Source organism: Streptomyces albidus (ex Kaewkla and Franco 2022) (assembly GCF_013870515.1).
Lineage (GTDB): Bacteria > Actinomycetota > Actinomycetes > Streptomycetales > Streptomycetaceae > Streptomyces > Streptomyces albidus.
On sequence record NZ_JACBXA010000026.1, the window covers coordinates 1 to 42999 of the forward strand.

Genomic DNA, 42999 nt, shown 5'->3' on the forward strand with positions numbered 1-42999 from the left:
GAGGCGCCGGCCGCCGGTTCGGCCGAGGGGCCGGAGCCGCTGGACGGTCCGAACAGTCCCGTCGAGGTGAGCGACGGGCGAGGTGTGCCCGTACCTCCACGGGCCGTGGACGCCGAACTCCCGCCCGAGCCGCTGGACAACCCGCGCCGGCTGCTCGTGTGGCCCGAACCGGACCCCGCGACGCGGCAGGCGCTCTCGGGGCGTGGATACCGGCCCGTCATCGTGCATTCGCGCGAGGAGGTCGACGCTCAGATCGGGGCCTACCCCGCCGCGCTCTTCGTGGACCCGCTCACCGGGCCGATCACCAGGACCGCGCTGCAGTCGCTGCGTACGGCGGCGGTCGCGGCCGAGGTTCCGGTGCTGGTGACCTCCGGGCTCGGGCAGGCGACCCGCGAGGCGGCCTACGGCGCCGATCCCGCCGTGCTCCTCAAGGCCCTCGCGCCGCGCGACAGCGAGCAGCACCCGCCGCGGGTGCTGCTGATCGAAGAGCGCCCCCCGATCGCGGGTGCTCTCGCGGCGTCGCTGGAACGGCGCGGCATCCAGGTCGCGCACGCCCCGAACGATGCGGAAGCGGTGAACGTCGCTGCGCAGGTGCGGCCCAACCTGGTCGTGATGGACCTGATGCAGGTACGCAGCCGGCGGGCCGGAATCATCGACTGGCTGCGGGTGAACCGGCTGCTCAGCCGCACCCCGTTCGTCGTCTACACCTCCTCCGACATGAATCCGGCCGAGCTGCCCCGCCTGACGACCGGCGAGACGGTCCTCTTCCTGGCGGAGCGCTCGACGAACGACGAGGTGCAGCAGCGCATCGTCGACACGCTGACCAAGATCGGCGCCAACTGACCGCGCCCCGCCTGGACTTCGGTCTCCGCGCGTTGATCACGACGTGGGGCGGCATACGGGGGCGTGCGGCTCGGGGCGATCGACGCTCTGACGCTGCGCTCCCTGAGCCCCCTCGGCCGAGCGTGACGAGGCCGGGGGCGCAGCGGATCGTCTCCGCGGCACCCCGGCCGTCCTGCCCTCGGACCGTCAGAGCTGTGTGACGTCCAGCTTTCCTTCCGCGTACTGCCCGCGGAGCACCTTCTTGTCGAACTTCCCCACGCTCGTCTTGGGCACCGCGGGCACGACCGCCCAGCGCTCCGGAAGCTGCCAGCGGGGGATGCGCTCGGCGAGGAAGGCGCGCAGCTCCTCGTAGCCGACGTCCCCGGCATCCTCCTTGAGGACGACGGTGGCCAGCGGCCGTTCGCCCCACTTCTCGTCGGGGACGGCCACCACCGCCGCCTCGGCGACGGCCTCGTGCGCCATGAGCGCGTTCTCCAGCTCGACGGAGGAGATCCACTCACCGCCGGACTTGATGACGTCCTTGGCACGGTCGGTCAGCGTCAGATAGCCGTTCGGGGTGATCACGCCGACGTCGCCCGTACGGAGCCAGCCGTCGGGGCTGAACTTGTCCTCGGGACGCAGGGGTTCACCCGTGGCGCCGCCGTAGTAGGCGGAGGCGATCCACGGTCCGCGCACCTCCAGCTCACCGGGCGAAACGCCGTCCCACGGTGCGAAGGTGCCGTCTGGCGCCGCCAGCCGCGCCTCCACCGATGCGGGGAAGCGGCCCTGGCTGACGCGGTACGGCCACTCGTCCTCCGCGCTGAGCCCGGCCGGCGGGTGGGCGAAGCTGCCCAGTGGCGAGGTCTCGGTCATGCCCCACGCGTGGCAGACGCGCACGCCGTGGTCCTCCTCGAAGGAGCGCATCATCGCGGGCGGGCAGGCGGAGCCGCCGATGGTGACGAGGGCCAGGGAGGATATGTCGCGTCGCTTGTCCTCCAGCTCGGCCAGCAGGCCCTGCCAGATGGTGGGGACGGCCGCCGCGTGCGTGGGCCGTTCGGAGTCGATCATGTCGGCCAGCGGGCCCGGCTGCAGGAAGCGGTCGGGCATCAGCATGTTCACGCCGGTCATGAAGGTCGCGTGGGGGAGGCCCCAGGCGTTGACGTGGAACATGGGCACGACGGGCAGCGTGGTGTCGCGGTCCGTGAGGCCCATCGACTGCGTCATGTTGACCTGCATGCTGTGCAGGTACATCGAGCGGTGCGAGTAGACGACGCCCTTGGGGTCGCCCGTGGTGCCGGAGGTGTAGCACATGGCCGCGGCCTGGCGTTCGTCCAGCTCGGGCCAGTCGAACTCGTCGGACCGCCCCTCCAGCAGCGACTCGTATTCGTGCACGGCCGGGCGGCAGCCCTCCAGCACGGAGGCGTCGCCGGAGCCGACGACGACCACGTGCTCGACGGACTCCAGGCGCGGCAGCAGAGGAGCCAGCAGCGGCAGCAGCGACCCGTTGACCAGGATGACCTTGTCCGCGGCGTGGTTGATGATCCACACCAGCTGGTCGGTCGGCAGCCGGAGGTTGAGCGTGTGCAGGATCGCGCCCATGGAGGGGACGGCGAAGTAGGCCTCGACGTGCTCCGCGTTGTTCCACATCAGGGTGGCGACACGGTCGTCCCGTACGACGCCGAGGTCCTCGGTCAGCGCGTGCGCGAGCCGGGCCGCGCGGGCACCGGTCTCCCCGAAGCTCTGACGCCGCGGCTCACCCTCACCTGTCCAGGTGGAGATCTGTGACTCGGCGTGGACGGTGGAACCGTGACGCAGGATGCGCGAAACGAGCAGAGGTACGTCCTGCATGGTGCTCAGCATCGGGGGAGCCTCCCGGGGGGCCGGTTACGCATGGGTAATCGTGGCGCTGATTGTGCGTGCGTACCGACCGGTATGTCACTACCCCGTCCATGATTCGGGCTCAGGCGACCGCCAGCTCTTCTCCGGGCTCGGGTGCCTCGGGCTCCCCCTGGACGTCCGTCGCCAGCTGCGGATCCTCGCGGAGCTTCACCAGCGCACGTGAGACGGCGCTCTTGACGGTGCCGACGGAGACCCCGAGCACGGCGGCGGTCTGCACCTCGCTCAGGTCCTCGTAGTAGCGCAGGACCACCATGGCGCGCTGCCGCGCGGGCAGCTTGAGGACGGCCTGCCACATCGCGTCGCGGACCGCCTGGGCCTCGGCGGCGTCGGGACCCGGGAGAGGTTCCGGCTCGGGAAGCTCGTCGCAGGCGAACTCGTCGACCCTGCGCTTGCGCCACTGCGAGGTGCGCGTGTTCAGCAGGGCCTTGCGCACGTACCCGTCCAGAGCACGGTGGTCCTCGATGCGCTCCCAGGCCAGATAGGTCTTGGTGAGCGCGGTCTGGAGCAGGTCCTCCGCGTCGCACGGGTTGGCGGTGAGCGAGCGGGCGGTGCGCAGGAGCACCGGGCCGCGCGCCTGCACGTACGACGTGAACGTCAGTCGCGTCCCGGTCGAAGAGGCGGTCCGGGAAGGCCGGACGATCCCAGGCGTGGTCATGGCTCAACGCTAGAAGCGGAGGCCGCCGTGCGGATCGCCCGAAGGTCGCGAAGGCACCTCCGCCTCTGGGCGGAGAGGTGGTGGTGGCTGCACCTCCGTAGGGTGGAGGAGGTACGCCGCAGGGATCAGGGTGACTCAGGGACGCGCACCGGGGTCCGCGCCCTGAGCCCCTTCGAGACCACCGACCGTACCCGCTCGGTCACTTGACGACGGCGACGGGCGCGTCCATCACGTTGCGGTCGATGTGCAGACTGTGGCCGCCGTACGTCCGCACCACATCTCCGTCGTACTGGTGGATGCGCCGGTGCGGCTGCCAGGCCCGCTCGTCCAGGAACTTCTCCCCCTTCACCGAGCCGGGGACCCTCCATCTGGCGAACCACAGCATCTGCGGAAGGTAGGTCCTGCCTGCCTTCCGCGCGCCTTCCATGTGCCGGATGCCGGAGTCGGCGCTGCTGTAGAAGCCGGGCACGTACTTCTGCTCCAGCACGGCGCGGTTCCAGCCCTGGATGAAGCGCAGGGTGGTGACCGCGCACGTGGTCGAGTTGTTGTCGTACGCCTCCATGTCCAGGTAGATCGCGCTGTGGGTCGACATACCCAGCTTCTTCGCCTGGCGTACGGCGTCACGGCCCTCTTGTGCGCCCCTCAGTGCGGGCTGGTGATGGCTCATGACGTGCCCGCGCTTGTTGCTCGCCTTGACGCAGGGCGACTGGGATCCGACGTAGACCGGCAGCAGCTTCCAGCCCATGGCGTCGGCCGCCCGCACCCACGCGCTGTCGAGGTGGGCCTGATTCGGGCAGGCGCGGGCGCGCCCGCCGATGTAGACGCCTGCCGCTCCGAACGGGGAGCTCTTTCGCCAGGCGCGCATCACGGACGTCGACGGTGCGCGGCACGTGTCGAAGGCCTGGCCCTTGAAGGTCTTCGCACCGAGCTTGCGGGGATCACCGCTGACGAGTCCCGGGTCGGACCACGAACGTGGCTTCCACCACTTGTACTTCTTCGTGTGCTTCTTCGGCTCCTGCAGGGACTTCCGTGCGGACTCCTGAGCCGGGGCGCTCTCTGCGCCGGCGGCCGAGGCCGGGAGGGCGGCGGCTCCGGTGAGGGAGGCGAACACCAGGAAGGGAATGACCGTTTTTCGAATGATGTGATTTTTATTCCACATGGGGTGAGTGAACGGCCCGTCGGCTGCGCCACCGGTCAGGCTCGCCCGCTCCCGGCCCGGTTTCGCTCATCTGGTCCGCCCGTGTGGCGGGCGGGGCATGTGCGTGCTCGGCGGGTCCAGACGTACGGGCGCGCAGCCGCCCAACCCCCGCTCAGCTGGCGGGCGATGAGGAACGGGGCGGCCGGCGGGGAGTGTTGCCGCCCTCGGTCCGCACATCGTTCCGACCGGCCTGCTTCACGCACCTGCGGCCGACCGGCTTGAGCTTGGCCTGGTCGACGTAGCCCCTGACCCCGGCGTCCACGACATGGCCGTAGTCGCGGAAGCGGTAGGGACTCGCAGCGGGTGCCTTGTCCAGGCTGAAGAGGTCGTCCTTGCGGACGTCCCCGATGTCGTTCCGGTCGCCGTCGAGGATGTCGCCGTCGGCGATGACCCGGTAGACGCGGGTCGTGGTGCAGCTGGGGCCGGTGGCGGGTGAAGAGCTCGCGGCCAGGGGTGAACGGCCGTCCCCGTCAGGGCCGTCGAGCGCCGTGGCGATCCCGACTCCGGCCGCGGCCAGCAACGCGACCGCAGCCGCCGAGAGCGCGAGCAGCCTCCGGGGGTTCGCCGTGCCTGTCAGCGACGCCGTCCACCGTCTCGGGCCTGCCGGTGCGGGGCTCTCGACCCGCTGCGCCCCGCCTTCCCCGCCGACGTCCCTGCCCCGGTCGCCGTCGCCGCCCGCGATGTCGCCGCGCTCCGCCGCTTCGGCGGCCTTCTCCCGCAGCCTGCCGAGGCGTTGCCGCTCCCTGGGCGCGAGGCCGACGATCCCGCAGAAGTCGTCGAAGGCAGGGGCGGGGATGACCTCCTGGCCGTTCAGATAGCGGGAGACGGGCGACTTCGTCAGGTGGAGTGCCGCCGCGAGTTCTCGCTGGTTCAGCTCCGTCCTGTCCCAGTAGATCCCGCGCAGCTGCTCGGTGAAGATCCTCACCGGCTCGGGCAGTTGCGGTGACAGCGGCCTGAGCGGGCGCCTGCCTGACTCGGACACGTCCCTGCCTCCCTCATCCCAGTCCCTTTGCGCCGGTCAGCGACTTGCGCGGGTTCCCGGTCTCCCTCACCGCGCGGATCCTGTGGCGATGCGGCGGGCCCGGCCGAAGAATCAACTCAGCCCGCAGCACCGGCACTTCAGCGGATCAGCGCACGGCCTGAGCGGCCGGAACGCCCGCATGTTCTCACGCGGCGCCCCGCCCAGGAGCCCGAACCGTGCGCGTACGCCGTGCCGGCCTGCGAACCCCCCACCACGGGCGCGCCCTCCGGCGGCCCGCCCCTTCCGGAAAGAGGTCATGACCGTGCAGAGGAAACTCCCGCTCGCCTTCGCGGGCGCCGTGCTCACGACGATCGTCGCGGCGCTGACGATGCTGCCCGGCTCCGCCGAGGCCGCCGTGAACCGCTTCGAGATCAAGGCCAACTCCCCCAAGCCCGAGGTGTGCAACAACCACGGCACCGTCCCGGCCGGCACGTGGCTGCAGAACAAGCCGTGCGGCTACTTCATCGGCACGGCCATGAGCGGTTCCGCGTTCGACGTGCACGAGACCACGGCGAACGACTACCACTACGGACACAACTACGGCGGCAACAACGTCTGCGCGTGGATCCCGCCCGCCGCGCTCAGCTCCTCCCCCTCCGGTACGGCGGAGGAGTCGTGCAGCGCCGCCACGAAGGAGCGGATCAGCCACCGCCGTTCCTTCGGCGGCGACTTCAACGCCGGAGCGCACGACGAGACCGACGGCAGCCCCATCTCGGTGGACCCCGCCTGCGGCGGCGGGGCCTTCCTCAACTACTTCAACTCCAGCGACTACAACGACGGATCCCTGCGCGACCCGGCCGGAGCGCCCTCGGCGGAGGTGCAGTACAGGTTCACGACCAAGGGCTCCAACCCGGCCATGGTGGTGCGGGACGCCAATCTGGGCTGGGTGTTCATGGACCGCGACTGCGTCACCGACTGGCGTGGCGTCTCCTTCAGCAACGAGGACGACTGATGCCGCGGGCGCGCTGACCAGGACACGGCAGGGGCGCCGGTCGGAACCGGCGCCCCTGCTGTCTGCTGCTTCAACCCACCCTGGCAGGGCTCTACTTGACCGCCCCCGCCGTGAGGCCGGCCACGATGCGGCGCTGGAAGAAGAGCACCAGGATCACCAGCGGAATGGTCACCAGCACACCCGCCGCCATCTGGCTGCCGTGCGGCTGGACGAACTCCGTGGCACCGGTGAACTTCGAGACGGCGACCGGAGCAGTCATCATGGACTGCTTGTTGGTCATCGACACGGCGATCAGGAACTCGTTCCAGGCCATCACGAAGGTGAGGATCGCGGTGGTGAAGACGCCGGGTGCCGCGAGCGGAAGAATCACCTTGCGGAACGCCTGGCCGCGCGAACAGCCGTCGACCCTGGCCGACTCCTCCAACTCCAGGGGCATCTGACGGAAGAACGCCGTCAGGTTCCATACGGCGAGCGGAAGCGCGAAGGACATGCTCGGCACGACCAGCGCCTGGTAGGTGTTGATCCAGCCGAAGCCGACGAACAGCTTCAGCAGCGGAATCGCGATCGCGACCACAGGGAACATCGAGGTGGCGATGATGCCGGTGAGCACCAGCCGCTTGAAGCGGAAGTCGAGGCGGGCCAGCGCGTAGGCGGTGGCGATACCGACGATCAGCGCCAGCACCGTGGTCGAACCCGCGACGACGAGGCTGTTGACCAGCGAGCGTACGAAACCCTGCGAAGGGTCCAGCACGCCGCGGTAGTTGGACAGCGACATCGGGGACGGCCACAGAGAGGTGGCGAAGACGTCGTCGGAACGCCGCAGGCTGCCGACGAGCATCCAGTAGAAGGGTGCGAGGCACCAGGCGGCCACGGCGATGACGCCCGCGTACTTGAACCCGGTGGCCCAGGGGTTGCCCGCCGGGCGTGGCCGTGCGCCCGTGCCGGGGGCCGGTGCCGGAGAGGCCGGGGCCGACGGTGAGGCGGGTGCCTCGCTGGTCGCTGTGGGGGTGGTGCCGGTCATGCCGTTGCCTCCTTCTGCTGGCCGCGGCCGTTGCCGGGCATCAGACTCAGGCGCTTGCGAGCGCCCGGCTTCCCGTTGCCGCTCTGCCGGTCGCCGAGCAGATCGGCGCCGAGCAGCTTGATGAAAGCGAACGCGATGAGGAAGACGTAGAGGAAGAGCACCACCGCGTACGCCGAGGCGGGCCCGAACCGCACGTTGGCCGCCTCGTCCTGGGCGAGCATGGAGAGGGTCTCCACCGACTCCTTGCCCGGGCCGATGAGGATGTAGGGCAGGTCGAACATCCGCAACGCGTCCAGCAGGCGGAAGAGGACCGCGACCAGCAGTGCGGGCTTGACCAGCGGGAGCGTGATGCTCCAGAGCCTGCGCACCGGGCCGGCGCCGTCGACCCGCGCCGCCTCGTACACCTCCTCGGAGATGATCTGGAGCCCGGCGAGCGTCAGCAGCCCCACGAACGGCGCCGTCTTCCACACCTCGGCGATGATGACCGCCACCTGGGCCTGGAAGCCCTCGGTCGTCCACAACACCTCGGTGTTGATGATGGTGTTGGCGATGCCTTCGGTGTCGAAGATCCAGCGCCACAGCAGTGCGGAGATCGCCGTGGGGATCGCCCAGGGCACCAGGATGCTGGCCCGTACCCAGGCACGGCCACGCAGCGCCTGGTGCATGATCAGCGCCATGCCCAGCCCGATGATGGTCTCCAGGGCGACCGAGGTGAGGGTCAGGAACGAGGTGTTCCAGAAGGCGTTCCAGAAGCGGTCACCGGCCGCGGAGAAGATCGACGTGAAGTTGTCCAGACCGGCGAAGGAGTCGCCGTCCTCGACGAAGCCCGTCTTGGGGTCGATCCCCGGGGCGGTGAAGAGCGAGGTGTAGAGGGCCGACAGCACCGGGTACGCGATGACGAGGCCGAGCACCAGCAGTGTCGGTGAGACCAACAGAGCGGCCATGCGCCCCTCGCCGTACGAGGCTGTTCGCCCGGTGCGCCCGGGACTGCGGCGCTTTGGAGATATCAGCGACATGGGTTGTCTGTTCCTTTCTCGGCCGGCGGCTCTCCCGCGCGGGCGACCAGCGGAAGTCCGCTGAGGGGCAGGTCTCGTGTCCCGGTGCAGGTCGGGTGCGAGTGGATCAGGGCTTGAGGGCGTTCAGTTCCTTCTGCATGCTCTTGAGTGCCGCCTCGGAGCTCTTCTTTCCGGTCAACGCGGCGTACGCCTCGTCCTGGATGACCTTGGTGGAGTCTCCGTAACGCACCACGCGCGGCCTCGGCTCGGCGCCGACGATGGACTTCTTCAGCACCGGAAGCCACGGGAACTGGCCCGCCAGCTTCGGGTCGTCGTACAGCTTCGTGAACACGGGCGCCTGCGATGCCTTGGTGAGCCTCATCCGCGCGCCCTCATCGCTGGTCATGTAGCGCATGAAGTCCAGCGCGGTGGCCTTGTTGCGGGCCGTGTTGGCCAGGGCGAGGTTGTGGCCGCCGAGGGAGGAGGCGCCGGTGCCCTTCTCACCCGGTATCGGGGCGACGCCGAACTTGTTGACGACCTTGTTGGTCTTGGCCTTCGTGTTCGACACGGCGTACTGGTAGGGCCAGTTGCGGTAGAAGAGCAGCCTGCCCTTCTCGAAGGCCCGCCGCCCGGTCTCCTCCATCATCGTGATGCCGTTCTTGGGCATCGTGCCGTCGCGGAAGCCCTTGATCAGGTTGTCCAGACCGCGCTTGGCCTCGGGCGTGTCCAGGTGCGGATTCCCCTTGGCGTCGGTGACCTGGCCGCCCGCGGAGTTCACAGCTTCGGAGAAGTTGACGGTCAGCCCCTCGTACTTCTCGAACTGGCCGCCGTAGCAGGACATCCCGGGCTGCTTCTTCAGGACCTTGCCGCAGACCTCGCGCATCTCGTCCTGGGTCTTGGGCGGCTCCACATTCGCCTTCTCCAGCAGGTCCTTGCGGTAGTAGAGCAGGGCGCCGTCGGAGGTGTACGGCATGGCGAACCACTTGCCCCGGTAGGCGACCGTGCCGTTGATGGGCCCCAGCGTCTTGTCGAACGGGAAGGAGCTCTCCGGGATCTCGTCGATCCAGCGGTTCGCGGCGAACTCGGCGGTCCACACGGCGTCGAGGGAGAGCACCGTGTAGGTGTCCGTCTTCAGCTGCGCGTTCTGGATCATCTGCTGACGCTGCGCGTCGGCGTCCTCGGGCAGTTCGATGAAGGTGACCTTCTCGCCGGGGTTCCTGTCGTTCCACCTCTTGATCAGCTTCGGAACCACTCCCGAGGTGTCCTTGCCGGCGACGTACGTGATGGGTCCGCGCTCCTTCGCGCTGACTCCGCTCTCGACGCTCGATGCGCCCAGGCCGCAGCCGCCGACGAGCGTGAGTGCGGCGGTGACGGCGGTGCATCGCAGCAGTCGTCGTTCGATGGCACTCACATGATCTCCTCTTGCCTGTGGCCTGCTGTGGGGTGTTGTGGTTCGCTGTGGTGCGCTGCCACGCGCGCCGCAGAGGCAGCCTGGAGCCCCGCCGGCACCGATCGGCACATGACGGGCGATTCCGGACCGCGGATGCGGACACATACGGACAGCCCACCGGTCCGAGCAGGCGCCCGATCCACGGCGGTTGGGAAACAGCGAGGTTAAATCGAGTGAGCAGGAGGATGTTGCCCCTGAAGCGTCCGTGTCAAGACCCCCGACACGAACCCGGCTTCCGGCCCTCCGTGGCGAGAAGTGATCGGCCGGTCGATAAGGCGTTGACAGGCGAGGAACACCAGGTGATGCTCGGCTAGCTCGATTTACCTGGAGGGGGCCAATGCCGTCGTCGCGCGTCACTCAGGCAGATGTCGCACGTCACGCGGGTGTGTCCCGTACGACGGTTTCGTTCGTGCTCTCCGGGCGCGAGGGAATGCGCATCTCGGGCGAGGCGCGGCAGCGGATCCTCGGCGCCGCACAGGAGTTGGGGTACCGCCCCAATCTCACGGCGCAGAGCCTGCGCACCCGGAAGACCTACACGATCGGGCTGGTCTCCGACAGCGTGGCCAGCACCCACTACGCGGGCGAGATGATCCGGGGCGCCCTGGAAGCCGCGCTGGAGAAGGACCACCTGCTCTACTTCGCGGAGACCGGCGACGACCCCGCGGTGGAGGAGAAGCTGCTCCAGGGCATGCTCGACCGCCAGGTGGACGGAATGATCCACGCCGCCATGTCGACCCGCAGGTCACGTCCCGCGGGGCAGTCGGGCGGGCATCGGACGGTGCTGCTCAACTGCCTGGACGAATCGGGGGAGTTCGCCAGCGTCGTCCCGGACGAGTTCGCCGCCGGAGAGCAGGCCGTGCGACTGCTGCTCGAGGCCGGTCACCGGGACGGCATCCACGTCGTCGGCGGTCACCACTTCACCCGCGGGAAGCCCGAGGGCGTGCACGCCGGGCACGAGCGGATGCGTGGCATCGAGGCGGCGACGGCCGCCGCGGGCGTGGAGCTCGCGGGAGTCGTCGAGTGCGACTGGTCGGAGCCTGAGCACGGTTACCGCGCGACGCGCTCGCTGCTGGGGGCCGATCCGGCACCCACGGCCCTCATCTGCTGCAACGACCGGCTCGCCTTCGGCGCGTATCAGGCCCTGCGGGACGCCGGGTTGGACATCCCAGCCGATCTGTCCGTCGTCTCCTTCGACGACTCGGAGCTGGCCTCCTGGCTGCGGCCGGCCCTCACCTCCATCGCTCTCCCCCACCACGAACTCGGCCGGAGAGCCGTCTCGTTACTGTTGTCCGACGACTTGAGACCGGCGGTGCACCGGATTCCCATGCCCGTCCGCCGCCGGGAATCGATCTCGTCTCCGCGACGCTGACCATGTCCGGACGTACTCGGCCTACCCGGGGCCTGCCGCGCCGTCACGCCACCGCGATCAAGGCCCCCCGCGATCGAACCCCCCACACCCGACCGCCCATGACCCCGCACGCGCACGCCTGTGCGTTCGTGCCGCCCGTCTCCCGTACCCCGGGTCCGTGCGCCGACGGCAGCCGATAGCCCGGACAACCGAATACCGAGCTACCGCAACACCGACCGAAAGCACCCGCACCGCACTGCGAGGATTCATCGTGACCGACAGCACCGCACCGCACCGCCAGGACGGCCCCGACTGGTGGCGCCAGGCCGCCGTCTACCAGATCTACCCCCGCAGCTTCGCCGACGCCGACGGCGACGGCCTCGGCGACATAGCCGGCGCCGCCTCGCGGATGTCCTACCTCTCGGAGCTCGGCGTCGACGCCGTCTGGCTCAGCCCGTTCTACCCCTCGGCGCTCGCCGACGGCGGCTACGACGTCGCCGACTACCGCAACGTCGACCCGCGGCTGGGCACCCTCGACGACTTCGACGCGATGGTCGCCGAGGCGCACCGCTTCTCCATCAAGGTGATCGTCGACATCGTCCCCAACCACACCTCCGACGACCACGAGTGGTTCCAGGCGGCGCTGCGCGCGGGGCCGGGCTCACCGGAGCGCGAGCGCTACGTCTTCCGCCAGGGCAAGGGGCAGGACGGCGAACTCCCGCCCACGGACTGGCAGTCCATGTTCGGCGGTCCCGCCTGGAGCAGGCTCCCCGACGGCTGGTGGTACCTGCACCTGTTCGCCCCCGAACAGCCCGACCTCAACTGGGACCACCCCGATGTGCACGCCGACTTCAAGAAGACCCTGCGCTTCTGGTCCGACCGGGGCGTCGACGGATTCCGCATCGACGTGGCCAACGCCCTGACCAAGGACCTCACGGAGCCGCTGCGCGACGTCGGCGGCATATCCATCGAGGAACAGATGGCGACGGTCGAGGACGGCCAGCATCCCTTCCTGGACCGCGACGAGGTGCACGAGATCTACCGGGAGTGGCGGGAGGTCTTCAACGAGTACGACCCGCCGCGCGTCGGCGTCGCCGAGGCCTGGGTGAAGAAGGAGCGCCTCGTGCGGTACGCGAGCCCCGAAGGCCTCGGCCAGGCGTTCAACTTCGACTACCTCAAGACGGGTTGGTCCGCTCCCGAACTGCGCTCCGTCATCGACGTCTCGCTGCGTACGGCCCGGGCCGCGGGCGCCTCGGCGACGTGGGTGCTCTCCAACCACGACGTCATCCGGCACGCCTCGCGCTTCGCGCTGGCCGAGGACGCCGACCCCGAGGCGTGGTTGCTCAGCGGCGGCACCCAGCCGGTGGCCGACCGCGAGCGCGGTCTGCGCCGGGCACGCGCGGCGACCATGCTGGAGCTGGCCCTGCCGGGGTCCGCGTACATGTACCAGGGTGAGGAACTCGGCCTGCCGGAGGCAGCGGAGCTCGCCGAAGGGGACCTCCAGGACCCGGTGTGGGAGCGCAGTTCGCACACCCGCAAGGGCCGTGACGGCTGCCGCGTACCGCTTCCGTGGACGAGGGAGGGCGAGTCGTTCGGCTTCGGCGGGACTCCCTGGCTGCCTCAGCCCTCGTACTTCGGCGAGCTTTCCGTCGAGGCCCAGGAGGGCGACGAGACCTCGACGCTGGAGCTCTACCGCGAGGCGCTGCGGCTGCGGCACAAGCTCGTCGGCACGGACGAGTCCCTGGAGTGGATCGGTTCGCAGGAGACCGAAGAGGCGGGCGTGCTGCACTTCGTACGTCCCGACGGATGGCACTGCGTGACCAACTTCAGCTCGGAGACCAAGCCTCTGCCTGCGGGTGAAGTGCTGCTCAGCAGCGGTCCGTTGGGCGATGAAGGGCTGCCCGGCGAGACGACGGTCTGGCTGCGGGACGGCGCCGAGGGCTGACGTCCGACGCAGCCGTCGTCACAGCGGAGCCGGACGAACGGCACGACGGCACGGCCCGCGAGTCCCGGTGATCCGGGTGCCTCGGGGTGCCGTGCCGTTCTGCGTCTGCCTGCCCGTCCGGACGGGCAGGCCCGGTGGCCGATCGAGCAGACGGCCTCGCTGCTGTTCATGTGGCGCACCGGTTCCCGGGGACGTCACGGGGCGCGGGTGGAGACGACGACGGTGTTGGCGGTGACGATCGCGGCAATGGCCGACCAGGAGGCGGCATCGAGGTGCTGGCCCAGGAGGACGAGGCCGATCACCGCGGCGAAGACGGGGTTGACGCTCATGAACACGCCGAAGAGGTGCGGCGGCACCCGGCGCAGCGCCAGCAGGTCGGACACGAACGGCACGGCCGAGGAGAGCACCCCGGCTGCCAGCGCGCAGGCCAGCGCCGCCGGTGTGGGCGGGTGCTGCCAGAGCACCCATGCACCCACGGGCAGGTACAGGGCGCCGGAGACCAGCGCCGCGGCGGCCGATCCCTCCAGGCCGGGCAGCCAGGCGCCGACGGTGCGGTTGCACAGGATGTAGCAGCCCCAGCAGACCGCGGCCAGCAGGGCGAGGCCGATGCCCGGGTAGTCCGTGGAGGGTGTGGGGCGCGCGAGCACCGCCACTGCTCCCGCCGCCGCCAGGGCGGCGATGAGGTCTGTCCTGCGGCGAGAGCCGGCCAGGGCCACGGTCAGCGGGCCGAGGAATTCCAGCGTGACGGCCAGCCCGAGCCCGATCCGCTCGATCGCCGCGTACAGGGACAGGTTCATTCCGGCGAACACCAGCGCCAGCCCCAGCACCGGACGCCACTTCGCCGCGGTGAACTCTCGCAACCGCGGTCGGCCGACCGCCCCGAGCACGGCTGCTGCCACCCACTGGCGCACCGCCACCACACCGACCGGCCCGAGCACGGGGAAGGCGAGCGCCGCGAGCGCCGCTCCGCTCTGGTTGGACAGTCCGCTGCCCAGCATCAGCGCCATCCCGCCCCAGCGCTCCGCACGCGGGCCGGATCCGCGCACGTCCGCGGCGTGCGATGCGCCGGGATCGGCAGCGACGGGGACAGGGACGGAGGGAGACGCAGGCTTCATGCCCCCACGATTGGACGCCGTCCGGCATACGCAAAATGCAATCGCCGCCCCATCTATACGCTGGACGCATGGATGGAACGGGCAAGACGGCCGGTGCCCTGGAGCTGAAACACCTGCGCTGCCTGGTCGCCATCATCGACAGCGGCAGCTTCACGGACGCCGCCCACGAACTCGGCGTCTCGCAGGCCGCCGTCTCACGGACCCTCACCGCTCTGGAAGGCGTCCTCGGGGTGCGGCTCCTGCACCGCACCAGCCGCTTCGTCGCCCCCACCACCGTGGGCGTTCAGGTGCTGGCCCGGGCACGCGTCCTGCTCGCCGGCGCCGACGACCTCGTCCGCGAAGCCACCACCGGACACAACCGCCTCCACATCGGCCACGCCTGGTCCGCTTTCGGCCGCCGCACCACCGAGTTCCAGCGCCGGTGGCACGAGCAGCACCCCGAGACCGAACTGCGTCTGATCCGCCACAACAGCCCCACCGGCGGTCTCGCCGAGGGGCGGTGCGACCTCGCCGTCGTCCGCGCCCCGCTCGACCTCACCTCCTGGTCCCACGCGCTGATCGGCTACGAGGCCCGCCACGTCGCTCTGGCCTCCGACGACCCCTGGGCCCGTCGCCGCAGCATCCGCCTGGACGAAGTCCTCGGGCGCACCCTGGCCATCGACCGCCGCACCGGGACCACCACCCTGGACCTGTGTCCCCAAGACGAGAGGCCCGCCGTCGAGTACACCCACGACATCGACGACTGGCTCGCCGCCATCGCCACCGGCCGCTGCATCGGCGTCACCCCCCAGGCGACCGCCGCCCAGTACCGCCGCGACGGCATCACCTACCGGCCGCTGCGCGACGCCGACCCCGTCCCCGTCCACCTCATCTGGCGCACGCACGACGCCCACCCGGCCACCCACACCGTCATCGCGCTGGCCACCGACCTCTACCGGTAGAGCGGAGAGCATCGGCACGTCCGCCGGCCGGTCGTCTGCGGCGGCCTGACGGCCTCGCGTCGACATCGGTCCCGTCCCTGCTCCAACCGGCCTGCTTCAACTCGTCCGCGGCGTCAGCTGCTTGGGCCTCCCACTTCGGACGCCGCAGTCCGAATCGGGTCGCTCAGGAACCCTCGGTGTCGACGAAGAAGCTGTCGTGCTTGACGAGGAAGTCCTCGAGTTCCTTGCCGCCGCGCTGCGTCATCTCGGCGATCCGCTCGAAGTACTCCTCCCGCGGCGCACCGGGTGAGAAGAGGAGCAGCATGGACACCGGATCGTCCGAGGTGTTCTTGAACGCGTGCAGCCCGCCCACCGGCACGTACAGGAAGTCGCCCTGCCTCCCGGTGACCCAGCGCTCCCCGTCGAAGAGCTCCATCCGGCCGGAGAGGATGTAGAAGGACTCCGAGATCGACCGGTGGAAGTGCGTGCTCGGCCCGGGCGACCTCGGCCCCATCTCGACCTTGTAGAGGCCGAATTCACCGCCGGTGCCCTCTCCGGTGGCCAGGTAGTGGGTGCGGTTGCCGGTCGACGACGTCAGTTCGGGTGCCGTGTCCGAGGACCTGAACACCGCGTTGATCTCACCGTTTTCACCGAGGTAGCGGGGCTCGGGATACGACATGCCTGCTCCTTTCACGTCACTTCTGGCGATTGTTGCCCTCACGGACGTGGAGGGCATCGGGCCCGGGACCGGATGGCCGTACGCCCGGAGGCCCACGTCTCGGGCGGGTGCCGGTGGGAGTCTCTAGTCGGAATATTGACTAGTCCTCGAAATCGTCTACTCTCAACTCGTGAAGAGTGGAGCGATGAGCGAGGAACCCCCCGGCTGGCTGCGAGGGGTGATCGAGCTGGCGGCCACGGCCGTGCTCGCCGAGGGCGACAACCACGGATACGCGGTGGCGCAGCGCCTCGGCGAGGCCGGCTTCGGCCGGATGAAGGGCGGGGTGCTCTATCCCGTGCTGGCGAGGCTCGAATCCGAAGGGATCCTCGGCTCGACGTGGACGGCGGGGGAGGGCGGGCCGGGCCGCAAGGTCTACTCGCTCACCGAGCACGGGGCGCGGTGGCTGGCCGCGCAGAGCACGCAGTGGAGCCGGTTCTCCGAACGCATGGACCAGTTGCTGAGCAGGACCTTCGAAGAGGGGAACAGGGGATGAAGAACGCCATGGAGGCGGACGCCGACTGGGAGGACGACTTCCTCCTCGAACTGGTCGATCACGGCCTGGACTGGGAGGCGGCCGAGGCCTGCGTGGATGAGGCCCTGGCCCACTGCGCGGAGGCCGGGGAGAGGCCGGACGACGCCTTCGGTGACGCGAAGAAGTACGCGGAGCGAATAGCCCGGGGCCGCATCCCCGCCTCGAAGCGCGCGAGGACCGACTACGACGGCAAGACCACGATGGACGACTACTGGGGCGCACCGTTGCTGCTGCCCGGGTACTGCCTGCTGCTCGGCGGAATCGTGATGTGGATCGAGTCGGGGCTCTGGCTCGACGTGAGCATCGCCGGGCTGGTCTTCACGGTCCTGTTCGGCACCCTTTTCGCCGTCATCGGGGCAGCCAACGCGCTCCGGTCGGCGGGCCGGCTGCGTGCCGCAGTCGTCGCCTGGTGCGTCGCACTGAGCATGACCGTGCCCGCCGCCCTGGCAGCCTTCGAACTCCCCCACGCCACGTTGGCCCGCATCCCGACGCCCTCACTGTTTCCCGCAGGGGCTCTTCTCATCTGGCTGGGCACTCTGATGCAGCGCCCCGGCGCGGTGGGACGCAAGGCGTCGACGTTCCTCCTCCGTCGCGCCCGGATGCTCCGCCCGGCAGCGACCGCCGAGGTCCGCAACGAACGCTGGCTGCACCGCCTGGAAGGTCTGCTCCGGGGGCGTCACGACGTCCGCCGCGCGGACGCGCGGCGATTCGTCGACGAAGCCCGCGCGCATCTCGAAGCCTCCGGGGCGCCGCCTGAGGAGGAGTTCGGCGATGTCGAGCAATACGCCTTGAGCCTTGCCGAGGGAGGCGTCCGGCGTTCCAGCCGTACGGCACTCGACGAACACCGTCGGCTGGCGTTCTTCTGCCTGTGCGTGCTGCAGCTCGTCACTGCGGACTGGCCGGACCTGCACTGGGGTGAATGGTGCTTCCTGGGGCTGGCGTTGGTGAGCGGGGTCTCGGCGGTCCGCCAGTACCTCGCCAAGTGGCGGACGCACAGGGCCCGCACGAGGGCGGAGGGTCCGGGTGAGGACGGAGCGACGTCGTGATCGTGTGGCTGAACGGCACGTTCGGGGCGGGGAAGACGACCACCGCCGGTGAACTCGTCCAAGTTCTGCCGCAGGCCCGTCTGTTCGACGCCGAGCAGGTGGGATACATGCTCGGGCACGTCCCGGACCTACCGGATCTGGGGAACTTCCAGCACTGGCCGCCGTGGCGTCATCTCGTGGTGGAGACGGCTTCGCAGCTGCTGGACTACGTCGGCGGGACCCTCGTCGTCACGCAGACCGTGCTCGTGGAGCAGTACTGGGAGGAGATCCGGTCCGGACTCGACAGGGCCGGCATCCCGGTTCACCACTTCGTGCTGCACAGCGACCCGGAGACAATGGAGCGCCGGATCAAGAGCGACGCCGAGCACGCTGCGAGGAACCGGGACTGGCGTCTTGCGCACCTCGCCGACTACCGCGAGGCCCTGCCCTGGCTGCGCCGGTCGGCGCAGTTCGTCGACACCGCTCGGATCGACGCGCGGGAGGCCGCCCGCGTCGTCGCGGCGAGCGTGGGCGAGTAGACCGGCGTAGCCCCCGGGCCGCAGCTCGCAGCCCCCGTGCCCGCGGCCCCGGGACGAACTGACGTCCGCGGCCCCGGTGTTCCGTCCGTACGTGCAGCCGGACGGGCGGGCGCGGAAGCACCACGCCCGCCCGGCGCGAGTCACCCCACCGGCACCGGCGTGCCCGCCCGCGCCGAGGCGTAGCCGGCCAGCGCGATGCTCAGCGAGCGCAACCCCGCCTCCCCGTCCGCGACTTGGACCGCACCCTCGTCCGCACCGCCGAAGAGGAAGCTGCGCAGCATCGCGCCGTCCAGGTCGGTCCCCCACGGCAGCAGCACGCCCCTGCGGTTCGTCTCGTCGAAGCCGGAGACGACCTGGCCGAAGGCGTCCATCTCCACCGTGGCGCGCTCACCGACCAGTTGGAGTTCGAGCCCGCCCCAGGTGGGGTGGTGGTCGGGATGGCTCCAGGAGCAGTCGATGGTGGCGACCGCCCCGTTGTCGTAGCGGATGGTCACCAGGCCCGCTGTGTCCACCTCCACCTCTCCGCCGTACATGAGGTTGTTGCTCTGGGCGTACACGTCGACGGCACGCGCTCCGTCGAAGAGGTCGTCGAGCAGGTCGGCGATGTGGACGGTGTGGTCCATCATCGCGCCGCCGCCCGCCAGTTCGGGGTCGACGAACCAGGCGCGGGCGCCCGCGGGAAGGCTGCCGTTGTTGGCGCCGGCCACCGTGAGGACCGAGCCCGTACCGCCGCTGCGCACCGCCTCGCGCAGCGCGGCGTAGGCGGGGCTGAAGCGCACCGGGTAGGCGACTCCCAGCCGTACTCCGGCCTCCCGGCAGGCGGCGACCATCGCCCGGCCGTCCTCGACCGTGGTGGCCAGCGGCTTCTCGCACAGCACGTCCACGCCGTGCTTGGCGGCCAGTTCGACCAGCGGCCGGTGCCGGGAGTTCTCCGAGGCGACCACGACCGCGTCCGGTCCCCACTCGAACAGGCCCTGGTAGCTGTCGACATGGGCCACTCCCAGCTGCTCCGCCAGGGCCGGCCCTCGAAGCTCTCCGGGTGCCGCGGAGGCGGCGTCCGGGTCGCTGCACAGGACGTCCACACCGGCCATGTCGCGCAGTTGCGTCGCATAACCCGCGGCGTGCACATGGGCGAACGAGAGCACTCCGACCTTCATCGGGCCACCACCTCCTGGACGTCGTCCTTGTTCCGGCTGCCGAGCTCCACTGCTCGCCCGCTGCGGTCCGACTCGGCCGCCGCCAGCGCGATGCGCACCGCTTCCAGCCCGTCCCGGGCGGTCACCCTCGGCGGCGGGCCGCCGCGCACGGCCGCCGCGAACTCCCGCAGCTCGGTGAGGAAGGGGCTCTCGGTCAGGTTCGTGGCGGGTATGCCCTCGCCCGGCGCCGCCTCGCCCTGCGAGATGACCCGGAAGGCCTTGGTCCTGGAGGAGTCGTGCTGAAGCACACCGCCTCGGCCGGCGATCCGGAACGTCGTGCGGAACTGCGAATCCGGCAGACCCCACACCCCGTGCACGTGGCTGATCGCGCCGGAGGCATGGGTGAGCACGGCTGTCGCGGCGGCGACACAGCCCGCCGGCGCGGGTGCCTGCTGGTGGCCGCGTACGTGCGCGTGGACACGGACCACCTCGCCGGCCAGCAGACGCGCGAAGTCGAAGTCGTGGATCATCTGGTCGACGAGGAGTCCGCCGGAGAGCGTCGGGTCGGCGAACCAGGGGGACCAGACCGGATAGCTGCCCGTACGGGTGAAGCGCAGCACCGCGGGCTCTCCGACCGCTCCTCCGGCGACCGCCTCCGCCATGGCCGCGTACTCGGGGAAGTAGCGGACGACGTGGGCGGGGAAGAGGAGCACCCCGGCCCGTTCCGCCTCGTCGATCATCTCCTCCACGTCCTCGACGCGGAGCGCGAGCGGCTTCTCGCACGCCACGTGAACTCCCGCGCGGAGAGCGGCGATTGCGACCTCCGGGTGGGTGTGGGTGGGTGTGCAGACGTCGACGGCCTCGCTCCCCGCGAGGAGTTCCTCCAGGCTGCGCGCCACCCGTACGCCCTGCTCCGCGTGGAGGGCGGCGAGGTCCGCGCCGCTGTCGTCGGGGGTGAACACGGTGACCACGGCCCCGAGTTCGAGCCATGCGGGCAGATGTGCTCGGGCGATGCCCCCGGCACCGATCAGCCCCACTGCGAGTTCCGGCATGTGAATGTGACTGCCTTTCCGTTTCCGGTGGTCGGTCGGTCTCGTAGGTCGGTCCTCGTCGATCGGTCTGTCCTGGCTGGTTGCCCTTCGGCCGCGGTCAGCCCTTCGAGCCGCTGAGCGCGATGCCCTGCACGAAGTGCCGTTGCAGCAGCAGATAGAGGACGATCATGGGGAGGCTGCCGATCAGCGAACCGGCCATGAGCACCGGGTAGTTGGTCATGAACTGGCCTTCGAGGGAGGTCAGTCCGGCGCTGATCGGCATGGTCGCGGGGTCGGTGTTGACCACGAGCGGCCAGAGCAGGTCGTTCCACGACCACATGGCCGTGATCACCGCCAGTGCCGCGAGTGCGGGCCGCACCAGCGGCAGCATGACGCTCCAGAAGATCCGGAACGGGCCGGCTCCGTCGATGCGTGCGGCCTCCTCCAGCTCCCTCGGCAGCGCCATGAAGAACTGCCTGAGCAGGAAGGTCCCGAACGCGCTGAACATGCCGGGCAGGAAGAGCGCGGGAATGCTGTTGAGCAGCCCCAGCTTCTGGACGATCTCGTGCTGCGGAAGGATCAACAGCTGCGCCGGCACCATCAGTACGGACAGGAAGACGGCGAACAGCACGTTCTTGCCACGGAACTGCATGCGCGCGAACGCGTAGGCGGCGAGGGAGCAGAAGACGAGCTGCCCCAGCGTGCGCCCCAGGGTGTTCAGGAAGCTGTTGGTCAGCATCTCCATGAACGGCACGGCGGTGAAGACCTGCGAGAACGCATCCCAGTGCCACTCGTTCGGCAGGAAGGTGGGCGGCACCTGTACGGACTCGGGCATGGTCTTGAACGCGGTGAGGGCCTGCCACACGAAGGGGAAGACCATGAACAGGGCGCCCGCCACGAGTACGGCGTGAGTGGCGAGCGCGCCCCCGTCCACTCGCGTCCTGCGCTGGGTCGCGGCCGGCTCAGGCATAGTGCACCCACCTCTTCTGGAACCGGAACTGCAGATAGGTCAGCGCCGCGATGAGCAGCATCAGCAGGAAGGCGAGTGCGGCGGCGGCTCCCTGGGCGTTCTCCTGGAACGCCCACTTGAAGAAGAGCGTCACGATCGACTGCGTCTCGCCCAGCGCCGGGTTCTCCGGGCTCATCATCACGAAGATGAGGTCGAACTGCTGGAGCGAGTTGATCACGCAGATGACCGTGGCGAAGAAGATGCTCGGGCTGAGCAGCGGCAAGGTGATGCGGAAGAAGCGCCGTACGGGTCCCGCGCCGTCGATCTCCGCTGCCTCGTAGTAGTCCCTCGGGATGGCCTTGATGCCGGCCGTGAAAATGATCAGGTAGTAGCCGACGTGGGACCAGACCATCACCGCCCCGATCGCGTACACCGCCGTCGACGGGTCCGAGACCCAGTAGCGCCCGTCCACGCCGAACCACGACAGCGCCTCGTTGATCATTCCGAAGTCGCCGTTGTAGAGCCAGTTCCAGACCAGGCCCACGGCGGCGGGCATGGTGACGAACGGCAGGAAGTACAGGGCGCGGTAGACCGGTACTCCCCGCAGCCCCCGCCGGTTCATCAGGTCGGCCAGCACGATCGCGACGGGAAGAGTCACCAGCCCCATCAGCATGTACAGGACGGTGTTCCCGAGGGCCTGCCCGACGGTGACGTCGCGCACCACTCCCTCGTAGTTCTCGCCCCCCACCCACGTGTTGCCGCCGAAGACGCCGAACGAGGTGAAGCTGAACCAGAAGGTCTCGAGCAGCGGCCAGATGTAGAAGACGAGAAAGCCGAGGGCGATGGGGGCGATGAAGAGGTACGCGGAACGCTGCGAGCGGCGCCGCGGCCTCGGACTCGGCGTGCTGCCGCGCTCCGCGGCTCTGCTCCGCCGTCGGTCGGCCGCCTGCGCCGCGGCCGTGGAGGGGAAGACAGCCATGTCGTCACTTCTCCTGTTCCAGGGCCAGGTCCATCTGGCGGGCGAGTGTGCGTGAGGCGCTCTCGATGCCGCCCTTGCCGGTGAACGGGCCTCCCAGCAGCTGCGGTTGGAGGTTCTCCCACACGGTGGTGCGCCGGGAGGCCGGGTAGGGGACGGCGTAGTCGAGCATGTCGATGAAGACCCCGAGGCCGAACTCCGGCATGGACTTCACCCAGGCGTCCTGCGTCCCGGCGTACGAAGAGATGGTCACGCCTTCACTCGCCTGGATCAGGGCCGCCTTCCGCGAGCCCATGAACTTCGCGAACTTCCAAGCCGCCTCGGGGTGTTCGCTCTTGGACGAGATCGCGGAGGCCAGTCCGTGGATGACGGTGCCCCGGCGGCGCCCCTCGGGCAGGACCGCGACTCCGCCGTGGTCCTTGATGGCGGGCGCCGCGTACATCTGCGACGCCATGGCGGAGAGGTCGTAGTTCATGGCGACCTTCTCCGACAGATAGAGCTGGCGGCCCCGGGTGTCGGTCATCGCGCTCTGGGAGGGCGAATGGCCCTTGTCGATCAGGTCGGTCCAGAAGCGCAGGCCCTCGATGGTGCGCTCGTCGGCGAAGCCGGACCGGCCGTCGCGGATCACGTAACCGCCCGCCTGGGCGATGGTGTTGTAGTACGTGTACTGCCTGCTCATCTCGGCGGCGATGCCGTGGACGCCTGCCCGCGGGTCCGTCAGCTCGGCGGCCGCGTCCCGGACGGTGTCCCAAGTCCAGCTGTCGTCGGGGTACTTGATGCCCGCCTTGTCGAAGAGCTCCTTGTTGTACCAGAGGCCGATGGTGTCGAAGTCCTTCGGCATGGCGAACCGGGTGCCCTTGTAGCTGTACATCCGCAGGAGCTCTTCGGGGTGCACGGCCATGTCGAATCCGTCGCGCTCGATGAACGGGTCCAGCGGGCGCAGCGCGCCGCCCTCGGCGTACATCTGGAGGTTGACGGCGTTCATCCAGAACACGTCGGGCGCGGAACCGCCGCGCATGGCGGTCTTCAGGGTGGTCCAGTAGGAGGGGAAGGGGGTGAGCTGGATCTGGACCGAGATGCCGGGGTGTTCCGCCTCGAACGCCTTGATGATCTTCTCGGTGCCGGCGACCTGGAGCGTGTCCCACATCCCGTACGAGATGGTGGTGCGGCCGCCGGACGTACGCGACGATCCGCCCTTGCTGGAACAGCCCGTGGCCGCAGCGGCCGCGAAGGGCGCCGCCAGCGCTCCGGTGAGCAGACTTCTCCTGCGCATTCGCGCCTCCGAAGGGGGCGAGGGTGATGGGGACGGGTGGGGGACGGGGATCCCTCAGCGCCGTGACGACGCGCTGCCGTACGGGACTTGGGTCAGCGGGTCACGGACGGCAGGGGACCGGTCGCATCGGTGAGGACTGCCTCGACGCTGTCGAGGGCCTTGCGTACGGCGCCCAGCGCCACGCCCTGCTCGCCGAGTGTGCTGACGGCGATGCGGGGCACGTGCAGGGCGACGTCCAGGGTGATTCCCCGCAGATGCCGGGTGAGCAGCGGGGTCAGCACCTCCCCGGCGGGGGTCATCCCGCCCGAGAGGACGATCAGTTCGGGGTCGACGGCCAGCAGCAGCGCCCCGATTCCGGGAGCCAGCCGGGCCGCGTAACGGTCGAGTACGTCGAGCGCACCGGGGTCCTGCGCGCTCGCCGCGCGGGCGAGCGCCGCCACCTCCGACTCGCCCTCGTCGCGTGGGCCGTGCCAGGTCAGCGCCTCGTGGGCGTGGGCGAGGCCGAGTTGCGGGTGGAGCCCCAACTCGCCTGCTCCGCCCCGGCGTCCGCGGTGCAGACGCCCACCGAGGAGCAGGCCGCACGACGAGCGGTGGCCGATCAGGACGCAGGCGACGTCATCGGCGAGCTGCGCCGCTCCGCACCAGTGCTCGGCCATGGTGGCCAGGTTGACGTCGTTCTCGGCGAGGACTCTGCAGGGGAAGGCGTCGGCAAGCCGCCTGGGCAGCTCGAAGTCGGACCACTCCGGCACGATCACCGACGTGATCCGGCCCGTCTCCGCGACGATCCCGGGCACGCCGACGCACAGCGCCCACAACTCGTCGGGGCGCACCTTGTTGTCCTCGAGGAACTCCTCGATCCGGGTGCGGAGGAACGCGAGGCGCTCCGCGCCTCCCATCTCCGGGTCGATGTCCTCGCGTTGGGTGGCGCTCACGTCCCCGGCGAGGTCGGAGAGCAGCAGCACCATCTTGTGCAGCCCGATGTCGACGCCGACGACCCGTCCCGCTTCTCCGCGGAACCGGAAGCGCCGGGCCGGACGGCCGGAGCGTCCCGGCGCGGTGTCGGTGGCCTCGGTCAGCCAGCCCTGAGCCGTCAGCTCCTCGACCACAAGATCGACGGTCGGCCGCGACAGCCCTGTGGCCGCCGCGAGTTGGCTGAGCGACTGCGGGCGTCCCGGCCCCTGGGAACGCAGGAAGCGCAGGACGGCGATGGTGTTCAGGCGCCGCAGAGCGGCAAGGTCGTGGCCTCGCACTCGGGACCACCTCCTCCTCCGCCGCCGGTGCCTCGATTTGATTGATTGAGGACTCTTGCATAAATGCCGACGGCCGTGAAGGCTCCGAGTCGAACATTTATGCAGGACTGTTTGACATGGGCGGCGGCTGGGAGGCGAGCGATGGCGAGCAACGATCTGCGGATCGGTGTCGTGGGTGCCGGCGAGCGGGCGACGCTGGCCCTGCACGCCCAACGCCCCGGAAACGGAGCGAGAGTTGTCGCCTGCGCCGACCCGCACCCCCGCGGACAGCAGACGGCACGCAGGCTCTTCGGCTCCGACGTTCCGGTGCACGAGGACCACCTGAGCATGCTGGAGTCGTCCGGGCTCGACGCGGTCATGGTCTTCGCCCCGGACCATCTGCACGCACAGTGCGTACTGGACGCCCTGCGGGCCGGAGTCGCGGTCTTCGTGGAGAAGCCGCTCGCCGTGACCACGGAGGACTGCGACCGGCTCCTGCGTACGGCGCGCGAGACCGGCAGCCGGCTCTACGTCGGCCACAACCTGCGGCACGCGCCCGTGGTCCGGGAGATGCGGCGGCTCGTCCGCGACAGCGCGATAGGGCGCGTACGAGCGGTGTGGTGCCGCCACTTCGTCGGCCACGGCGGCGACTTCTACTTCAAGGACTGGCACGCGGAGCGCCGCAACACCACGAGCCTGCTGCTCCAGAAGGGCGCACACGACCTCGACGTGATCGCCTGGCTCGCCGGCGGCTTCGTACGGCAGGTCACCGCCCTGGGCGACCTGGCGGTCTACGGCGACATCACCGACCGGCGCGACCGGACCGCCGAACGCATGACGGAGTGGTACGACCCCGCCGCGAACTGGCCGCCGACCGCCCTCACAGGGCTCAACCCCGTGATCGACGTCGAGGACGTCAGCATGCTGACGGGCCGCGCGGACAACGGCGTCCTCGTCAGCTATCAGCAGTGCCACTTCACGCCCGACTACTGGCGCAACTACACGGTGATCGGCGACCACGGGCGCCTGGAGAACTTCGGCGATCTCGACGGCGCCGTCATCAAGGTCTGGAACTCCCGCCGTTCCGGGTACCGCGACGACGCCGACGAGACCGTCACCGTGCCGCGCTCGGAGGAGACGCACGGAGGGGCCGACCGCCTGCTGGTCGAGGAGTTCCTCCGCTTCGTCGCCTCAGGCGGCTCCACCGAGACCTCCCCTGTCGCGGCAAGGGAGGCGGTCGCCGCGGGCCACGCGGCGACCCGCTCTCTGCGCTCCGGCGGCACCCCTGTCCAAGTGCCGCCGCTGCCCGCGGAGTTGATCGACTACTTCGACGGAGGCCAGGAGCCCACGCGCCCCTCCACCCGACCCGGCGGCATCGAGGAGTGACACCCGGGTTGCCGGGTGCCCGGGCCCTTCGTACGGTCTCCGCAAGACGCAACCGCCGGCCTCACCGGTCCGGCGCCACCGAACTCCGACGTGATCGGACGCTGCCGTGACCGGACACCGCCAGGGCCGATGCCTCCTCGTCGCGCTCGTTCTCGCCGCCGCGGTGGCCTGTTCCTCGGAAGAGCCCCGCGAAGGAGGCGCCCCGCAGAGCAGCGGCGGCGGACGGGCCGAGCGCAGCACCGGGCCGAAGGAGTACAAGGGACCCGGCAGCGGTCCGTACAAGGTGCGGACGAAGAGCTTCACCGCCGACGACGTGGGCGGCCGCTTGGGCGGCGGGACGATCCGCTACCCGGCCGGGGGCAGCCGCGACCACGGCGTGATCGCGGCGTCACCCGGGCTCGGCGCGGACGAGTCGATGGTCGAGCCGTACGGCGGGCTCCTCGCCTCCCACGGCTTCGTGCTGATCACGTTCGACACCAGGACACTGGAGGACACGCCCGCTCAGCGTGGGCGCCAGCTGCTGCACGCCCTCGACCACGTGGTGGAGCACGGCCCGGCCGCACTCCGCGCGGACCCACAGCGCCTCGGCGTGCTGGGCCACTCGATGGGCGGCGGGGGAGTCCTGTACGCGGCGTCGCGCAACCCGGAGATCAAGGCCGCCGTGCCGCTGACCCCGTACTCCCGTACCGGCGACTGGCCCCGGGTGTCGGCGCCCACGCTCGTCATCGGCGGCAGCACCGACGAGATCGCCGCGCCGTCCGCCCACGCCGAGGTCTTCTACAAGGGGCTGAGCGGCGCCGAGGAGAAGCGGTACATGGAGCTGAAGGGCGACCACTTCGTCGCCACCCCGCCGGACCGGCTGGTGGCCGGACAGGTGGTCGCCTGGTTCAAGCGGTTCCTCGACGGCGACGAGAAGTACGACGACGACATCTGCCCGCCTCCGCGCGACAAGCGCATCGTGGAGACCCGCGACACCTGCCCGCTCGGCTGACGTACGGCGGGCGCGAGGCCCGGTCGTGTCCGCCTGCCGTCCATCCGGCAACGACGGTCGGCCCACACGGCGGTGATCGCCCCGCACTCGCGGCCGTGGTGGCTACCTCGCCGGCCGGCCCAGCGCGTAGTCGACGTCGTCCTGCCAGGCCGAGCCGTCCCAGACGACCAAATGCACCGCGGCGACCTGGGCGGTGATCGGCAGGAACGGTTCGAGTTCGGCTTCCAGGGCGTCGTACAACGGGCCGTAGCCGTCCGGCCCTTCGCTGACGGCGAGGGTCAGGTGCGGATCGAGTTCGCCGTCGAAGATTCCCCTGTAGGGCTCCGCCTCCGGCCAGCGTTCGGTGAGTTCCTTGGTCAGCGCCCTGAGCGGATCCTTGGGCCAGGGGTCGAGGTAGAGCACGCCCGGGAAGCGCCCGAACTCCTTGAACGTCACCTCGAACGCGTCGTGGGAGCCGAAGAGTTCGGTGAGTTCACGGTGAACGGCGCCGTCCACACGGCTCACATGCAGGAAGGGGTACAGGACGGTGATGTGTGCGGGAAACCCGGCACGCACCAGCGGATCGGCCTCGGGGACCTTGATCGTCAGCGCGGTGTCGCCCACGACGTCCGGCCAGCCCTCGTGCGTTCCGTCCTCCTCCGTCACGATCGGCATGCTCGCACAGGCCGCCGCGGTGGCCGAACTCCGTTGCGGGGCGGGAGAGATCGCCCGCGCATCAGCTGTTTGTAAGGGCGTCGACGGCCTGCGCGCCCACCCGCGCCCACCCCCCTGCTACGACAGCGTGGAAGCGACCACGGATGCCGCCTCCGCAATCAACTTGTCGTCGTGGTCGGCGTCTTCCTCGCTGCGGTTCGACATGACCGCCATGACGATGGGGGCGCCGTCAGGCGGCCACACCACAGCGATGTCATTGCGGCCGCCGTAGGTGCCGGCTGTTCCCGTCTTGTCGCCGACCACCCACTTCCCGGGCATCCCCGCCCGGATGAGCTCGTCCCCGGTGGTGTTGGTCCGAAGCCACTTCGTGAGCTGCGCACGCTCGGCCTTGTCGAGGACGTCTCCGAGCACGTACGCGCGCAGGTCCTTCGCCAGCGCACGCGGTGTGGTCGTGTCACGCGTGGATCCCGGGCTCCACCGGCTCAGCTCCGTCTCGCGGCGCTCCATCCGCGTGACGTGGTCGCCCAGGCCCTCGAGCGTGGCGTCGAGGCCCTTGGGGCCGCCGAGCGCGTCGAAGAGCAGGTTGGCGGCGGCGTTGTCGCTGTAACGGACGGCCGCGTCACACAGGGCCTTCAGCGTCATCCCGGTCCCGACGTGCTTCTCCGTCACGGGAGAGTTGGCGATCAGATCGTCCCTGGAGTACTTGATCACCCGGTCCATGCCGCTGAGGGAGTACTTCCGCAGCACCGCACCGGCGGCCAGCGCCTTGAACGTGGAGGCGAAGGCGAACCGTTCACCGTCGTTGTAGCCCACCTCGCGGCCGCTGCCGGTGTCGACGGCGTAGACACCCAGCCGCGCGTCGAACTTCCGCTCAAGTTCCTTGAATTCGCGCTCGAAAGGCTTCCCGTCGGCTTTCGACCTCGTCGCCTTCTGCGACGGGGACGAGGAGGACGACGCGTCGCCTTGGCCGCAGGCGGCCAGCGGAATGAGAGCGAGCGTGGCGAGCGCAGCCACGAGGGCGTGCCGGGCGCGGGTGTGCATGGGTCCGACCTCCGGGAAGTGCCCCGCAGGCAGGGCGCATTGGGGACGGAGTGGCACGGCCCCGTCCCGGTGCATGGTCACTGGTGCCGGTATCACCCTCACCTTCGGGCCCCAATGCGGTCCAATACGCTCATGCGTGTCTTCATGCCGATCTGGCATAGGGTTCAGCCGTGGATCTCGTGGGGGCGTGTCACGCGTTCGTCAGTGTCAGTGAGCACGGCAGTTTCACCGTCGGAGCGGACGCCGCCCGGATGTCCCAGTCGGTGGCCAGCCGTCGCGTAGCAGCCCTCGAGGAGCGCTTCGGCGAGCAGCTGTTCGAGCGCACGTCGCGGCGGGCCGTCCTCACCCCCTTCGGCCGGGACATGCTGCCGGCAGCCAGGCAACTCGTGGACGCGGCCGAGGTGTTGCTGCACGAGGCGGAAGCCGTCAAGCGCAAGCCGTGGCGGCTCGCCGTTCCCGGGATCTGCTCCACGGCAGGTCTTGCCCGCCTCGTCGCCGAGGCACGCGGGCAGGGGATCAACCTCGAACTCCGCGTCGCGGACCCGGCGCAGCGCATGGAGCTCATTCACGCGCAGCAGGTGCGCGCCGCGGTGCTCGCGGTGCCGCCGGACGAGGCGACGTGGACCGTGCCGCTCGGGCTCGCCGTCGCCGGGGACGCCGACATGAAGCGGGTCTACGTGGAGACGCTCCGCATCGGCCGGGCCTCCCCCGGCCCGGCCAGGCGTATCTGGATCCAGCCGGAGGACGACGTGCCGCACATCCGTGACCCGCTGACGCGGCTGCGCGACGCGGTCGGCCTGCGTCCCGCACAGCTCGTCGCCGCAGCCGGCCTCACGACCGCCGCGGCTGAAGTCCTCAGCACGCGCGACCTGTTGCTGTGTTCCCCCGCTCAGGCCGAGGAACTCGCCCTGAACTGGCGCCCGATCGGTGAGGTGACCCTCCACCGCGGGTACGCCCTCGCCGCCGCCGCGGACGGCAATCCACTGCACATCGAAGCGCGCCTGGGCGAAGCTGTCTCCCGCTGCCTCGGCACAGCGGCCCGAGCCGGCACCGCGGAAGGCGCGGCGGCGTGAGCACCGCGGCACTGCTGCGCGACATGCACCGGAAGCTGCAGGACGGCGGCCTGCACGGCTTGCTGCTCGTACGGGATCTGCACACGGGCGAAGAGCTGGGGATCGAGCCGGACACCCAACTGCCCTCCGCCTCCCTGGTGAAGATCCCGCTCGCGCTGGCCACGGCGGAGCGCATCCGGCGGGGCGAGCTCAACGGATCGACGATGCTGGAGGTGCAACCCGGGCGGATCACCACTCCCGGCCCCGCCGGACTGAGCCGGTTCCGGCACCCCACCCGGATCGCGATCGACGACCTGCTCTACCTGAGCACCTGCGTGAGCGACGGGACGGCGGCCGACGCGCTCTTCGGCCTCACGCCGCCCGCCCAAATCGCAGGCATGCTCCAGGAGTTCGGGATCCGCGGCATCTCCGTCCGGCACAGCATGCACGAGCTGTCCGACACCCCAGCGGAACGCTTCGACGCCGCCGAGGCCCATCTCGCCCAGGCCCTCGCCATCGACGCCGGCACCAGCGGCCGCGGGCATCGCGTGCCGCAACTCGACACCACCCGCGCCAACAGCGGCAGCGCACGCGCCTTCGTCGAACTGCTCCACACCCTGTGGACGCCGTCGGCGATCCACCCCGAGGTGGCCGAGCGCGTGCGCGGCCTCATGGCCGACAATCTGATCCGGCACCGGCTCACCCCGGACTTCAGCTCCGACGCCACCACTTGGTCCTCCAAGACCGGCACGCTCCTCAACCTCCGCCACGAAATCGGTGTCGTCGAGCACGCCGACGGTCAGGCCTTCGCCATCGCCGTACTCACCGAGTCACTCGTCCCGGCGAGCAACCAGCCCGGGGCAGACGCCCTGATGGCCGAGGTCGCACGCGGCCTGCGCGACCACCTTCGGCAGCGCTAGGTCCGCGGCCGCAGGAGGGGGCAGGGCGTCGCGAGGGTCACAGTCGCGGCCCGCGGCAGTTCTCACATTCCGGCGCTGCTGCCTGCCGTCCGTCTCGAACGGACGCTTGCGAGTGGGCCGTACGGGATCCGGCGAAGTATCCGATCGGCGTAGTTTCTTCCGACCCACCCTCTCGTTATGCCCGGGCAGTTGTCCGGCCAGGAGGGGACCACACCTGTGGAGGAGAATGAACGGCCGCGAGGCCGCCGAGTCGCGGTGGATCTCTCGGAGGGTTTCGGTGAGCGGCTGCTGGGACAGCTGCTGGACCGCGCTCATGAGATGCCGCCGCAGCTCATCGCCCCGCTGGTTGCGGAAGAGCTCGCCAAGATCGGTGGCCGGGACGTCCGCATCTTCTTGCAGGACTACGAGCAGGTCATGCTGGCGCCGCTGTCAGGCCGCGGACTCGCCCCCGGCGAGGCGGTGCCCATCGACGGTTCACGCGAGGGTGAGGCGTTCCTCCACAAGCGAGTGATCGAGGACCTGCACGCGGACGGCGTGCAGATGTACCTGCCCTTGCTGGACGGCAGTGACGAAGTGGGCGTCATGACCCTCCTTCTCGACAGCGTCGACGAGGACGACCGGCGCCTCCTGAGGAGACTCTCCGGCCTCATCGCGGACATGGTGGTCACCAAGAGCAGCTACACGGACGAGTTCTTCAAGGTCCGGCGCCGCGGCCAGCCCATGACGGTGGCCGCCGAGATCCAGTGGTCGCTGCTGCCCCCGTTGTCGATGATCACGCCGCAAGTCTCCCTGGCCGGCGTTTTGGAGCCCGCCCACGAGATCGCGGGCGACAGCCTGGACTACGCCCTCAACGACAACATCCTGCATCTGGCGATCATCGACGCCATGGGCCATGAGCTGAACGCCGCCGTGCTGGCGACCGTCGCCATCGGCGCCTACCGGCACGCCAGACGTGCGGACATCGGGCTCGCCGAGCTCTACTCGTTCATGGACCGGGCCATCGACGCGCAGTTCGGGCCGGACCAGTTCGTCACCGCGCAGATGCTTCGCCTGAACGTCGAGACCGGGCACCTGCAATGGGTCAACGCGGGCCATCCCGCACCCCTGCTCATCCGGGGTCACCGAGTCATCCAGAGGCTGGAGAGCCCGACGACGCTGCCGGTCGGCTTCGGCGGTGCCGTACCGCAGGTTTCGAGCACCCAACTGGCCATGGACGACCGGGTGATGTTCTACACGGACGGGCTCACGGAGGAACACAGGCTGGGCGGGGAGCAGTTCGGCGAGACCCGCATGATCAACGCCATCGAGCGCACCGGGCCCTCCACCTACGGCGTCAGCCAGATGGCACGGGAGCTCTCACAGTCCCTGATGCGGGAGAGGGAGGGAGTCACCAGTGACGACGCCACCCTCTTCCTCCTCGAATGGCACGGCGGCAGCGCGGACCACCTGGCCGTCCCGGACCTCTGACCAGTCCGTCCGCCGGCGACCACCGCCACGCGACTCGGCCCCGACCAACTTCTCCGGTCGGGCCCCGAGTTGCCTGCTTGGGGAGCGAGGGCGGTGGGATCTGCGGCCGGGGTCAGGGGCGACGGCCGCGGAAGGTGGCGCGCAGGTCGGTGACCCAGGCGTCGGGGTTCTCCCAGGGGATGAAGTGGCCGCCGTGGTCATGGGCGTTGACGTTGACGTGGTTGAACCAGCCGGCCTGGGGCCCGTTCAGGAACGCCTGGACTCGCTCTGCGGAGGTGTGGACGCCCGGCGGGTTCTCATGGCCGACGAAGGTGAGCCCGACGGGCGCCTGTACGACGGGAGTGCGGTCGTGAACCGGCGTCCAGGGGTAGCGGTTGGCGTTGGCGTAGTAACGCATCGAGGTGGCGATGGAGTTGTTCGCCCAGTAGATCGTGGCGTGGGTGAGCAGGTCGTCCTTGGTGAAGACGGACTCGACGTCTCCGCCGTTGTCGCTCCAGGAGTTCCAGCGTTCCAGGAGCCAGGCGAGGAGCCCGGCGGGTGAGTCGCTGAGGCCGTGGGCGAGGGTGGCGCCGTCCAGCATGTGAGTGGCGAGGTGGACGGCCGAGCGGTGGTCGAACTCGATGATGCGGGCGCGGACCTCCGGGGGCTGGTCGTCGGTGAGGGGGCGGTTCCGGGCGAAGTCCCAGGCGCGGGGCCCGTTGAAGAAGTCGAGTGGGAGCCCGGAGCCGATGTGGATGCCGTAGAGCTCGTCCGGGTACTTGTGGCCGAGCTGGCTGGAGACGATCCCGCCGATGTCGCAGCCGCCGGCCGCGTACTTCTCGTACCCGAGGGTCTCGGTCATCAGGGTGTGCCAGACGTCGGAGACCTTCCAGAAGTTGACGTCGGGAAAGCCGGTGAGCGGGCCGGGAAAGCCGAACCCGGGCAGCGACGGCACGAGGACGTCGAAGGCGTCGGCCGGGTCGCCACCGAAGGCGGCGGGGTCGGCGAGCGGGTCCACGACCTTGGACCAGTGCCAGAAGGTCCAAGGCCAGCCGTGGGTGAGGATGAGCGGGACGGGTGCCGGGCCGACGCCGGGCTTGCGCATGAAGTGCAGCGGGACTCCGGCCACGTTCACCGAGTAGTGCTCGTACGCGTTGATCGCGGCCTCGGCCTGACGCCAGTCGAACCGGTCACGCCAGTAGGCGACCAACTCGTCGAGATACGCGCGGGGGACGCCGTAGGACCAGTCCTCGTTGGCCTCGTCCACCGGTGCCCGCGTCAGTGAGAGCCGGGCGCGCAGGTCGTCGAGGACTTCGTCGGGGACGTGGATCGGGGCGGGCTCCAGAGGAAAGGCCCGGGGTTCGGTCATGGGCGACTCCTTACCGTGAAGTGGGCGGCAGCGCGGGCGACTCGCCGTCGCGACAGGGAACCCGGCGCGGGCACGTCAGGAGACCGCCCGGGTCGCGGGAGGGTTGCGAGCCCCCGATCTCTCGTCCCCAGGGCCGCTCCAGCCCAATGCCGCTACGCCGTCTGCCGGACGCTGATCTTTCCGGGCGCCGAGGTGGTGACCGGGATGGGTCACGACAAGGCCGCGGCCCGGGTGCATCCCGTAACCGGTGGCACTTGCGGTCGTTGGTACACCCACCGCGCGGGGGCGGGGCCAGGAGGTGTTCGCTCGTGAACTACGGCTCCATTCCGATCCGTTGTCCCGCCTGCCTCGGCAGCGGCGACGGTCAGACCGTCATGACCGGCAAGCGCACCTACATCGAACCCTGTTACTCGTGTGAGGGCACTGGCCGGGTGATCACCCTTCTGCGATTCGGATGCCTCGCCCTGCCGCTTGGGTCGCCTCTCCGGCTGCATGTGCCATAGCAGTGCTGGAACTACTCCTGGAGACTCACGGCCACCCCGGCACATATTCCGGACCGGGGTGGCCTAGCCGCCTGCACGCCCGGGCGGACAAGCAACACCAGGGCACGTTACCGACCATGCGCTCCCTCAAGCGTCGCGATAACCAAGCCTTCACGACGGGGCGATGCTGTGAAGCCTGGCACCACGACCTCACAGCGACGCTCGCGAATGTCGCCGACGAATCACCACGGCTCTTGATGAGCACCCGATCTGCAGAGGGATCACGGATGTTCCTGACCGGGAGCGGTGGGCACTTCAGCCTTGCCACCGCAGGAGAGGAGACGCCCCGGCCATTGGTGCCTGCGCGACCAGGAACGCAGTTACCGCCGCCGTGGCATTCCCTGAGCCGGGAATTCTGCGTGAGACGCAGGAGCCTCACGGCATTCCGGCGGCGTCGTTTCCGGGACGGCCGGATGATCGACAAGTCTTCCGGCCGCCCCGGTGTCCCACGACGGACACGACAGCCTTTTGCCCCTCTTCGGAGCACTCATTCGACTCAGCCTTTCAACGCCGCTCCTGTCTTGAGTTGTTGTCCGCTCGTCGCTCATCACGTTCCACTGAGGCTGGCGAAGAGTCGGAGGCATCCCGCACCCCCGATGTGCAGCCCGACTTCTCAGGTGAGGCCGTCGTTCTCGTCGGCTGGCTCAGCGTTGAGAGAGTCGGAGGCACTGTTGTCAATGCTGTTCATTCGTCCTGCCCCCTTGCACCCATGACACGCCTCGACGAAGCCGCCGCGGCCGGTCACGACGGTCTGACCGTCACCGGAACCGTTGCAGAACGTGCACCTTAGGGGCATCGAGTCAGCCGACATGCGGAAGCACCTCCCGAGCACTCCCGCTTTCCCGCTACCCGGCCAAAAACGCACAGCCCAGTGCCAGTTGTGCACCGATGACCACATGACTTGCGACAATGCAGGCGCTCGTAGTGGCGGTGCAACGCCCCGTCCTGGTTCTCCGGTGACTGGCGAGCGTCCAGTCGAGTGCCGAATCGAGAGTTGCAGCGTCCGTGCGTTAGTCCGGTCTCAGCGAGGGCAAGAGCATGCGCACCAACAGTCCACCGACCAGACTGGGATGAGCGTGATGACCGATCAGCTCAGCGCGGAACTTCACCAACGTCCCGTATCCAGCACGCATCCCCGAAGTAGCTGTCAGGCGCGCGACATCGCTCGCGATTACCTCTCCGCTCTGCGCCCCCCAGCCACTCCAGAGACCGTCGACAACGTGCTTCTCGTGGTATCCGAGTTGGTGACCAACGCGTACCGGCATGCGGGCGGACTCAGCTGCTTCCGCGTGAGCGGGTCCGCGGGAAGCGTGCACGTTCAGGTGACCGACCCGAGTCCGCTCCTTCCCCGTTCACGGTCCATCGGCCCGGAGACGGATCTTGAGCGGGGCGGCGGTTTCGGCTGGCCATTGGTGCACCACCTTGCTCATGAGGTCACAGTGCGTCGTGAACCGCACGGCGGAAAGACCATCGAGGTCTTCATCAGGTGAGGAACGAAGAAGGCCCCGGCCCGAACACGGCCGGGCCGCGACTTACCTTCCTCGGGACGGCGCCTCTCACCGTGAAGTGCCGCTTCGGGATTTCGATCTTCGGCGGGTCCCGAATGTTCGATGTCATGCGAGCTTCTTAGAGGCTCCTCCTCCGTGCCCCTCGCGTGCCCCATCCACGGGTAAGCCACTGGGAACCACGGTCGCCACCAGGCAGCACCCACGACAACGGCCCCCGACCAACTTCCCTGGTCGGGGGCCGAGTTGCCTGCTCAGCGCGGAGGCGGTGGGATTTGAACCCACGGTGAGGGGTTACCTCACGACGGTTTTCAAGAGCGTCAAGCGCTCACTACATAAGCCCTGGTTAGGGGTTGTTTCTACCACCAAGAGGTGTCTCCTGGCCCACGCATGGCCCATGGGTCTCGAAGGAGACCCATGGGGGTTAGGTGAGGGGCAACCCCAACGACAGGGGAAGTGGAGACGTCAGTCATGCGAGCCTGGCTCTTGTCGGCGCAGGTGGTTCTGTGCGTACAGGAACTCTTCCGGGTACCGGTACAGGCGGGCGATACTCCACGCCTGATCACCGCTGAGCCAGGGGTAAGCAACGCGCAGCCGACGGGCGCGCCAGGTGGTGCGGGGCGCCAGGAGCCACCGGTAGAAGCCGAAACCAGCAGCGGCCATCACACGACCTCCTGCTGACCCTGATGAGGCTGATCGAGCTGCTGCTCCCGCTTACGCTGCTCGATCCGCAGCGCCTCGACGTTCTCAGCGAATAGCGTCAGGTTCTTCTTCTCGTCCGGGTCTTTGTAGGGGTAGATGCCCAATTCCAGGGCGGTGACCTGCTGCTCGATCGCGTCGGCGGTCTGCTGTAGGTTGAAGCCGCGTTCCTTGAACTTGTAGTAGCCCATCACCGAGGTGATAATTGAGACTGCCGCGCCCAGGCCGATAAGGATGCCCTTGCCCGGCTGCGGGGGGTCATAAAGAGCGGTCACGGCGGGGACGGCTGCCGAGCAGAGAATCAACGTCCACTGGAGCCAGTTGTGCCAGCCGCGGTAGGTGGCGCTCTCAGTGCGCAGCCGGTCGATTTCCCTCGGGATGGAGTCCCGGTAGGAATACTGACGGGCGAAGGTGGGGCGAGCGATCTCAGCGGCGACCAACATTCGCCTTTCCTCAGCGAGTTCGAGGCTGAGTTTTAGCTCCGCAACAGTGTGTTTTTGTTGCGCCACCCCTCCGACTTTACTCTTGTCCTCATACTTCGGCTGCCCAGTATCGAAAAATTCTACGAAGATACTCCCCCCGATTACGAGGGTCGCAAGGATAAATAGGCAGAAGATGTTGATGGGCGCCATGTTGTACTCACGCCAGGTGAGAGCGGTTATACCGATCAGAGAGAGCGACAGCAACGGCGCCGCAACCCACCGAGCACCCTGAGCGATGCTTACCATTCGGGTCCGCTTGATTTGCCGCTGGAGGCTGGCGACAACCCGCCGGTGTTCTATTAACGACTCGATGCGGGCATTTAGATCGACGTTGCCTAAGTCATGATCGGACTTGGCCATGAGCGGAATTCCCCCCTGGACTGAGCAGAAATTCTTTGGTCAATCACCGTTTATGATGTCCCCTCAGCCCTCATGTAAATCGTGGGGCGCCGGGTTGGCGGCTCTTGGTGGGTCGGATTGACGCAAAGCGCATTCCTCTTGGCTCAATCACTCGCCGCACAGCCGCGACACGGGAGCCTGTCACGTGCCGGCGACGACGAGGGGTCCGGCTCACGCTGACGGCGCGGCCGACGTCGCCTTCACCTCTTGCCGGGAGTCATCTGCTCAGGCGTCGCCACACAACGGAACCCGGTGTCGTCGTCATGCATCATGTCGCTCGCGTCGTTGGAAGCGGCTGGCGCGCCACGGAAGAGGGGGCTCGTGAAGGCGCTGCCCCGAAGTTCGTAGCGGCCTGGCGTAGTTGCCGTTGCGAGCCATTCCCACACGTTTCCCACCATGTCGTAAACGCCGTAGGGCGAGACGCCGCTGTGGTATCGAGATACGGAGGTCGTGCGCTCTACGCCGGTCTCTCGGACATTGCACTTCGCGGCAGTCTTCTGGTCTCCCCACGGGAAGGTCCGGCCGGCGGTACCGCGCGCCGCCTTCTCCCACTGTTCGGCTGTCGGTAGCGACTTTCCAGCCCACGTGGCGTAAGCGTCTGCGTCTCGCCAGGTCACGTGCACAACAGGGTGGTCGTACAGATCACGAGGACACCTGCCGTTCTCCCAGTGCTCAGGCACAGAGTGCTGCGTGGCCGCGCAGAACCGCGCATAGTCGGCATTGCTCGTCGGGAAGGTGTCGATGTAGAACTCGTCGACCCACACGGGATCGTCGTTCTCGCCGGACAGGAATATCCCTTCCGGGACCTGTGCCATGAGCTTGCCGTCACCGGGATGCTTCACGTATTCGCCGCTGCTCGTCTGGTCGTCGTCGGGCTCGATGACTGCGTGCGTGGGAACGTCATCCGCCGCCAGGATGCCCACGAAGCGGCCTTGTGCATCCTGGTCGGCCTTGGCGAGCAGAGTGTCCAAGGCCGCCTGATTCACCATGCGCAGCGATGCTTGTTCGCCGTCTCCCTCCCAGCGAGAGACGATGCGATCGGACACCCCCAGCTTCTCGGCGAACTCCATGAGGCTCATTCGTACGGCTTCACGCAGCGCCTTAACTTCACGTCCGGTCCATTTCGTAACGAGTGGCATGGGTTACCTCTGTCGTGAATCGCCGACCTGGGGTGGTGGCACGCGCCTACAGTCGGTCGCCAGGAATGCCGTCGTAGGCGTCTCGCAGTGCGGCGAGTACGGGGTGATCCGTCGGGAAGTGCACGCCGTCAAGCGCGCTCACAGCGCGCACGCCAATCGTCGTGTTCGTAGCGAAGGCCGCGGCCATGCCCGGGAGGTCTGGAAGCCGCACCGGCTTGGTGACCTGGTTGGGCGCGTTGAGGCCTTGCAGCAGGAGCATCGTCGTACCGGGAAGCACAGGGGCGTCGGGCCAGATAACTGTCCCGTCCTGGGCGACAAAGCCCAGGTTCCAGGTGCCGCCCTCGGAGACCCTTCCATCCGGCTCGACGAAGACAGCATCGTCGAATCCAGCGAGTTGAGCGTCGCGGCGGAGTCGGAGCTGCGGGTGAAGACCGATGTGCTTCACCTCCGCGTTGTCGCGGGTGAAGGTGAAGGTTTTGGCGGTTAGCGGCGGAGGTGGCATGGCGCCCGCAGGGCGCAGGTTCACCAGGATGTGCGGGTCCTTGCCGTCACTGGGGCGCCCCATGTCGAGCGCCGGATCAAAGACGGTGACACGGAGGCCAGCAACCCCGGTGACTCCGTCAGCGGCCTTGCGGATGTAGTTGAGCGTCTGCTCGCGGTCCAAGTCGACCCCGAAGACGATGTGGCAGTCCCGCACCAAGCGGTCTAGATGAAGCGACAACCCCCGAATGGTGCCGTTCTCCATCCGCATGGACGTGAAGTGCCCGTAGTTCGTCAGGGCAAGGGCCTGGAGGTCCTCCAGGGTGACGGGATTCCCGTTCAGTTCGGCCATGTGGCCAGTCTCGCAGCCCGGAACAGTCCGCCAACACCCCGTCAAGCAGCCAAAGTTCGCTTAAGTTCGGTGCAGGGGCGGCGGGAGTACGTACCGACAGCGCACCCGTCGGGACACGCTTAAGGCATGACGACGGACACACCGCAAGAGACGGTAGGCGCAGGGCCTCCCCTCGGTGGGGCCCACGAAGCCCTCAAGCTGCTCGACGCACACCATGAGGCCCGCCAGGTGAACTATGGCCTCAGCCAGACGGAGTTCGAAGCGCTGCGGCGTGAACTCCGCGAGGCATACGAGTGTGTTGCGGCACTGACCCGTCGCGCCGACGCTCTCAGTGGCCGTTTCGAGGCGACCGATCCTCGTTCGCGAGTCGTTCGAGCCTTTCGAGGCGCTCACCAAGTCCATGGAGGGCGTCATGGATCCCACTGAGTTCCCGAGCAAGCGCCGTGAATGCCGGACTGCTGCCCTCTTCGGTGCCGAGCGGCATCGACGGATCGCGCACGAATGTGCCGCTGCCCTGCCTGACGAGGAGCAGGCCCTCATCGCGGAGCTGTCCATACGCACTCTGCACAGTGTTGAGCTGAACGCCGACTTCCTTCGCGAGTTCCCTCGCGGCCGGCAGGCGCTGCCCCGGCGCGTAGGTCCGCTTCTTCTGGATGAGGTCACGGATCGTCGAAGCGATCTGCTTCGCCGTCGGCTGCGGCGGGAAGTCACTGCGGTCCATCCCTAGAGCCTAGCTCCCACCTGGCGCTTCGCCAGGGGACGAGACAACACTTGACTTTGAGATTGACTTAAGTCAATCTCAAAGTGTCTCACCGAGTCCCACAGGGGTCCCGGTGAGTGGTCTCACCGCTGTTCTTTGACAACTGGAGATGCGTGTCCACCGGGTGACAACCCCCGACATGGCCTTCCGTACAGGCGGGGGGTGAGCGGGGAGGTGACCGGCGATCGCGTCCCTCACGGGGCGCGGCGGACGCATCAGAAGGGCCTCCGATCGGGCCGGAACCGGTCGGGACGTGAACGGTGTTCATCGGCGGGGAAGCGAGAGCGGACTTGTTGGTGGGCGCGTGAGTCGAGCGGCACACCTGCCCCCGCGCTTTGCGGCGGCACGCGAGCCACAGCGCATCCTCACGGATGCGGCGTACGGCAACACCCCCTGCTCAAGGGGGTGCGGGACGCTCACAGACCGGTAAGCGCCAACTCGACGGCAGTCGGGACGTGGTGACTCCACGACTGCCACTCGTCATGCGAACAGGGCACCCGCTACGGCCACTTAGCCGTGCCGGGTGCCCTGTCCGCTTGATGAGTCCGCAACCACAAGCGCGCCGCCCGGAGTTGCACCTCCGGGCGGCGCCATACAGGACCTGTGTAGGAGGACCTGTGATCGAAAGCATGGCACGCCCCTTAGCTGCCGTCAGCGCCGCCGGCGGCAGCGACGACTCGCGGCACGACCGCGGTGACAAGCGGGCCGACGGGCAACCGCAACTGCCCGAGCGCGTCCCCGGTCACCCGACCCGGCTGGCGGTGGCGTGATGGCCAACGACCAGGAACGCCGCGCTGAACTGGACCGCCGCAACGACGAACGCAACAAGCAGAGCCAGCAGGACGCCCGCGCCAAGCGCGGCTGACCGTTGCCCGATCCGCCCGTCCCTGTACGGGCGGTGAGGGGAGCCGAACAGCCCCAAGTTTGAAGCTCCACCCACACACCGCTGTCGGCGGTCATCCCGCCAACACATGCGCCTGCTGGCAGCGGCACCCCTTCTCTCAGCCCTTCTCACGAACTGGAGACCAGCCCATGAACACGCCTTCTGCCGCCGCACTCCTGACGCTTGCTCCTCGCTGCGCCGCCGCGCACAGCGAGGAGCGCAGCCCCTGTGAGGGGCCGCGTGCGGTGGTGCGGATCGTCGACCAGAACGGCAACGAGACCACCGGCTGCGTCCATCACGCCGCGGTGCTCTACGCCTCCCTGGCCTGCTGCCGCGTGTATCCCTCACCCGGCCACGCAGGCGACGTCACAGAGGTCTACCGCCGCGCCCAGATGCTCGACTCCCGCCCCTGGCGGGCGGTCACCGCCGCCTGATCAGCCCCTCGATTCCTGCCTGTGGGTGGTGGTCATCCCGCCAACGACCGCCCACCACCCCCGGCTTCAACCCGCCCTTCTCACAGCTTGGAGACACACCCATGTCCACCCTGACCCTCGTACGCGACATCGAAGACGGCCCCACCGACGCCGAACTCGAAGCAGTCGAAGCCGAACTGCCGATCGTGCAGGCGGAAGTCGAGTTGCTCGATGTCGAGATCAGCCTGCTGGACCAGCCCTCTACGGCGTGGTCCGAGCGCCGTGTGCGCCGCGTTCACCGCGAAGTGCTGGCCGCCCGCCTGAAGGTGGCCAACCGGGCCCGGCTGTGCAGGCTCGCCGCGAACGTGCCGGGGGTGGCGCGATGAGTGAGCGTACGTTCCCGATCCGGCCCCGGCCGAAGGAGGACCCACGGTTCACGGTGGGCCTGGCTCTCGACGTGGCCGCCGTGCTCGAGCAACACGGCTACCCCAAGGTCATCGCCGGCCGAGACCTCTTGGAGCTACAGCAGGCACTGTTCGGGTTCCTCTACGAAGGCCCTGACCAGGGGGAGGTGTCCTGATGGCCCGCACCGTGCGCCGTTGCCGCCCTCACGGGCCCCTGACGGGGCTGTCAGGCCCGCTGTTCCGTTGGGGGTTCACCCTCGTCGCCGTGGTCGCTTTCGCCCACGAGCACTTCGGTGCCGCGTTGGTGGCCGGCGCTCTGGCGTGGCTGGCCTGGTCCGTGCACCCGTCGCCCCGGCGCCGGACACGCTCCCGGCGGAGGTGCTGCACGTGCCGGTGACCGCCCCTGCCACTGCGCCCTTACCTGACTTCCTGACCGATCCCGCCATGAGGGGGAATGCCGCATGATCCGCATCATCACCTCCCGCCGCCTGGCGGAGATGGAGAGCGAACGCAACCGCCTGCGACAGCAGGCCAGCACCGCCGAAGACCAGGCTCAGCAGGCCCTGGACCGGGAGATCGCCACCCAGCTCCGGCTGGCCGGTGAACGCGCGCAGCTGGAGAAGCAGTGCTCCGGCGCTGACTTCGCACGCGAGCTTGCCGAGACCGCCAACACCAAGCTCCGGGCCGAGGTTGAGGAACTGGTGGAGGAAGTCCGCCAGGGCGAAGCCGGACCGAGGTGCGTGTACGTCCTCACCCGCTTCGGTGAGCCGCGCAGCGGCCACACCAGCCAGGAGGCTGCCAAGGCCGAAGCCGTCCGCCTCGGTGCCCCTGCCGGCGCTTGGGGCGCGGTTTCCCCTGAGAAGCCACTCGCGGACGCTGCCTGGGCCATCAGCCACGTCTGCATCCGGACCCAGAAGCCGGGAGGTGCACCGTGAACTCCCTGGTGACCAAGTTCCTCCATGGGCAGCCCGCGTGGCTGCCCCTTCTCGTTGCCACAGCGGTCACCTTCCTGGTGCTGGCTGTGGGGATCACGCTGATCGCCCGCCGCCGTGGCAAGACACCCTGGCTGGCGGGGATCGGCCCGCAGGCCGTCGTCGCCCTGGGCGGTGTCGCGGTCTCCGTGCATGGCCTGTGGGGCTTCGCCCGCGATACCGCGCACCTGTCGCCGTGGCTGGCGGTGGCGTTCATCGCCGTGTTCGACGCGGCGGAGATGACGCTGCTGGTCATGCTCTACCGAGCCGCCGACCCCAAGGTCGGCTGGACGGACGAGTTGCGGCTGATGCACCGCACCGCCTGGACGCTCGTGGCGTTCTCATCGCTGATGAACGCCGTC

40 protein-coding genes and 2 pseudogenes are annotated in these 42999 nt (G+C 69.0%); 20 read left to right on the top strand and 22 right to left on the bottom strand.

The features are described from left to right. A pseudogene (locus H5J26_RS07085) lies at positions 1-843 on the top strand (diguanylate cyclase); the annotation flags it as partial. Positions 844-1029: 186 nt separating this feature from the next. Here H5J26_RS07085 and H5J26_RS07090 read toward each other — a convergent pair. From H5J26_RS07090 to H5J26_RS07105, 4 genes are all read right to left on the bottom strand, one after another. Next, on the bottom strand, positions 1030-2682 hold the full coding sequence (locus tag H5J26_RS07090) for a long-chain fatty acid--CoA ligase (RefSeq protein ID WP_181764855.1): 1653 nt from the start codon (positions 2680-2682) through the stop codon (positions 1030-1032). Between the two features lie 100 nt (positions 2683-2782). Then, positions 2783-3376: a SigE family RNA polymerase sigma factor gene (locus tag H5J26_RS07095; RefSeq protein ID WP_181764856.1), complete on the bottom strand. Its 594-nt coding sequence runs from the start codon at positions 3374-3376 to the stop codon at positions 2783-2785. Positions 3377-3575: 199 nt separating this feature from the next. Beyond that, complete coding sequence (locus H5J26_RS07100; RefSeq protein WP_181764857.1) at positions 3576-4535, bottom strand: DUF1906 domain-containing protein; 960 nt, start codon at positions 4533-4535, stop codon at positions 3576-3578. Positions 4536-4686: 151 nt separating this feature from the next. Then, the gene (locus tag H5J26_RS07105) at positions 4687-5556 is read right to left on the bottom strand and encodes a helix-turn-helix domain-containing protein (protein WP_181764858.1); all 870 of its coding nucleotides are present in this window, start codon (positions 5554-5556) and stop codon (positions 4687-4689) included. 295 nt (positions 5557-5851) lie between these two features. Here H5J26_RS07105 and H5J26_RS07110 point away from each other — a divergent pair, with 295 nt between their 5' ends. Beyond that, complete coding sequence (locus H5J26_RS07110; RefSeq protein WP_181764859.1) at positions 5852-6547, top strand: hypothetical protein; 696 nt, start codon at positions 5852-5854, stop codon at positions 6545-6547. Positions 6548-6638: 91 nt separating this feature from the next. Here H5J26_RS07110 and H5J26_RS07115 read toward each other — a convergent pair whose 3' ends face one another. From H5J26_RS07115 to H5J26_RS07125, 3 genes are all read right to left on the bottom strand, one after another. Beyond that, the gene (locus H5J26_RS07115) at positions 6639-7568 is read right to left on the bottom strand and encodes a carbohydrate ABC transporter permease (RefSeq protein ID WP_181764860.1); all 930 of its coding nucleotides are present in this window, start codon (positions 7566-7568) and stop codon (positions 6639-6641) included. Continuing rightward, positions 7565-8512 carry a carbohydrate ABC transporter permease gene (locus tag H5J26_RS07120; protein WP_181764861.1) on the bottom strand — a complete coding sequence of 316 codons (948 nt, stop codon included), beginning with the start codon at positions 8510-8512 and terminating at the stop codon, positions 7565-7567. Before H5J26_RS07120 ends, H5J26_RS07115 begins: the two co-directional genes overlap by 4 nt. A gap of 178 nt (positions 8513-8690) precedes the next feature. Then, positions 8691-9974 carry an ABC transporter substrate-binding protein gene (locus H5J26_RS07125; protein WP_309237814.1) on the bottom strand — a complete coding sequence of 428 codons (1284 nt, stop codon included), beginning with the start codon at positions 9972-9974 and terminating at the stop codon, positions 8691-8693. Between the two features lie 376 nt (positions 9975-10350). On the opposite strand from H5J26_RS07125, the gene H5J26_RS07130 reads away from it, so the two are divergent. Together H5J26_RS07130 and H5J26_RS07135 are read left to right on the top strand one after the other, a co-directional pair. Beyond that, entirely contained in the window at positions 10351-11382 is a 1032-nt protein-coding gene (locus H5J26_RS07130; protein WP_181764863.1) for a LacI family DNA-binding transcriptional regulator, read from the top strand. Between the two features lie 250 nt (positions 11383-11632). Then, positions 11633-13306 (top strand): glycoside hydrolase family 13 protein, encoded by a 1674-nt coding sequence (locus H5J26_RS07135; protein WP_181764864.1) that lies wholly within the window; start codon positions 11633-11635, stop codon positions 13304-13306. Positions 13307-13500: 194 nt separating this feature from the next. Here H5J26_RS07135 and H5J26_RS07140 read toward each other — a convergent pair whose 3' ends face one another. After that, on the bottom strand, positions 13501-14313 hold the full coding sequence (locus tag H5J26_RS07140) for an EamA family transporter (protein ID WP_181764891.1): 813 nt from the start codon (positions 14311-14313) through the stop codon (positions 13501-13503). 176 nt (positions 14314-14489) lie between these two features. Between H5J26_RS07140 and H5J26_RS07145 the strand changes: the two genes are divergently transcribed. Further along, positions 14490-15362, top strand: coding sequence for a LysR family transcriptional regulator (locus H5J26_RS07145; protein WP_181764865.1), 873 nt, complete (start codon positions 14490-14492; stop codon positions 15360-15362). A 163-nt stretch (positions 15363-15525) separates the two neighbouring features. On the opposite strand, the gene H5J26_RS07150 is transcribed toward H5J26_RS07145, so the two are convergent. Beyond that, a complete protein-coding gene (locus H5J26_RS07150) occupies positions 15526-16020 on the bottom strand; it encodes a cupin domain-containing protein (RefSeq protein ID WP_181764866.1) in 495 nt (164 codons plus the stop codon). Positions 16021-16204: 184 nt separating this feature from the next. Here H5J26_RS07150 and H5J26_RS07155 point away from each other — a divergent pair, with 184 nt between their 5' ends. From H5J26_RS07155 to H5J26_RS07165, 3 genes are read left to right on the top strand one after another with little or no spacing between them, the layout of a single operon-like run. Beyond that, a complete protein-coding gene (locus H5J26_RS07155) occupies positions 16205-16552 on the top strand; it encodes a PadR family transcriptional regulator (RefSeq protein ID WP_181764867.1) in 348 nt (115 codons plus the stop codon). After that, complete coding sequence (locus H5J26_RS07160) at positions 16549-17637, top strand: hypothetical protein (protein WP_181764868.1); 1089 nt, start codon at positions 16549-16551, stop codon at positions 17635-17637. The genes H5J26_RS07155 and H5J26_RS07160 overlap by 4 nt, the downstream gene beginning before the upstream one ends. Then, complete coding sequence (locus tag H5J26_RS07165) at positions 17634-18155, top strand: AAA family ATPase (RefSeq protein WP_181764869.1); 522 nt, start codon at positions 17634-17636, stop codon at positions 18153-18155. Before H5J26_RS07160 ends, H5J26_RS07165 begins: the two co-directional genes overlap by 4 nt. A 140-nt stretch (positions 18156-18295) precedes the next feature. Here H5J26_RS07165 and H5J26_RS07170 read toward each other — a convergent pair whose 3' ends face one another. The 6 genes from H5J26_RS07170 to H5J26_RS07195 all read right to left on the bottom strand — a co-directional run bounded on the left by H5J26_RS07170 (position 18296) and on the right by H5J26_RS07195 (position 24770). Then, entirely contained in the window at positions 18296-19312 is a 1017-nt protein-coding gene (locus tag H5J26_RS07170; RefSeq protein WP_181764870.1) for a Gfo/Idh/MocA family protein, read from the bottom strand. Next, complete coding sequence (locus H5J26_RS07175; protein WP_181764871.1) at positions 19309-20343, bottom strand: Gfo/Idh/MocA family protein; 1035 nt, start codon at positions 20341-20343, stop codon at positions 19309-19311. The genes H5J26_RS07170 and H5J26_RS07175 overlap by 4 nt, the downstream gene beginning before the upstream one ends. Positions 20344-20440: 97 nt before the next feature. Continuing rightward, positions 20441-21292, bottom strand: coding sequence for a carbohydrate ABC transporter permease (locus H5J26_RS07180; protein WP_181764872.1), 852 nt, complete (start codon positions 21290-21292; stop codon positions 20441-20443). After that, positions 21285-22250 (bottom strand): carbohydrate ABC transporter permease, encoded by a 966-nt coding sequence (locus H5J26_RS07185; protein WP_181764873.1) that lies wholly within the window; start codon positions 22248-22250, stop codon positions 21285-21287. The genes H5J26_RS07180 and H5J26_RS07185 overlap by 8 nt, the downstream gene beginning before the upstream one ends. Before the next feature lie 4 nt (positions 22251-22254). Next, positions 22255-23520, bottom strand: coding sequence for an ABC transporter substrate-binding protein (locus H5J26_RS07190; protein ID WP_181764874.1), 1266 nt, complete (start codon positions 23518-23520; stop codon positions 22255-22257). A 92-nt stretch (positions 23521-23612) separates the two neighbouring features. Beyond that, entirely contained in the window at positions 23613-24770 is a 1158-nt protein-coding gene (locus H5J26_RS07195; protein WP_309237815.1) for an ROK family transcriptional regulator, read from the bottom strand. Between the two features lie 141 nt (positions 24771-24911). Here H5J26_RS07195 and H5J26_RS07200 point away from each other — a divergent pair, with 141 nt between their 5' ends. Both H5J26_RS07200 and H5J26_RS07205 read left to right on the top strand, forming a co-directional pair. Continuing rightward, a complete protein-coding gene (locus H5J26_RS07200; RefSeq protein ID WP_181764875.1) occupies positions 24912-26135 on the top strand; it encodes a Gfo/Idh/MocA family protein in 1224 nt (407 codons plus the stop codon). Between the two features lie 106 nt (positions 26136-26241). After that, positions 26242-27126, top strand: coding sequence for an alpha/beta hydrolase family protein (locus tag H5J26_RS07205; protein WP_181764876.1), 885 nt, complete (start codon positions 26242-26244; stop codon positions 27124-27126). Between the two features lie 102 nt (positions 27127-27228). On the opposite strand, the gene H5J26_RS07210 is transcribed toward H5J26_RS07205, so the two are convergent. Both H5J26_RS07210 and bla read right to left on the bottom strand, forming a co-directional pair. Then, positions 27229-27780 (bottom strand): 2'-5' RNA ligase family protein, encoded by a 552-nt coding sequence (locus tag H5J26_RS07210; protein WP_181764877.1) that lies wholly within the window; start codon positions 27778-27780, stop codon positions 27229-27231. Positions 27781-27897: 117 nt separating this feature from the next. Further along, the gene (gene bla / locus H5J26_RS07215) at positions 27898-28821 is read right to left on the bottom strand and encodes a class A beta-lactamase (protein ID WP_181764878.1); all 924 of its coding nucleotides are present in this window, start codon (positions 28819-28821) and stop codon (positions 27898-27900) included. A gap of 170 nt (positions 28822-28991) precedes the next feature. Here bla and H5J26_RS07220 point away from each other — a divergent pair, with 170 nt between their 5' ends. The 3 genes from H5J26_RS07220 (at position 28992) to H5J26_RS07230 (ending at position 32260) form a co-directional block, all read left to right on the top strand. Then, a complete protein-coding gene (locus H5J26_RS07220; RefSeq protein ID WP_181764879.1) occupies positions 28992-29894 on the top strand; it encodes a LysR family transcriptional regulator in 903 nt (300 codons plus the stop codon). Further along, on the top strand, positions 29891-30793 hold the full coding sequence (locus H5J26_RS07225; protein WP_181764880.1) for a serine hydrolase: 903 nt from the start codon (positions 29891-29893) through the stop codon (positions 30791-30793). The genes H5J26_RS07220 and H5J26_RS07225 overlap by 4 nt, the downstream gene beginning before the upstream one ends. A gap of 216 nt (positions 30794-31009) precedes the next feature. Further along, entirely contained in the window at positions 31010-32260 is a 1251-nt protein-coding gene (locus tag H5J26_RS07230; protein WP_419183762.1) for a PP2C family protein-serine/threonine phosphatase, read from the top strand. A 112-nt stretch (positions 32261-32372) separates the two neighbouring features. On the opposite strand, the gene H5J26_RS07235 is transcribed toward H5J26_RS07230, so the two are convergent. Then, positions 32373-33608 carry an epoxide hydrolase family protein gene (locus H5J26_RS07235; protein ID WP_181764882.1) on the bottom strand — a complete coding sequence of 412 codons (1236 nt, stop codon included), beginning with the start codon at positions 33606-33608 and terminating at the stop codon, positions 32373-32375. A gap of 1621 nt (positions 33609-35229) precedes the next feature. Here H5J26_RS07235 and H5J26_RS07240 point away from each other — a divergent pair. Next, positions 35230-35640, top strand: coding sequence for an ATP-binding protein (locus H5J26_RS07240; RefSeq protein ID WP_181764883.1), 411 nt, complete (start codon positions 35230-35232; stop codon positions 35638-35640). 677 nt (positions 35641-36317) lie between these two features. Here H5J26_RS07240 and H5J26_RS07245 read toward each other — a convergent pair. From H5J26_RS07245 to H5J26_RS07260, 4 genes are all read right to left on the bottom strand, one after another. Beyond that, positions 36318-37196 (bottom strand): DUF4231 domain-containing protein, encoded by an 879-nt coding sequence (locus H5J26_RS07245; RefSeq protein WP_181764884.1) that lies wholly within the window; start codon positions 37194-37196, stop codon positions 36318-36320. 239 nt (positions 37197-37435) lie between these two features. Next, positions 37436-38305: an SUMF1/EgtB/PvdO family nonheme iron enzyme gene (locus tag H5J26_RS07250; RefSeq protein ID WP_235980461.1), complete on the bottom strand. Its 870-nt coding sequence runs from the start codon at positions 38303-38305 to the stop codon at positions 37436-37438. A gap of 115 nt (positions 38306-38420) precedes the next feature. Further along, positions 38421-39206: an aminotransferase class IV family protein gene (locus tag H5J26_RS07255; RefSeq protein WP_181764885.1), complete on the bottom strand. Its 786-nt coding sequence runs from the start codon at positions 39204-39206 to the stop codon at positions 38421-38423. A 328-nt stretch (positions 39207-39534) separates the two neighbouring features. Further along, positions 39535-39927 (bottom strand): GntR family transcriptional regulator, encoded by a 393-nt coding sequence (locus tag H5J26_RS07260; protein WP_181764886.1) that lies wholly within the window; start codon positions 39925-39927, stop codon positions 39535-39537. Between the two features lie 656 nt (positions 39928-40583). Here H5J26_RS07260 and H5J26_RS07265 point away from each other — a divergent pair. The 6 genes and pseudogenes from H5J26_RS07265 to H5J26_RS07290 all read left to right on the top strand — a co-directional run. Then, positions 40584-40736 (top strand): hypothetical protein, encoded by a 153-nt coding sequence (locus H5J26_RS07265; protein WP_181764887.1) that lies wholly within the window; start codon positions 40584-40586, stop codon positions 40734-40736. Between the two features lie 262 nt (positions 40737-40998). Further along, positions 40999-41283, top strand: a complete 285-nt coding sequence (locus H5J26_RS07270) for a hypothetical protein (RefSeq protein ID WP_235980462.1) — start codon at positions 40999-41001, stop codon at positions 41281-41283. 101 nt (positions 41284-41384) lie between these two features. Then, on the top strand, positions 41385-41648 hold the full coding sequence (locus H5J26_RS07275) for a DUF6284 family protein (protein WP_181764888.1): 264 nt from the start codon (positions 41385-41387) through the stop codon (positions 41646-41648). Beyond that, positions 41645-41842, top strand: coding sequence for a hypothetical protein (locus H5J26_RS07280; RefSeq protein ID WP_181764889.1), 198 nt, complete (start codon positions 41645-41647; stop codon positions 41840-41842). Before H5J26_RS07275 ends, H5J26_RS07280 begins: the two co-directional genes overlap by 4 nt. A gap of 285 nt (positions 41843-42127) precedes the next feature. Further along, entirely contained in the window at positions 42128-42601 is a 474-nt protein-coding gene (locus H5J26_RS07285) for a hypothetical protein (RefSeq protein WP_181764890.1), read from the top strand. Beyond that, positions 42598-42999: pseudogene (locus H5J26_RS07290) on the top strand (hypothetical protein); the annotation flags it as partial. The gene H5J26_RS07285 and the pseudogene H5J26_RS07290, both read left to right, overlap by 4 nt.

What these genes read in the sequence shown, in the direction of transcription:
- H5J26_RS07280 (WP_181764889.1), top strand. Translation starts at nt 41,645, where the DNA reads ATGAGTGAGCGTACGTTCCCGATCCGGCCCCGGCCGAAGGAGGACCCA.
- H5J26_RS07170 (WP_181764870.1), bottom strand. Translation starts at nt 19,312, where the DNA reads ATGAAGGTCGGAGTGCTCTCGTTCGCCCATGTGCACGCCGCGGGTTAT.
- bla (WP_181764878.1), bottom strand. Translation starts at nt 28,821, where the DNA reads ATGCACACCCGCGCCCGGCACGCCCTCGTGGCTGCGCTCGCCACGCTC.
- H5J26_RS07120 (WP_181764861.1), bottom strand. Translation starts at nt 8,512, where the DNA reads ATGGCCGCTCTGTTGGTCTCACCGACACTGCTGGTGCTCGGCCTCGTC.
- H5J26_RS07110 (WP_181764859.1), top strand. Translation starts at nt 5,852, where the DNA reads ATGACCGTGCAGAGGAAACTCCCGCTCGCCTTCGCGGGCGCCGTGCTC.
- H5J26_RS07185 (WP_181764873.1), bottom strand. Translation starts at nt 22,250, where the DNA reads ATGGCTGTCTTCCCCTCCACGGCCGCGGCGCAGGCGGCCGACCGACGG.
- H5J26_RS07275 (WP_181764888.1), top strand. Translation starts at nt 41,385, where the DNA reads ATGTCCACCCTGACCCTCGTACGCGACATCGAAGACGGCCCCACCGAC.
- H5J26_RS07210 (WP_181764877.1), bottom strand. Translation starts at nt 27,780, where the DNA reads ATGCCGATCGTGACGGAGGAGGACGGAACGCACGAGGGCTGGCCGGAC.
- H5J26_RS07100 (WP_181764857.1), bottom strand. Translation starts at nt 4,535, where the DNA reads ATGTGGAATAAAAATCACATCATTCGAAAAACGGTCATTCCCTTCCTG.
- H5J26_RS07240 (WP_181764883.1), top strand. Translation starts at nt 35,230, where the DNA reads ATGACCGATCAGCTCAGCGCGGAACTTCACCAACGTCCCGTATCCAGC.
- H5J26_RS07150 (WP_181764866.1), bottom strand. Translation starts at nt 16,020, where the DNA reads ATGTCGTATCCCGAGCCCCGCTACCTCGGTGAAAACGGTGAGATCAAC.
- H5J26_RS07190 (WP_181764874.1), bottom strand. Translation starts at nt 23,520, where the DNA reads ATGCGCAGGAGAAGTCTGCTCACCGGAGCGCTGGCGGCGCCCTTCGCG.
- H5J26_RS07095 (WP_181764856.1), bottom strand. Translation starts at nt 3,376, where the DNA reads ATGACCACGCCTGGGATCGTCCGGCCTTCCCGGACCGCCTCTTCGACC.
- H5J26_RS07145 (WP_181764865.1), top strand. Translation starts at nt 14,490, where the DNA reads ATGGATGGAACGGGCAAGACGGCCGGTGCCCTGGAGCTGAAACACCTG.
- H5J26_RS07175 (WP_181764871.1), bottom strand. Translation starts at nt 20,343, where the DNA reads ATGCCGGAACTCGCAGTGGGGCTGATCGGTGCCGGGGGCATCGCCCGA.
- H5J26_RS07235 (WP_181764882.1), bottom strand. Translation starts at nt 33,608, where the DNA reads ATGACCGAACCCCGGGCCTTTCCTCTGGAGCCCGCCCCGATCCACGTC.
- H5J26_RS07260 (WP_181764886.1), bottom strand. Translation starts at nt 39,927, where the DNA reads ATGGACCGCAGTGACTTCCCGCCGCAGCCGACGGCGAAGCAGATCGCT.
- H5J26_RS07285 (WP_181764890.1), top strand. Translation starts at nt 42,128, where the DNA reads ATGATCCGCATCATCACCTCCCGCCGCCTGGCGGAGATGGAGAGCGAA.
- H5J26_RS07270 (WP_235980462.1), top strand. Translation starts at nt 40,999, where the DNA reads ATGAACACGCCTTCTGCCGCCGCACTCCTGACGCTTGCTCCTCGCTGC.
- H5J26_RS07160 (WP_181764868.1), top strand. Translation starts at nt 16,549, where the DNA reads ATGAAGAACGCCATGGAGGCGGACGCCGACTGGGAGGACGACTTCCTC.
- H5J26_RS07155 (WP_181764867.1), top strand. Translation starts at nt 16,205, where the DNA reads ATGAGCGAGGAACCCCCCGGCTGGCTGCGAGGGGTGATCGAGCTGGCG.
- H5J26_RS07140 (WP_181764891.1), bottom strand. Translation starts at nt 14,313, where the DNA reads ATGGCGCTGATGCTGGGCAGCGGACTGTCCAACCAGAGCGGAGCGGCG.
- H5J26_RS07200 (WP_181764875.1), top strand. Translation starts at nt 24,912, where the DNA reads ATGGCGAGCAACGATCTGCGGATCGGTGTCGTGGGTGCCGGCGAGCGG.
- H5J26_RS07245 (WP_181764884.1), bottom strand. Translation starts at nt 37,196, where the DNA reads ATGGCCAAGTCCGATCATGACTTAGGCAACGTCGATCTAAATGCCCGC.
- H5J26_RS07090 (WP_181764855.1), bottom strand. Translation starts at nt 2,682, where the DNA reads ATGCTGAGCACCATGCAGGACGTACCTCTGCTCGTTTCGCGCATCCTG.
- H5J26_RS07255 (WP_181764885.1), bottom strand. Translation starts at nt 39,206, where the DNA reads ATGGCCGAACTGAACGGGAATCCCGTCACCCTGGAGGACCTCCAGGCC.
- H5J26_RS07180 (WP_181764872.1), bottom strand. Translation starts at nt 21,292, where the DNA reads ATGCCTGAGCCGGCCGCGACCCAGCGCAGGACGCGAGTGGACGGGGGC.
- H5J26_RS07250 (WP_235980461.1), bottom strand. Translation starts at nt 38,305, where the DNA reads ATGGAGTTCGCCGAGAAGCTGGGGGTGTCCGATCGCATCGTCTCTCGC.
- H5J26_RS07130 (WP_181764863.1), top strand. Translation starts at nt 10,351, where the DNA reads ATGCCGTCGTCGCGCGTCACTCAGGCAGATGTCGCACGTCACGCGGGT.
- H5J26_RS07115 (WP_181764860.1), bottom strand. Translation starts at nt 7,568, where the DNA reads ATGACCGGCACCACCCCCACAGCGACCAGCGAGGCACCCGCCTCACCG.